We start from the raw sequence: 54,078 nt of genomic DNA, 5'->3' as shown, positions 1-54,078 counted from the left end.
CGAAGCCGTCGCCGGTGAGCTCCCAGGCGATCCGGAACAGCCGGGACTTGCGTTCGGCGTCGATGCCGCGCCCGCGCATGTAGCGGTCCAGGTGCGGGCGCAGCCGGGGGTGGGCGAGGTCGGCGGCGGTGGGCTGGATGAGCAGGCCCGAGGCGCCGATCCGGCGGACGATCTCGACGGCGCTGCCGGCCACCTCGGCCGACCAGACCCGGGAGGCGGCGGTGTCGCCGGGGGCGAACAGGCCGCCGTCGGTGGGGCCGCCGCGGGCTTCGGCGGCGTCCAGGAAGTACTCGGTCAGTTCGGCGTACCCGGCGAGGCGTCCGAGGTCCTCCTGGATGTTGCGGAAGCCGTCCACCCCGATCGACTCGGCGACGAGGGTGGCGGTGGCGAGCAGGGTGCGCAGCCGTTCGCGGTAGCGGATGTGGCCGATGTAGGCGCTCCAGGCGTTGATCCGGCCGAGGCCGAGCCGGGCGAGGCCGGCGTCGCGCAGCAGGAAGACGCGGTCCCAGGGCACCAGGACGTCGTCGAAGAAGAGCATCGCGTCCTGCTCGTCGTACCGCGCGCCGAGGGGGTGGGCGTGGCCCCAGGGGGCGCTGCCGAGCGGCTCGCGGGCGAGGGTGACCAGTCCGGGGGTGTTGAGCGGCAGGGCGAACCAGGTGACGAACTGTTCGCCGCGGCCCTCGGTGAAGGAGGCGGAGAGGTAGACCAGCACCTCGTGGGCGAGCGGGGCGAGGGTGGTGAGCTGCTTGGCGCCGCGGACCACGATGCCCCGGTCGTTCTCCTCGATGACGCGCAGGGCGAGGTCGGGGTCGTCGAGCGGGTCGGCGGAGCGGTCGATCTGCGGGTCGCCCAGGGCGTGCGACAGGACGAGGTCGTTGGTGGCGCAGTGGCGGTACCAGGCTTCGGCGTTGGCGCCGAAGCGCGGGTCTGCCTCGGCCAGCCGGTGCCGGAAGTCGTAGACGCCGACGGCGATGGAGGCCATGAACGCGGGCGAGCGGCCCTGCTGGCCGAGTGCTTCGGCGTGCCAGAACTCGGCGCTGCGGCGCTGGATTCGGAGGTCGTCGAGGGTGCGCGGGGGCTGGTAGGCGCGGGCCAGCCGCAGGCCGCTGTCCGGGTCCTGCCAGGTGAGCAGGTCGCGGTGGTCGGGGTCGTGCTGGAGGTCGAGCAGCCGGGACAGCTCGTCCACGGCCGGGCGGAACGCGGGGTGCTCGGCAGGGTTCGCGATCCGTCGGCCGTCGAGGTAGAGCTCACGTCCGTCGTCGAGTTCGGCCCGGTAGCGGTCTCCGGTGAGCAGGCCTCGGGCGGTGGCGGGCGCGCCGCGACCGGCGGCGGTGTCCAGCAGTGTCATGCGCCAACTCCGTTGGTGTTCAAGGGTTTCGGGGCCAGTAGGCGGTACTGGCCGTCGTGGTAGAGAAGGGGTTCGCCGTCGTCGCGGGCCGCGGCGGCGACCCGGCCGACCAGGATGGTGTGGTCGCCGCCGGGCAGGGCCGCGTGCAGCCGGCAGTCGAACCAGGCCAGGGCGGACTCGACGACCGGGGCGCCGGTGGCGGCGGTCCGCGTCGGTACGGCGGCGAAGGCGCCGAGCGAGCGTCCGGCCCCGGGGGTGGCGAACCGCCGGGCCACGGCGGCCTGACGGTCCGTCAGGATCGAGAGGCCGAACCGCCCGGAGGCCCGGGCGGCGGCCACGAGCGGGCTGTGCCGGCCGATCGCGACGGTGACCAGCGGCGGGTCGAGGGAGAGGGTGCTGAAGGAGGAGACCGTCTTGGCGAAGACCTCCTCGCCCGCGCGGGTGGTGACGACCGCGACCCCGCTGGTCCAGCCGCGGGAGGCGGCCCGGAACTCCTCCTCGGTGGCCTGGTCGGTGGCGTGCCCGGCGGCTTTCCCGGCTGCTCGGGTCAGGGCGCCGCTCATCGCAACCCCACCTGGTAGGCGCGCAGCCACTCGTCGACCTGGACCAGGTGGTCGAGGCCGCCGACCGGGTTCGGCGCGGTGCGTGGGCTGGGCAGCGGTCGGCCCTCGGCGAGCAGCCGACGCACCAGGTCGCGGTCGACCAGCTCGAAGACCGGCGCGTTCGGGTCGGCCAGCAGCTCGTGGGCCCGGGCCGTGAGCACCTCGGTGTAGCGCACGGCGGGGGTGGACGGGTAGCCGCTCTTGGGCCGGTCGGCGACCTGCGGCGGGAGGAGGTCCCGGACGGCGTCGCGGAACAGCCCCTTGGCCCGCCCGTCCGGTGCCTTGAGCGCCCACGGGACGTTCCACAGGTATTCCACCAGGCGGTGGTCGCAGAACGGCACCCGGACCTCCAGGCCGACCGACATCGACACCCGGTCCACCCGGTCCAGCAGCGGGGGCAGCCAGCGGGTGAGCGCGAGGTGGAAGACCTCGCGGATCCGGGCGTCGCGGGCCGACTCGCCGGGCAGCCGCGGCACTTCGCCGAGCGAGCGCCGGTACGCGGCGGCGGTGTACTCCTCGGGGCGCACCTCGGCCCGGACGTCCGGGCGCAGCAGGTCCGCCGGGGTGGCCCTGCCGTGCAGCCACGGGAAGGTCGGGGCGGCGAGGGCGTCGGCGTCGTGGAAGTAGGGGTAGCCGCCGAAGATCTCGTCCGCGGCCTCGCCGGAGAGCGCGACGGTGGAGCGCCGCCGCACCTCGCGGAAGAGCAGGTGCAGGGAGGCGTCCATCTCGCCCCAGCCGGGGCGGTCGCGGGCGCGCAGGACGGCGTCGCGGGCGTCCAGCAGGTCGTCGTCGGGGACCAGGACGGTGGTGTGCAGGGTGCCGATGTGCTCGGCGGCGGCCTCCACGTAGGGGGCGTCGCGGGTGGTCCGCCAGGCGTCGGGGGTGCGTTCGGCGCTGCCGGGGAAGTCGACGGAGAAGCTGGTGATCTTGCCCTGGCCGGCCCGTTCGCGGGCGGCGGCGGCCAGCGCGGTGACGGCGCTGGAGTCGACGCCGCCGGAGAGCAGGGTGCACAGCGGCACGTCGCTGATCAGCTGCCGTTCGACGGCGTCGGCGAGCAGTTCCCGGACGGTCGCCCGGGTGGTCGCGGCGTCGTCCCGGTGCTCGGCGGACTCCAGCCGCCAGTACCGCACTTCCCGGGTGGCGGCACGGCCGACGACCACCAGTTGGCCGGGCCGGACCTCGTGGAGGCCGCGGAAGACGCCGTGGCCGGCGCTCGGCGCGGCGGGCAGCGCGAACAGTTCGGCGATGCCCTCGGCGTCCAGTTCGGCGCGGAACAGCGGGTTGGCGAGCACCGCCTTCGGCTCGGAGCCGAACAGGACGCCGCTGCGGTGGGCGTGCCAGTACAGCGGTTTGATGCCGAGGTGGTCGCGGACCAGCAGCAGTTCCTCGCGCCGGGCGTCCCAGAGGGCGTAGGCGAAGATGCCGTTGAACCTGGCCGGTGCGTCCTTGCCCCACTGGAGGTGGGCCCGCAGCACCACCTCGGTGTCCGAGCGGGAGCGGAAGACGTGCCCGAGGGCCTCCAGTTCGGTGCGCAGCTCGCGGTGGTTGTAGAGCTCGCCGTTGTAACTCAGGACGGCCGCGGTGTCCGGTCCGGGGCGGTCGGCGAGCGGCTGGGCGCCGCCGTCCGGGTCGATCACGGACAGCCGGCGGTGGCCGAGGGCGGCGTGCCGGGAGAGCCAGACGCCGTCCGCGTCCGGGCCGCGGCAGGCCAGGGTGGCGGTCATCTCCCGGACGGTCCGCGCCTGGTGGAGCAGGTCGGTGTCCCAGTCGATCCAGCCGGTGATGCCGCACATGTCAGGACTCCCCGGGTTCGTCGGTGGCGGTGGGCGCGGCGGGCCCGGTGGGCTCGGCGGTCGCGTCCGTCGAGGCGGGCCCGGTGGCTTCGGTGACTTCGGTGGCTTCGGCGGGCCCGGCGATCTCAGCGGGCCCGGTCGCGGTCGCGGTCGTGGACTCCCAGCGGCAGCCGTGGCCGGTCGGGCCGTGGGTCAGGCGGTGCGCGGGCCGGTAGCCCTTGGCACGGATGTTGGCGGACAGCGCCTCGGTGCAGTAGGTGCAGGGCGAGGCGAGGGTCAGCCGGACGCCCGAGCGCCGAGCCTTCTCGCGGTAGTCCCAGATCGCGCAGTGCGTGATGGTGAGCGCCGCGCGTTCCGGTCCGGGCGGCGCATCGTCGTCGAACTCGTAGTCGGAGCCGTACAGTTCGGCCTGCCGGGCGATCCGGTGGATCGGGTCGGCGGCGCCCCGGCCGTGGTCGGGCTCGACGTCGCGGTGCACCTCGGCGTTGGACCGGGCCCAGTCCCCGAGTACCTGCTCGCCGTAGCGGACGACGAGGAAACGTTCCATCAGGGCCTGGTCGCGGAAGAACACCCGCTGCCACTCGACGGCCGGCGCGTCCGGCTCGGGCAGGTCGGCGAACAGCTCGGACTGCAGGACGAACCAGTCGGTGAGGTGCAGTTCGTCCCCGCGTGACACCAGGTACCGCGTCAGCCCGGCCTCGGCCTCGTGCAGCCGCTGCCGCCAGAGCGCGGACCGCTCGGCGTCCGGCATCGCGCGGTACGGGGACCTCGGCTGCTCCGGGCCGGGGCTTCGGCTCCCGGCGGGCAGGACCACCGTACGCGGGCCGGCCTCGCCGACCGCCCGGCCACCGGCCCGGCCACCCCCCAGGCCACCGGCGCCGGTCGGACCGCCGGTCCCGTCGGACACACCCCCCATCGGGCCATCTCCCTTCGGCTGAACGATCCGTCGGACCGTCGTGTCGTCGTCGTTCCCGCCACGCTACGAAGCGGTCCGCGCGCCCCGGTAGCCCCGAACGGCGCCGGCCAGGGCGCCGATCGTCGCCGTTCGGATGCTCCGAAGGTCGCCTCGCACCGCACCCGCCAGGAGCCCGGGCACGACGAAGGGCGGGCCCCGCGTCCTGGCGGGGCCCGCCCTCGGGCGGTGCGTGTGCGGCGACGGACGTGTACGGCGACGGAACTACCCGGCGAGCCCGTGCCGGTGGGCGTAGAGCGCGGCGCGCAGCCGGTCGGGCTGCCCGATCTTGCGCATGGCCTGGGTGAGGTGCTTCTTCACGGTGGCCTCGGCGAGGGCCAGTTCGCGCCCGATCTCGGCGTTGCTCAGCCCGTGCCCGAGCTTGACCAGCACCTCCCGTTCGCGTTCGGTCAGCCCGGCCTGCTGCGGCGGCAGCTCGCCGAGGTGCCGCCCGGGAGACGCCGCGTGGATCCGGGCGGGCGGCGGTGCCGGCAGGAACACCGACCCGCCGGCTGCCACGAGTTGGACCGCGCCGATGATCCGCTCCCCGGCCAGGTCGAGCGGGAAGCAGCCGCCGGCTCCGGCCAGCAGCATCCGGCTCGCCTCGGCGGTCGACTCGGCCCGGCGCAGCAGCAGGACCCGGGCGTCAGGGGCCCCGTCCGGTCCGCGCAGCGCCACCACGGCCGCCAGGTCCTCCTCCAGGCTCGCGCCGCGGCCGAGCAGCACGATGTCGGGGGCGATGCGGTGCACGGCCACGACGGCGCGCAGCGGGTCGCCGGTGGAGCCGACCACCGTCAGTCCGGGCGCGGTGGCCAGCACGCTGCGCAGCCCGGCGCTGGCCACCGAGTGCCGTTCGACCAGGAACACCCGGGCGAGCCCGGTGCGGTCGCGTTCCTCGTCCACGCAACTCGGGTGGCCGCAGCCGCACCCGGCGTCCGCCCGGCCCGGGGCCGGCGGTGCCGGTTCGGCCAGCAGCTGGTGACCGGCGATCAGGTCGAGCGGGTTGTCGATCTCGGCGTGCGGACGGGCCGGTCCCGTGGCGGGCGCGTCCCCCGGGCCGGTGCCGCCACAGGCGGCGCGGCGGGCGGGAAGCCGGCGGCCGCGCGGGCCGGCCGGGGCGGCGAAGGTGCTCACTGCTGCCATCGGGCACCTCCGGGAGCGGAGGCTGGACGTCTGTGGTAGGGCATGGCGATGCGGTCCCCCTAGCTGGTGGCTGGTCGGCCCCGTGGACGCGATCTGCTGCGACAGGGATCCGCCGGCGACGCGGACAGGCGTCGGGCAGGGATCCGGGGTGAGGAGGGAGCGCCGACCGCGGCGGGTGTGGACCGGGGCGGTCAGCGCGGTGCGCGCGATCGACAGAACTCGTCGAAGCACCTGCGGTGCCACGAGCCGCCGATCCCGACCAAGGTGAAGTCGGTCCGCCGAATAGCCATGCGGGAAACCCTAGGTCCGGTTCCTTGTGCAGGTCAAGGACGGGACCGGGCCTCGGCGGCCGGGGCAGCGGTACTCCGGCCACCACGGATCCTGTGACCGGAGGTAACAGCATCAGGAACTGACTGGCTGTCGGGGCCGTGCGTCCGCAACGCTCCTCCAAGCGACCTCGGCCGTCGCGGCGACGGTGTCCCGACGCCGCAGGGGCAGCCCCGCCCACACTCCGAACACCGCTGCCAAGCAGCCGAAATGACGGCCCGGCATTCCCGAACCCCCGCCCGAGAACTCACGCAGAAGTCCCGCAGAACTCCCGCACGACTCCCGAAGGAGCAGCAGCGCCATGCCCGCCCCGCCCCACCGGCCCGCCGCCGGCCCGTCCGGCGCCCCGCCCCGGAGGGTCGACCGGTGACCCGGTTCCTGGTGCGCCGACTCCTGCTGGCCGTCCCGACGCTGCTCGGCGTCACCGCCGTCGTCTTCGCGACCGTGGCGCTCGTCCCCGGCGACCCGGTCGCCGCCTTCCTCGGCCCGGGCGCACCGCCCGAGGCCCGTCGGGTGCTCACCGAACGGCTCGGCCTGGACCAGCCGTTGCCCGTGCGCTACGCGGACTGGCTCGGCCACGCGCTCACCGGCGACCTCGGCACGTCCATCTCCGGCCAGCGCCCTGTCGCCGGCCTGCTGCTCCCCGCGCTCGGCCAGACGCTCACCCTGACGGCGGCCGCGTTCCTCCTGGTGCTGGTCGGCGGGGTGGCGCTCGGCGCCCTCGGTGCGGTGCGTCCGCGCGGCCCCGGCGGGCGGATCTCCGGCGCGCTGTCCACCCTCGCGGTGTCCGCCCCGCAGTACTCGGTGGCGCTGCTGCTGATCGCCGTCTTCGCGGTCGGGCTGCGCTGGCTGCCGGCCGGCGGCACGCACGACGCGTTCGGCTCCGGCGGTCCGGCCGACCTGGCCCGCCACCTGGTCCTGCCGGCGGTCGCCGCCGCGCTCGTGCCGCTCGGGCTCACCGCGCGGGTGTTCCGGGCGTCGCTGGGCACCGTCCTGGCCGGTGAGCTGGCCGACTCGCTGCGGGCCCGCGGCCTGCGCCCGGCCGCCGTACTGCGGCACTGCGTGCACAACGCCTCGCCCGCGCTGCTGACCATCGGCGGCCTGCAACTCGCCTACCTGCTGGAGGGGGTGGTCTTCGTGGAGACCCTGTTCGCCTGGCCCGGCGTCGGCCGGCTGCTGTACGACGCGCTCACCGCCCGTGACCTGCCCCTGGTGCAGGGTGGGGTGCTGGTGGTGGCGGTGGCGTTCGTCGGCGTCAACATCCTGGTGGACGCGGGGCACGCGGCGATCGACCCGCGAGTGAGGACCTGACATGACGTCGACCCCGTGGACCGGACGGACCAGCCGGAACCTCGGCCTGGTCGTCCCCGGCGCCCTCGCCGTGCTGCTCGTCCTGCTCGCCCTCGCCGCGCCGCTGGTCGCCCCGTACGACCCGGCCGCCGGGCGGCTCGCGGACCGGCTGCTCGACCCCGGCAGCCCCGGCCACCCGCTGGGCACCGACGGGCAGGGCCGCGACCTGCTGAGCCGGCTGATCTGGGCCGGGCGTGCCTCGCTCACCGGAGGGCTCGTGCCGGTCACCGTCGCCGCCGTCGCCGGGACCCTGCTCGGCATCACGGCCGGCCTCGGCGGCCGGTTCACCGAACAGGCCCTGCTGCGCACCCTGGACGTGCTCTACGCCTTCCCCGGGGTGCTGCTGGCGATCGCCGTCGCCTCGCTGCTCACCCCCGGCCTGGGCGCGACCGTGCTCGCGCTGTCCGTGGTGCTCACCCCGGCGGTCGCCCGGGTCGCGTTCACCGAGACCCGGCGGATCCGCACCTCCGAGTACCTGGAGGCGGCCCGGGTCAGCGGCGCCGGCTGGGGCGCGCTGGTGATCCGGCAGGTCGCCCCCGTGGTGGCTCCGGTGGTGCTGGTGTACTCCTCCTCGCTGGTCGGGCTCGCCGTCGTGTACGCCGCCGGACTGTCCTTCCTCGGGCTCGGGGTCGCCCCGCCCACCGCCGAGTGGGGCGCGATGCTGGACGAGCTGCGGCCCTCGCTGCTCACCCACCCCTGGGTGGCGGTGCTGCCGGCCCTCGTCATCCTCGCCGTCTCGGTCGTGTTCAACACCCTCGGCGAGGCGCTGCGCACCCGGGTCGGCGACGCCGCGGCCCATCTGCCGCGCGCCACCCAGGCCGTGACGCGACGAACCGCCAAGCAGGTGATCCGATGAGCCCACTGCTGGAGATCGACGATCTGGGCGTCGAGTACCCCGGAGTCGTCCGGGCCGTCGACGGGGTCTCCCTCGCCCTGCGGGCCGGCGGCGCCCTGGTGCTGCTCGGCGAGTCCGGCAGCGGCAAGACCACCGTCGCCCGTACGGTGCTCGGCCTGCCCGGGCGGGGCGCCACCGTCACCGGGAGCGTCCGGCTCGCCGGGACGGACCTGCGGGCACTCGACGAACGCGCGTTCTCGGACGTCCGCGGCCGGCGCATCGGCTACGTGCCGCAGGACCCGAGCGCCTCGCTCGACCCCCTGCGCCGGATCGGCCCGCAACTCGCCGAGGTGCTGCGCCGACACCGGATCGCCGACGGCCGCCGGGCCGCCCGCGCCGCCGTCCCCGGGCTGCTCGCCACCGCCGGCGTCCCGGATCCGGGGCGAGTCGCCCGGGCGTACCCGCACGAGCTCTCCGGCGGCCTGCGCCAGCGCGCCGCAATCGCCCTCGCGATCTGCTGCGGCCCGGAACTGCTGATCGCCGACGAGCCGACCACCGCGCTGGACGCCCTGGTCCGCGGCCGGATCCTGGACCTCTTCGCCACCCTGCGCACCGACTGCGGCATCGCGCTGCTGCTGGTCACCCACGACCTCGCGGTGGCCCGCCGCATCGGCGGCACGGTGGCGGTCATGCGGGCCGGCCGGATCGTCGAACTCGGCCCGGCCGAACGGGTGCTGGGCGAGCCCGGCCACGCCTTCACCGCCGCCCTGGTGGCCGCCGAACCGGGAGCCCGCCGATGAGCCTGCACCACCGCGACACGCCCGACCTCCACGGCACGACCGACCACCGCGACACGCCCGACCACCACGGCACGCCCGACCACCGCACCGCGTCCGACCGCCACACCGCCCCCGGCGCCGAGACGCCCCCGCGCCCCCTGCTCACCCTCGACGCCGTCGGCAAGCGCTACGGCGGCCGGACGGCGCTGGAGGGCGTCAGCCTCACCATCGCCCCCGGCGAGACCGTCGCCCTGGTCGGCGAGTCCGGCTCCGGGAAGTCCACCGTGGCCCGCCTCGCCCTCGGCCTGCTCGCCCCCGACTCCGGCAGCGTCCGCTTCGACGGCCGCGACCCGTACCGGCTGCGCGGCCGCGCCGACCGTGCGCTGCGGGGCCGGCTGCAGTTCGTCCCGCAGCACCCGCGCGGCTCGCTCAACCCGAGCCTGCGGGCCGGGGAGGCGGTCGCCTTCGCGCTGCGGCTGCACGGCACCCCGCGCGCCGGGCGTGCCGCAACCGTCGCCCGACTGTTCGCCCAGGTCGGTCTGGAGCCCGCGCTCGCCACCCGCTACCCGCGCGAGCTGTCCGGCGGGCAGCTGCAGCGGGTGGCCGTCGCCCGGGCCCTGGCCACCGGGCCCGAGCTGCTGGTCTGCGACGAGCCGACATCCGCCCTGGACCGCAGTGTCCAGGCCCGGCTGCTCGACCTGCTCACCGAGCTGCGCGAACGCACCGGCCTGGCCTACCTGTTCATCTCCCACGACCTCGCCGTCGTCCGCCACCTCGCCCACCGGGTGCTGGTGCTGCGGCACGGCCGGGTGGTCGAGGAGGGGCCCGTCGACCGCCTCTGGGACTCCCCCGCGCACCCGTACACCCGGGCCCTGCTGGAAGCCGCCACCGGCACCGCCCCCTCCGCCACCGGCACAGCCCCTTCCGCGCCCTGACCGACACCGCTCTGCGCCCTGACCGACTCCGCTCTGCGCTCCGCACCACCGAACCGACGAGGAAACACCATGACGCGCACCGCCCGTACCCGTTCCAGAGCCGTCGCCCTGTCGGCCGCCGCCGTCCTGCTCACCGCGGCCGCCGGCTGCGCCGGGTCCGGCGGCGGCTCCACCGGGGCGGGCGGCGGCGACGGCCGCGGCGGGACCCTGGTCATCGGCGCCACCGGCAAGCTGCCGAACACCGACACCGTGATCGGCGGCGCGGGTTTCGAGGGCAAGCGGCTTGTCTCCTTCCAGCTCTACGAGGGCCTCACTCGCTACGAGTTGCTCAAGGGCACCGACAAGCCGCCGACCGTCACCGGCGCCCTCGCCACCGACTGGCAGGTCGCGGCCGACCGCAGGACCTGGACTTTCACCCTCCGCCAGGGCGTGAAGTTCCAGGACGGCACCCCCTTCGACGCCGACGCCGTGGTCTTCAACCTGGCGCGCTACCTCGACAAGGGCAGCCCCGAGTACACCGACGCCCTCGGCGCCGCCGCCGCGGAGTACGCGGGCGACATCGCCTCCTACCGCAAGACCGACGCCGACCACGTCGAACTGGTCACCAAGGAACCCAACGGCCATTTCCCCGAGGACCTCGCGCACGTCCTGATCGCCAGCCCCACCGCCGTCCGCAAGGCCGGCTCGGCGAACTTCGCCCAACACCCGGTCGGTACCGGCCCGTTCTCCTTCGTCTCGCAGACCGAGGGCCAGCAGATCGAGCTCACCGCCAACAAGGACTACTGGCGCGGCGCCCCCAAGCTCGACCGCCTCGTGATCAAGGCGCTGCCGGACGCCGCCGCCCGCACCGCGGCCCTGCGCTCGGGCGGCGCGAACTGGATCGAGTACCCGAACCCGGACGACATCGAGAGCCTCAAGGCCGACGGCGTCACGATCGCCACCAACAGCTACGACCACCTCTGGTACTGGATCCTGGACACCTCCAAGGCCCCCTGGAACAACCCGCTGGTCCGCAAGGCCGCCAACTACGCGATCGACCGCAAGGCCATCGCCGACAATCTGCTGCACGGCACCGCCGACCCGGCCTACCAGGCCGCGCCGCGCGCCACCGCCGCCTACGACCCCGCCGGCGACGCCTACTCCTACGACCCGGCCAAGGCCCGGCAGTTGCTCACCGAGGCCGGCGTACCGAACGGCTTCGGCACCTCCGTCACGGTGCCCACAGGCGGCAGCGGCAACCTGCTGCCGGTGCCGATCGCCGAGGCCATCCAGCGGGACCTCGCCGCCGTCGGCATCAAGGTCGAACTGCGCACCACCGACTGGACCACCCTGATCGGCGCCGAGGCCAAGGGCCAGGTCGCGCTCGGTTCCGACGCCGTCGCCCAGTCCACCACGCTGTTCCAGTCCGAGGCACTGCTGCCGCTGTTCATCGGCTCCACGAGCCCGTTCTGGACCGGCCACTACGCGAACCCGCAGGTCGACGGGTTGCTCGCGTCCTCGGCCGCCGACGCCGACCAGGCCGCCCGGCAGGCCGGCTACCGCAGGGCCCTCACCCTCGTCACCCAGGACGCGCCCTGGCTGTTCGTGGTCAACGACCGCAACCCGCGGGCCCTTTCACCGAAGGTCCACGGGCTCGTGCAGCCGCAGTCCTGGTTCCTCGACCTGACCACGGTCTGGGTCGGCTGAGGCTGACCGGCGCCCCCTCTCCGACACCACCCCCAGCACCACCCCGAGCACCACTGGAAGGACAACCGTCCGATGACCACCCCGCACCCGCCGCACCACCACACCGACACCGAGCCGCCCAAGTGGGGCATCACCCTGCCCCTGCCGGGCCTGACCATCGACCGGCACCGCTTCCTGGTCGAACGGCTGCCCGACCTCGGCTACACCGACGTGTGGAGCGCCGAGGGCGGCGGCACCGACGCCTTCACCCCGCTGGCCGCCACGGCGGCGTGGTCCCCGTCCCTGCGGATCGCCACCGGTATCGTCCCGGTGCACACCCGCGGCCCGGCGGTGCTCGCCCAGACCGCCGCGACACTCGCCCAACTCGCCCCCGGACGACTCCTGCTGGGCATCGGCGCCTCCGTCCCCGCGCACGTCACCGACATCAACGGCATCCCCTTCGACGAGCCGTTCAAGCGCACCCGGGACGTGCTGCGCTTCGTCACCCGGGCACTGCGCGGCGAGTACGTCACCGGCGGGTTCGACACCTTCGACATCACCGGCTACCGGCTGCCGCACCCGCCCGCCGACCCGGTCAAGGTGATCCTGGGCGCGCTGCGGCCCAACATGCTCCGGCTCGGCTTCACCGAGGGGGACGGCGCCATCACCAACCTGCTGTTCCCGCACGACGTGCCGAAGATCCTGGAGACCGTCGGCCCGCAGCCGCCCGGCAAGGAGCTGGTGGTGAAGGTCTTCGTCTGCCCCACCGAGGACACCGACTACGCCCACCGCGCCAGCCGGCCCTTCCTCGCCTGGATCCTCAACCGCGAGCCGTACCGGAAGTTCCACGAATGGCTGGGCCACGGCGAGTTGCTCGCCGAAACCCACCGCCGGTGGGCCGAGGGGGATCCGGAGGGCGCCCAGAAGGCCCTGCCGGACGAGGTCGTCGACGGACTCTTCGTCAGCGGCTCCCCCGAGGAGTGCCGCGAGCGCATCCTCGCCTACCACCGCCCGGGCGTCACCACCATCCAGCTGTACGTGTCGCTGCCGCCCGAGATGTTCGTCAGCCGGGCCAAGCTGCTCGACACCCTGGCCCGGCTCGGCCCGGCCGCCCGCTGACCCGCCGCCGTTCCGTCCGATTCCCATCCGAGGAGAGCCCGTGCCCCTGGAGATCCGCGGCGGGGTCCGCGCCGCACCCGTCCCCGGCGACACCCCGCAGGAGCGCCAGGCCCTGCGCTGGGCCCCCGACGGCCGCGACCGCACCGCCGACCCCGCGTACGTCGCCCGCACCGCGCGCGAGAACGAGGAGGACGGGCTGGACAGCGCCCTGGTGGTGCAGTCCAGCTCGTGGCCCGACCCCTGGCTGGTGGCCTCCTGGGCGCTGGCCGCCACCACCCGGCTGCGCATCGCCGTCGCCCACCGGGTCGGCACCACCGCGCCGACCGTCGCCGCCCGTTCCCTGGCGACCCTGGACCGCCTCTCCGGCGGACGGGCGGCGGCGCACGTCGTCATCGGCTCCAACGACCGCGACACGGCCCGCGACGGCGACCTCCTCGACAAGGCGGAGCGCTACCGCCGGGCCGAGGAGTACCTAGACCTGTTCACCCGCTACCTGACCGCCGACCGGGACATCGACCACAAGGGCGAGTTCTACACCGTGGCCGCCGCCCGCCCCGGCCTGCACCCGAGACCGGGCGGCGAACTGCTCTCCTTCGGCGGCTCCTCACCGCAGGGCCTCGACCTCGCGGCCCGCTACGCGCAGGTGTACGCCGTCAGCCCGCTGCCGCTGCCCGACACCCGGCGGCGGATCGCCCAGGCCCGCGCTGCGGCCGCCGTCCACGGCCGGTCCCTGCGGATCTGGCGGCACATCACCGTCGTCCTCGCCGACACCGACGAGGAGGCCCGCGACCGGGTCCGCCGGCTGCGCCGGGACGCCCTGCGCCTCACCTCCGGCGGCGCCGGCGGCCGCTGGCGGGAGGCCGTCCAACTCGACCGCGACCGCGAGCGCGGCCACTCCGACCCCGCCCACGGCGACGAGCAGGTGGCCGCCTACGTCCGCCGCTCCCTCAGCGCCGCCTACGCCGGCTCCCCGGCCGCCGTCGCGGCCCGGATCGGGCTCCTCCGCTCGGCGGGCGTGGACATCGTCCAGCTCGACCTCGCCGTCGAGACCGACCACGACCGGGAGCTGCGCCGCGCCCTCGTCCGCCACCTCCGCGCCGGCCTCGGCACCCCGGCCGACCGCCGCGACTGGTGAACACGCCACCGCCCCGACCCGGGACCGCCTCAGCCGTACAGCGCCACCCTCGGCTGGACCGTGCCCGGGGAGGCCTTCAGCACGGTGAGCCGGTAGTACTGGGTCAGCGTGTGGTGGCTGTGGAGGACCAGTTTCGCCGAGGTGAGGCCGGTGTACAGCGTGCCGGTTTGGCTGGCCAGCGGCACGGTCTTCCAGACGCCGCCGGCCAGGATCTCGAGCTTGATGTTCCCCGGGGTGAGGAAGGGCCCGTTGTCGGGTGACTCGACGAGGATCTGCGGGGCGATGGTCTGGTCCGCCCCCGTGGGGTTGCGGTAGGTGACGGTGATCCGGTGCGCCGCGTGGTCGGACGGCAGCGGGCTGCCGGGCAGGTCGACGAAGGAGGTCGGCACGGCGCCGGCGACCGCCTGCGGGGCGGAGGCCACGGCGGCGGCCGCCGGCGAGGGCAGTGTGAAAGCGGCGGCCGGCAGAGCCGCGAGGGCGGTCAGGGCCAGGGCCCGGCCGAAAATCTTCCTGGTCGGCATGGCGGCCTCCTTCGATCGTTCTCGGGTCCCCCGGGATTCCGCCGGTGGCCGGACCGTACCCGTCCACCCTGCACTCCGATGGCGCAACGCGCATCCGCGCCGGACCGGCGGCCCCCGGGGTCCACGGCCGACGGGGCCGGTGGACCGGTAGATTTCGGTCCCCCACCACCACCCGAGGGAGCGCCCGTGCCCGCCCGGCCCAGCCTGCTGTACGTGACCGACCTGGCCTACCCGGCCCGCGGCCGCCGCTACGGCGACGAGGACGTCTTCCTCACCTCCCGGCTGCGGGAGTGGTTCGACCTGGCCCTGTGCCACCCGCTCGACGCCCGGGCCCTGATGGCGCGCTTCGACGCGGTCGTGGTGCGCAACAGCGGGCCGGTGCTGCACTACCGGGAGGAGTACGCCCGTTTCCGGGACCGAGCCCTGGCCGACGGCGTGCGGGTCTACAACCCGCTGACCGGGCGGGGGGACATGGCCGGGAAGCAGTACCTGCTGGACCTGACCGAGACCGGCCACCCGGTCATCCCCACCGTCGACCGGCCGCAGGACCTCGCCCGGCTGCCCGGCGCCGACCGCTACGCGGTCAAGCCCAAGGAGGGTGCCGACAGCATAGGCCTGCGCTTCCTCACCCCCGACGAGCTGGAGGGTCCGGACGGTCCCGCGTGGGGCGAGGTGCTGGTCCAGCCGCGGATCGACTTCCGGTACGAGGTCTCGTTCTATTTCGTGGACGACGCCTTCCAGTACGCCCTGCACGCCCCCGACCCGGCCCGCCGCTGGGTGCTCGAGCCGTACGAGCCGAGCCCGGCCGACCTCGCGTTCGCCCGGCGCTTCGTCGACTGGAACACGCTCGAGCACGGGATCCAGCGGGTGGACGCCTGCCGGGCGCCCGACGGGCGCCTGCTCCTGGTCGAGCTGGAGGACCTCAACCCCTACCTGTCCCTCGACCTGGTCCCCGAGGAGACCCGGGAGCGCTTCGTCCGGGCCATGGCGGATTCGCTGCGCCGATTCCTGGCTCTGCCAGGCTGACCGGCGGACGGGCTTACCGACGGACGGGCTGCCCCGGGCCTCACTGCCGGGGGACGCCCCCGACGAAGTCCTTCAGGGCGTCCATCCGGGTCCGCCGCCCGGGCGGGTAGCGGCGCAGCGAGCGCTCGGCCCGGCGCGAGCCCGGCCGGTAGCGCCAGCGGGCCCACGGCGAGTCGGGTTTGGCCAGCCGCAGGCAGGCGACCAGCGCGATCAGGGGCACCAGCAGCCCGATCACGCCGACCGCCGTCTTGCCCTTGAGGATCGCCCCGACCGAGAACAGCAGGTTGACCAGCAGCAGCACGGCGAAGGTCAGATGGGCGGCGGCGCCCTGGCCGGTGTCGGAGAACGGGCTGAACCCGGCGACCAGCAGCAGTCCGACCGCCACCGCCAGGAAGGTCGCGTCGACGGACTTGCGGCCTTCGCGCGTCCAGTAGACGTCCTCCAGGTGCAGCCACAGCGCGTACTCGTCGAGGGTGAGCGCGGCGCCGGCGCCGAACAGCGCGGCCAGGACCTGCACCCCGGGGGTGTCCGGGCGGTAGGCGAACTCCATCGCGCCGGCCACCAGCATCGCGAGGATGCCGTACACCTGGTGGTGCACATGGGTGCCGCCGACCTCGACGTTGCGGAACGGCCCGCGCCCGGCCCGGATCAGCCGGGTGACCACCCGGGTGCCCACGAAGGTGAGCACGAACGCACCGACCATCCACAGGCCGATGCCGTGGTTGGGCACGGTCACCACCACCTCGACCTCGGTGTCCGCGGAGCCCACAGCCGCGGCGTCCCGTCAGTGGCCGTGCGGGGCGTGCGCTCCGCAACACTCGCGCCGTCGCGGCCCGTTACCCTCCGGCACCACGCACCTCCGCACCATGCCGCACTGTTCTGCCCGGGGCGGTCGGACGGGCCCGGGGCCTCTACTGCCCAGCGTATCCGGATCAAGCGGAGGGGGCCCGCACGGGCGGGCCCCTTCGCGATCACTCGGTGTGCGGGAACAGGACTACAGGTTGGAGCACTGCCCGAGCCTCGGCCCGGTCACCGTGTTCGGGTGTCCGTCGTTGGTGGGCGGCGGGGTGTTGCCGGCGCAGGAGAGCATCCCTCCGATGGTGTTGCTCTCGATCTCCGCGCGGGTGTCCTCGGGGAACGGACCGGTGCCGGTCGTGCCCTGGACCTGGACCGATCCGGTCACCTGGTTGGCGATGACCTCCAGGCCGCCGTGGTTGCTGCCGAGCAGCAGGGAGCCGTTGAGCCGGTTGCCGGCGCAGCCGTCGTCACCGGGGTCGCCGACGAGCACGAAGCCGGTCGAGCTGTAGACGCTGGTCGTGATGCCGACCGTGCTCCCGCACAGGGCGAAGAGCGTGCCGTTGGAGGACAGGACGGCCCCGTGGACGGTGGAGCCGCTGATGAACAGCGCGCCGCCGCCCGGGTTGTGGACGGTGCCGTTGACGGTGGCGCCGACGACGCAGGTGCTGTCACCGGTCGCGACCACGTCGCCGACGGTCCCGGTGATGGTCCTGGTGCAGCTCACCGTCTGGGTGATCGACTCCAGGCTGCCCGCCAGGTAGTTCCCGTCGCCGCTGTACTGGGCGGTGATGGTGTGGGTGCCCGGCAGCAGGTTCGCGAAACTCACCTGGGTCCGGCCGCAGTTGGTGCCGCCGCCGGGGGTCAGCGTGCCGGTGCCGAGCAGGGTCGTGCCGTCCCGGAAGGTGACGGTCCCGGTGGGCGGCAGGCTCGGGTTGGTGCTGGGGAACGCCGGACACACGGTGTCGGTGAAGGTCACCGCGTGGCCGAAGGGGGACGGGTTCGCCGACGGCGTGAGGGTCGTGTCGACCGGTGCCTTCTCGACGTTCTGGACGAGGGTCATGGCCGTGTCGCCCACGAAGTTCGGGTCACCGCTGTAGGTGGCGTCCACGTTGTGCGGGCCGGGGCTGAGGGAGGCGATGTCGTCGGAGGTCGCCGTGCCGGTCGTGGTGTCGACGGGAACCGGGCTGCCGAGCTGGGTGCCGTCCACCGCGAAGGTGACCGTGCCGCCGTCCGGTACGGGCACGACGGTCGCGGTGAAGTGCACCGGCTGGCCGTACAGCGAAGGGTTGGACGAGGAGGACAGCGTCGACTTGGTGAGCTGCGGGACGCTGAAGAAGATCGTGTCGGTCGGCTGCGCGGTGGTCTGGCCGAGGCCGTTGAGGTTGCCGATGAACGCCCCGTAGAAGGTGTTCCCGACGGCTTTGAGCTGCTGGTAGTCGCCGAAGAGCCGCTCGTTGGGGTTGCTCGCGGTGCCGACCTTGGTGGTGTACGACTGCAGGACGGTGTCGGTGAAGGTCGCGCCGTGGTCGGTGCTGCGGGCGAGGTGGGCGGTGAACTCGGGGAAGCCGCTGGCGTTGGTGCCGTCGTTGGTCAGGTAGAGGACCCCGACCGTCCCGTCGTTGAGGACCGCCACGGAGGGCAGCGCCGCGTTGGTCGAGGCGGAGACGTTGACGGCGCCGCCGACGTTCATGCCGCCCGTGCCGTTGTCCGTGAGCCGGCGGATCCGGATCTGGTTGTTGCCGGAGACGTCCGCGCCGTAGGCCACGTAGACGTCGCCGTTGGTCGGGTCGACGGCGACGTGGTCGACGCCGCCCTGGAGGGAGTTGACCCCGCCGAACTTGTAACCGGCGTTCCCCTGGCGGGTGTTGTCCGTGGAGACGGCGATGCCGTCGGTGCTCCCGCCCAGCGTCCAGTTCTGTCCGGCGTCGGTGGACCGGTTGAGCATCAGGGTGACGTTCTCCGGCTGGGTGGTCCCGCCGCCCTGCTGATAGAGGGCGTACATGGTGCCGTTGCGCCGGTCGGCGGCCAGCCGGAGCCCGCCGTTGATGACGCCGCCGCTGAGCGCGCCGGTGCCGGCCACGTTGTCCCGGTCGAAGTTGACCGGCGGCGTGTTGTTGGCGTTGTGGGAGACGTTCACGCGGTCGTGCGGGACGCCGCCGCGGAAGTCCTGGTAGGCGACGTAGACGTTGTCCTGGCTCGCCGTGCCGGTGTCGCGGTTGACGATCAGCCAGGGCTGGTCGGCGTTGGTGCCGGTGGCGCTGGTGATCTGGGTGGTGGTGGGCGTCGGGTTGTTCCAGCTCCACGACGCCAGTTGGGTCGGGTCGGTGGTCGAGCCGGTGACGATCTGGTTCCCGCCGGTCAGGAAGGTGGCGTAGAGGGTGCCGTTGCGGCCGAAGTCGATCGTCTGGTCGTTCGGGCCGCCCGAGGTGTTCGCCACGCCCGGGGGCGGCGGGATGGTGGCCTCGTCCTTCCAGGTGATCCCGCCGTCCGCCGAGTACAGCAGGTCGGCGTTGCCGTTCCAGGGGAAGGTGAAGCGGGTGATGGCGACCTGCTGGGGGTTGGCGGGGTTCATCGCGACGGAGGCCTCGCCGAACGTGGTGGCGCCGACGGCCGCGTCCGCGTCGACGACGTACACGCCCGGCGTCCTGACCGCCGGCCGCACCCTCCTGGGGCTCGTCGGGACGGTGCGTGGCGAACGGTCCGGCGGCTGGTCGCTGCCGTCCTGGACCGAGGGTGCCGACGGGCTCTCGGCCGCCCACGCGTGCGCCGACACCAGGGCCGGACCGGCGGCCAGGGACAGCGCCAGGGCCGCGCCGAGCGACCGTCTGAACAGGTGCGGTCGTGGTCGGGGTCTTACGGGTTCCACCGGCGGTTCCTTTCGAACGAGCACACAGAGTGGTCACAGTGTGTGGAGGCCGGAACCCGGACGATCGTCGGGCGCGAGCGCCGTACACTCGTTCGCCCACCGAATCACCCCCCTTCGGACGAGCGACGCACCCCGGAACGCACCGCCGCCCCGGGAGCGGTCTCTCGGGGCGGCAGGGCTCACACGGCGCCAGGACTGACGTGGCGTCAGCAGATCCGCGGCAGCTGTTCGCCCATCGGCAGGTCCACCACCCTGGTGCCGCCGAAACCGGTCCGGGCGACGACCATGCCGGGGTGCTCCCCGACGCACTCGCCGATCACCACCGCCTCCGCGCCGAGCGGGTGGGCGCGCATGGCGGCGAGGACCGCGTCCGCCTCCCGGCGCGGCACGAAGGCGACGAGCTTGCCCTCGTTGGCGACGTACATCGGGTCCAGGCCCAGCAGTGCGCAGGCGTTGGCGACCGCGTCGGGGACGGGGACGGCCCGCTCGCTGATGGTCACGCCCACTCCGGCGGCGGCCGCGATCTCGTTGAGCGCCGCCGCCAGCCCGCCGCGGGTGGGGTCGCGCAGCACGTGCAGGTCGGGGGTGACGGCGAGCATCGCCTCGACCAGGCCGCCGAGCGCCGCGCAGTCGCTGCGCACCTCGACCCCGAACTCCAGGCCCTCCCGGACGCTCATGATCGCGACCCCGTGCAACCCGATCGACCCGCTGACGATCACCACGTCGCCGGGGACGGCCCGTTGCGGCCGGATGTCGACCCCGGCGGGCACCAGGCCGATGCCGGCGGTGTTCAGGTAGATGCCGTCGCCGTGCCCGGCCTCGACCACCTTGGTGTCCCCGGTGGCCACCTCGACCCCGGCGGTCCGGGCGGCGGTGCCGAGCGCCCGGGCCACCCGGTCGACCACGGCCATCTCCACCCCTTCCTCCAGGATGAATCCGCAGGACAGGTACGCCGCCCGGGCCCCGCTCATCGCGAGGTCGTTGACCGTGCCGTTGACGGCGAGGTCGCCGATGCTGCCGCCCGGGAAGAACAGCGGCCGGACGACGTAGGAGTCGGTGGAGAAGGCCAGCCGGGCCCCGCCGAGCTCAAGGACGGCCGAGTCGCCGAGCCCGGCGAGGGCCGGGCCGCCGAAGGCCGGCGCGAAGAGGTTCTCCACCAGTTCGGCGGACATCGCCCCGCCACCGCCGTGCCCCATCACCACCCGGGGGTGGTCGCGCAGCGGCAGCGGGCAGCTCCAGCCGGCGAAGTCGGGCGCGGGCGGGGCGTCGGGGGCCGCGGCCCCGGTGAGGATTTCGGTGTCAGCCAACGGGGCTCGCCTCCTGAGCGGCGACCGGCGCGCTGAGCCGCCGGTAGAGGTAGTACGCGGCGCAGGCGCCCTCGCTGGAGACCATGGTGGCGCCGAGCGGGGTGCGCGGGGTGCAGACCGTGCCGAAGGCCTCGCACTGATGGGGCTTCAGCAGTCCCTGCAGCACCTCGCCGCTGCGGCAGGCGGCGGGTTCACACGTGGTGATCCCCGCGACGTCGAAGCGGTGTTCGGCGTCGTGGTCCCGGTAGTGCGGCGCGAGCCGCCAGCCGCTCTGCGGGATCACGCCGATGCCGCGCCAGGGGCGGTCGGCCACCTCGAAGACGTCCTCCAGCATGGCGCGCGCCGCCGGGTTGCCCTCCGGCCGGACGGCCCGCGGGTAGGCGTTGTCGACGGTGTGCTCCCCGCACTCCAACTGCCGTACGGTGCGCCGGATTCCCTCCAGGATGTCGAGCGGTTCGAAGCCGGTGACCACGATCGGCACCCGGTGGCGGTCGGCGAGCGCCGGGTACTCGTCGGTGCCCATCACGCTGCACACGTGACCGGCGGCGAGGAAGCCCTGGACCCGGCAGTCCGGCGACGCCATGATCGCGTCGATCGCCGGGGGCACCCGGACGTGCGAGACCAGCATGCTGAAGTTCCGCAGGCCCTGCTTCCTGGCCAGGTGGACGGCCATCGCGTTCGGCGGCGCGGTGGTCTCGAAGCCGATGCCGAAGAAGACGACCTCCCGGCCCGGGTTCTCCCGCGCGATCCGCAGCGCGTCGAGCGGCGAGTAGACCACCCGGACGTCGCCGCCCTCGCCGCGGACCCGGAACAGGTCGCGGTCGGTGCCGGGCACCCGCAGCATGTCCCCGAAGGAGCAGAAGATCACCTCGGGCCGGGCGGCGATCGCCAGCGCGCGGTCGATCATCTCCAGCGGGGTGACGCACACCGGGCACCCCGGCCCGTGGATCAACTCGACTTCCTCCGGCAGGAGTTGGTCGATGGCGTGCCGGATGATGCTGTGCGTCTGACCGCCGCACACCTCCATCAGCGCCCACGGCCGGGTGACCGTCGCCCTGATGTCCGCGAGCAGGCCCTCGGCCAGCTCCGGGTTGCGGAACTCCTCCAGGTACTTCACCGTCCGGCCTCCTCAGCCGCTCGCGCCGCGTCCTGCCCCGCCACCGCGTCCTGCTCCGGCACAGCGTCCTGCTCCGCCGCCGCGTCCTGCTCCGGCACCGCTGCGAACGCCCCCGCGGCGAACTCGCCCGCCGCCTCCCACGGGTCGCCGAACTCCTCCTGCAGCAGCCCGAGTTCCTCGAACAGGGCGAGGGTGCGCCGGGCCGACTCCTCGTCCAGTCGCTGCAGCGCGAAGCCCACGTGGACGATCGCGTAGTCGCCCACCGCGAGGTCGGGCAGGTACTCCAGACACACGTCCTTGATCACCCCCCCGAAGTCCATGACCGCCATCCGGGTCCCGTCCCGCTCCCCGATCTCCGTCACCCTGCCGGGTACCGCCAGGCACATCCGCTCTCACTCCTCCCGGGTGGCCGCCGAGCGGGCGGCCACCATCAGCTGGCCGAGCGCCAGCCCTCCGTCGTTGGGCGGCACCCGGCGGTGCCGCAGCACGGTGAAGCCGTCCTCCCCGAGGCCGCGCGCGCAGGCCGAGGAGAGCAGGGCGTTGGCGAAGACCCCGCCGCTGAGCGCCACCGTGGTCGTGCCGTACCGCTCCCGGACGGCCGCGCACACCCGGCGGACCAGGTCGGCCACCGCGGCGTGGAAGCGTGCGGCGACCAACCCGACGGGCGCGCCCGCGGCCACGTCCGCCACCACCGCGGCCAGCACCGGCCCGGGGTCGGCGAGCCAGCCGTCCGCCCGGGCGGGCAGCCCGAATCCGTAGCCCGCCACCGCGCCGAACTCGGCAGCGGCCGCCTCCAGTTCGATCGCCGCCTGAGCCTCGTACCCGGCCCGCTGGCAGATCCCGGCGAGCGAGGAGACCGCGTCGAAGAGCCGGCCCATACTGGAGGTCGGCACGCAGTTCAGGCCGCGCTCCAACTGCCGCTCCAGCAGCCGAAGTTCGTCCGCCGGGCAGGCCGCGACCGGCGGCAGACCGGCGGTCCAGGGCAGCCCGGCGGCGCGCAGGTGCGCCAGCGCGGTCCGGTACGGGCGTTCGACCGCCGTGTCCCCGCCGGGCAGCGGCACATAGCCGAGGTGGGCGAGGCGGCGGAACCCGTCGTAGTCGGCCAGCAGTACTTCGCCGCCCCAGATCGCGCCGTCCTCGCCGTAGCCGGTGCCGTCGAAGGCCAGGCCGAGCACCGGCCGGCTGCCGTCCAGGCCGTGCTCGGCCATCACGGCGGCGATGTGCGCGTGGTGGTGCTGCACCTGGCGCACCGGGCGGCCGACGGCGGTCCGCTCGGCGTGCCGGACCGAGCGGTAGCCGGGGTGCCGGTCGGTGACCAGCAGTTCGGGGCGCACCCCGGTGACCGTGCCGAGCTGGTCGACCGCGCGGTCGAAGGCGCGCAGCGTGGCCAGGTCGTCCATGTCCCCGATGTGGCCGGACAGCCAGGCGTAGCCCTCGCGGGCCAGCGCGAAGGTGTTCTTCAGGTCGCCGCCGACCGCGAGCGCCGGGCGGACGGGCACCGGCAGGGGCAGCGGCAGCGGCGCGTATCCGCGTGAGCGGCGCAGCGGCAGCTGTTCGCCGTCCACCACCCGCACCACCGAGTCCTCGCACGGGACGTGGATCGGCCGGTCGTGGGTGAGCCAGCCGTCGACCAGCGGGGCAAGCTTCTCCAGGGCCTCCCGGTCGTCGGTGACGATCGGCTCGCCGGAGAGGTTGGCGCTGGTCATCACCAGCAGGTCCGGCCCCGGTGCGGCGAGCAGCAGATGGTGCAGCGGCGTGTAGGGCAGCATCACCCCGAGGTCGGGGCTGCGTGGGGCCACCGCCTCGAACTCGGGCGACGGAGCTCCGGTGCGGCGCAGCAGGACGATCGGCCGTACCGGTCCGGTGAGCAGTTCCCGCTCGACCGGGCCGAGCGGCAGCAGGCCCTCGACGGTGGCGAGGTCACGGGCCATCAGCGCGAAGGGCTTGTCGCCGCGCCGCTTGCGGCGGCGCAGCAGGGCGACGGCGCCGGCGTCGCGCGCGTCGCAGGCCAGGTGGTAGCCGCCGATGCCCTTGACGGCGAGGACCGTCCCGGTGGCCAGCAGCCGGCGGGCCTCGGTGAGCGCGTCCTCCCCGGCGAGGTCGGCGTGCCCGGGCACGGTCAGCGCGAGCCGCGGCCCGCAGGCGTGGCAGGCGACCGGCTGTGCGTGGAAGCGGCGGTCGGCCGGGTCGGTGTACTCCCGGGCGCAGTCCGCGCACATCGGGAAGCCGGCCATGGTGGTGTTGGCGCGGTCGTAGGGCAGGCCGGTGACGATGGTATGCCGGGGGCCGCAGTTGGTGCAGCTGATGAAGGGGTGCCGGTGGCGGCGGTCGACCGGGTCGGCGAGTTCGGCGAGGCAGTCGGCGCAGACGGCGACGTCGGGCGGGATCAGGGTGGCCCGGGGTCCGTCGGTCCGGGACGGGGTGATGGCGAAGCCCGTCGCGCCGGTGGCGGTGAGCGGCGCGTGTTCGACGGAGGCGACGTGCGCGAGCGGCGGCGCGTCGCCGGCCACCCGCCGGCAGAACGCCTCCACCGCCTCGGGGCTGCCCTCGACCTCGGCCAGGACGCCTTCGCCGGTGTTGGTGACGCTGCCGGCCAGGCCGAGTTCACCGGCCAGGGTGAAGACGAAGGGCCGGAAGCCGACCCCCTGGACGAGGCCGCGGACGGTGACCTGCCGCCGCTCGCGGTCGAGTGCGCGGGGACCGACCGTCACGGGGCCTCCCCGACCACCGCGTTCTCGTGCCCGTGCCAGTGCCTGTGCTCGTGCCCGTGCCAGTGCTCGTGCCCGTGGTCGTGCTCGTGCCCGTGCTCATGGGGGGTGGCAGCCATCACCGGCCGGTGCGGCTCGGCGCCGTCCAGGACGGCCAGTGCCCGCTCCAGAAGCTCCCCGACGCCCTGCCCGGTGCGGGCCGAGGTGTGCACCACCTCCACCCCGGGGTTGACCCGGCGGATGTTCGCCGTGAACGTGGCCTCGTCGAACTCGGCCGCCACGGCGAGGTCGGTCTTGGTCACCAGCACCAGGTTGGCCAGCCCGAAGGCGGTCGGGTACTTGAGCGGCTTGTCCTCGCCCTCGGTCACCGAGGCGAGCACCACCCGCAGCGACTCCCCGAGATCGTACGAGGCCGGGCAGACCAGGTTGCCGACGTTCTCCACGAAGAGCAGCCGGCAGTCCTGCGGCAGCCAGCCGTCCAGGTGTCCGGCGAGCATCCGTGCCTCGAGGTGGCAGAGCCCGTCGGTGAGCACCTGCTTGACCGGCGCGCCCGAGCGGGCCAGCCGTAGCGCGTCGTTCTCGGTGGCGAGGTCGGCGGTCAGCGCGGCGACCGGCACCCCGCGCCGCCGGGCCAGCCCCAACTCGGCTTCCAGCAGGGCGGTCTTGCCGCTGCCGGGGCTGGAGAGCAGGTTCACCGCGACCGTCCCCCGGGCGGCCAGCGCCGCCCGCAGCTCGCGGGCACTGTCGTCGTTGCGGGCGAGGACCGCCTGGCGGAGGTCGACCGTGCGGCACATCGGCATCAGCCTTTCTGTTCGGCCGGGACGTCCGGGCGCTCGGCCCACTCGACGTCGAGGATCTGGAGCTCGCGCCCGGACAGCAGCTCGACGCCGCCGCCGGAGCAGCTGGGGCAGCCGAGGTCCGGCGGCATGCCGACGGCCCACTCGGTGTCGCAGGGAACGCACCGGGCCCGCGCCGCGACCGGCTCGGTGTGCAGCACCGCGCCCTCCACCAGCGTTCCGGCGCAGGCCAGTTCGAAGCAGAAGTCGAGGGCCTGGGGGACGACTCCCGCCAACTCGCCCACCTGCAGCCGCACCCGGGCCACCCCGGCGGCCCCGTGGTCACGCGCGGCCGCGTCGACCTGTTCGACGACGGCGGCGGCGATCGACATCTCGTGCATCGGTCCCTTCCCACGGCGGGCGGTCGGCGCGCCCCACGACCAGGCGGGCCCACGACCAGGCGGGCCTCCCGACAAGGCGCGCCCCATTACAAGGCGCGATGGCGGCCACGGCTCGAAGCCGCGCCGCCACCGCGCCCGGGGCTGCACCGTTCGCAGCAATTCGCGGCTCACATCCGTGAGATCCGCAGGTACCGCTTGAGGTCCGGCAGGCTCTGCCAGACCAGTGCGCCGAGCCCCGCCAGCAGGGCCGTGCAGAACAGTTTCCTCAGCATGGTGTTGTCTCCCTCTCCGACTGTGTGGCCTCGTCCAGGACCCGCAGGACCACCTGGACCGCTTCCTCGACGGCGGCGGCGACGGGGGCGCTGAGCCCGATGCCCTCCTCCAGTGACGCCGGCTCGCAGCCGACCACCAGCACCCGCCCGGGCGGCTCGCCGCCGGTGCCGGCGGCGAGCGTGGCGAGCAGCGCCAGCACCGCGTCCGGTCCCATCCGGTGTCCGTCCAGGATCGGCGCCTCCAGCGGCTCGGCGGCCGCCTCGATGAGGTAGACCGTCCCGGGCGCCCCGCCGCGGCAGGTGGCGTCCACCAGGACGGCGGTCCGGTAGCCGTCGAGCAGCCGGTACGCCAGGTCCACGCCGCGCACGCCGATGTCGACCGTCTCGACGCCGTCCGGCAGCGGGTGCGCGGCCAGCCGCCGGACGGTCTCCACGCCGAACCCGTCGTCACCGAGGAAGATGTTGCCCACCCCGGCGACCAGGACCGTCCCGCCGCTCATGCGCCCACCCCGTCCCGGACGGCGCCGTCCAGCGGGGTGACCTCGTCAGGCTGGAAGTAGCGGAACCGGCCCTGGGCCCGCCACAGGTCGGCGCCCGGGTCGTCCTCCAGCGTGACGGCCAGGTGCACCGAGCCGTCGACGTCGTGCAGCACCGCCTCCACCACGCCGGTCCGCCCGTCGAGGAAGAGGTCCTGGGCGTCGGTGCGCCGCCGTCCGGGCCGCAGCAGGACCCGGCTGCCGGCGCCGACCGACCGGCCGTCGACGAGCACCCGGTCCCGCTCGGGGTCGACCGCCGGATCACTGCCCGGGTCCCACCAGGGCTGCTCCGTGTCGGCATCGGCGCCGGTGAGGTCGCGCAGCCCGCGGATGGCGCCGTGCAGGCGCTCCAGCACCTCCGGTGGCATGGAGTCCGCCAGGTCGATCACGGCCGCGGCCCGCTCGTCGGTGCCCCGGGCCTCCCGCTTCTCCTCCTCGGTCAGGGCCGCCGTCCGCAGCGCCAGGATCTCGTCGATCTCGGTCGCGTCGTAGAGGGTGCCGAGGCTCTCCGGGGCGACGCGCGGGTGGTCCTCCAGGATGATCGGCGAGGACAGCACCACCCCGCGTTCGCCGTCCGGTCCGGCCAGCACGGGCCAGGTGTGCCGGCTGCGGCAGCCCTCGACGGCCGACCGGGCCCACTCGGGCGGGTCGGTGGCCGACACGAACCGGCCGTGCTCCAGCCCCAGCAGCAGGTGGGCGGAGACCAGGGAGCGCGGCAGCGCCTCCTCACGGCTCGCCCGCCGGGGCGGCACCCAGGCGGAGACGTTCTCCACCACCGCCTTCAGCCGCTGCGCCCGGTACTGGCCGGGCAGTTCCTCGACTGTCAACCGCACCAGGCCGTCGACCTGTTCGCGGCGCCGCACCAGCCGTCCGACGGCGGTGCCATGCTCGCGGAGCAGCTCGGTCTCGCCGACGCCCGGCAGCCGGAACGCCCGCTGCACACCCTCGCCGATCAACTCGTCGACGGGGAGCAGGAGCTCGATCCGCTCCTCGACGCCCTCGTCCCACTCCACGAGCACCCGGTCGGCGAGTTCCAGGCGTTCCACCGGCTCGAAGCCGCCGGAGTCGGTGGCCTGTTCGACGGTGCGCCGCTGGACCCGCAGGAAGCGCAGTTCGACGGCCAGCCGGTCCTCCCGACGTGCCTCCATGACGCACTCGGTGTGCTGGTGCGAGTGCTCGCCGCCCTGCGCGGTGTACTCGGGCGGCACCAGGACGCCGAACTGCCAGCGCAGCCGGTTCTTCGCCGCCGAGGCGCGGTACGGGTAGAGCACGTAGCCCTCCAGCAGCACCGCGTCGGCGATCTGCCGGGCGGCCGCGAAGCCGCGTTCGATCCCGGCCGGGAAGGCGCTCACCGGGCCACCTCCTCGATCGCGGCGGCCGTCAGCAGCTCACGCACGGTCGCCTCCCAGGAGGGCAGGGCCTGCCGGGAGCGGTAGGCCAGCAGCGCGTCCATCACCTCGTCGGGCAGGCGCAGCCAGCCGCAGCCGGGGAAGTGCTGGTCGATCGCCTCCCGCCAGACCCGTACCGGCATCCGCACCTGGGCCTCCTTGTCCCAGGGCACCGGGGTGACCTGGAAGCCGCCGGGGCCGGCGAAGGCGGTGCCGGAGAAGAGCAGCAGCAGGGGTACGTCCCCGCCGTCGAGCGCCCGGAAGTAGCGGGCGGAGGCCACCTCCAGGTCGTAGCTGCACGGCACGGCGAGGTCGGTCTCGGTCTCGCCGGTGAAGCCGGGCACCAGCAGCGGCACGGTGGCGAACTGGATCGGGTGGAGCGTGCTCGCCCAGCGCTGCCGCTCGCCGAACAGGTCGGTCAGCCGCTCGCCCTCCGGCTCGGCGTACGACCGGCGGCCGGGTTCGATCCGCAGCTGGCACCGGAGCACCAGGGCGTGCACCCGGGTGTCGGCCGGCGCTGTGATCCGCAGCCGGAACACCAGGGTCGGCACGGCCGCGTACGGGTCGGACCGCACGCCGGTGCAGGAGAAGCCGAGCGTCGTCATGCCGTCACCGTCGCGGGCAGCGGGCGGGCCCGGGCGGCCAACCGTTCGAAGAACGCGTCGAGTTCGGCGCGCGCCTCGGCCCCGCCGTCGAAGCCGTGCCAGCACCGCCGCAGCCGGCCGACCAGCTCGTAGCAGATGTCGATCGGCACCAGGAAGCACTCGACGCGCCGGTCGGTGCGGCGCAGCAGCAGCGCCTCGACGTCCGGTTCCAGGGCGGCGGCCAGCCGGCTGCCGCCGAGGGCGCGTTCCCAGGCTTCCTCGTCCACTTCGCTCTCGGTGGCGCCGGCCGGGCCGGGGTAGAACGCGAGCAGTTGGTCCAGGACCGCGTTGCGGAACAGGAACGCCGTGCCGACCGGGATGCCCAGGACCGACCAGGCCCGCTCGTCCAACCCGCCGTCCGGGTCGGCGAGGTAGCGGTCCGGTACGGTGCGGAAGCGCCCGCCGGCCGCGGCCGGCTGCTGGAACAGCAGGCCGCAGGCGGTGCAGGTGCAGGCCAGCGCCCGTTCCTCGACGTCCACCAGGTGGCGGTGGCCGGCCGGCAGGTCCCGGCCGCAGAAGCCGCACTGCTCAGGGCGCGGCGGCGCCGGCTCGCGCAGTCGGCGCAGCAGGGCGGTTCCGTCGCGGGAGATCCGGCGGGTGTTCATCGCGCCTCCGCGGTCTGCGGCGGGCGGGTGGCGATCTGCAGCAGCTGCGGGTCGCGGGCCAGCTCCAGGGCCGTCACCTCGGGGGCGTGGCAGGCCAGGACGGCCTCCACGTCGCCCTCCGCGCTGCCGCAGCCGGAGGCGGTCCGGCGCAGCCGCAGGACGCCGGTGCCCGGGTCGAAGCCGAGCACCTCGACCCGCTCGGGCAGGGTCGCGAGCGCCCGGTCGATCCGGGCGGTGACGGACTCGGGGTGCAGGTCGTGCAGGAGCAGCAGCCCGGCCACCGCCGGGTCGTCGAGCATCTGTTCCAGGGCGGGCGGGGGCAGCGCCGGGACGATCCTGGCCAGCCCCTGGCCGTAGAAGTCCATCAGGTCGCGGACCAGTTGCTCGCCCGCCTGCTCGGCTCCGCTGCCGGTCAGGGCGTCCAGGGCCTCCTGGATCCGCAGCCCGGTCTGTTCGGCCGTCATGCGGTGAGCCCGCTCAGGCCGGTGGGCACGTGCATGGTCTGTACGGTGCGCCCGCCGACGTACATGTGCACGCCGCAGGGCAGGCAGGGGTCGAAGCTGCGCACCGCGCGCATGATGTCGATGCCCTTGAAGTTCTCCGGGGAGTTCTCCTCGAAGATCGGGGTGTTCTGCACCGCGTCCTCGTACGGGCCGGGCGTGCCGTAGCTGTCGCGGACGCTGGCGTTCCACGGGGTGGGCGGGTACGGGTGGTAGTTGGCGATCTTGCCGTCGCGGATCACCATGTGGTGCGAGAGCACGCCGCGCACGGCCTCGGTGAATCCGCAGCCGATCGACTCGTCCGGCACTTCGAAGCGTTCCCAGGTCTGGCTGCGCCCGGCCCGGACCTCGTCGAGCGCCTTCTCGGCGAAGTGCAGGGCGGCGGCGGCCGCGTAGGCCTGGAAGTAGGTGCGGGCCCGGTTGCGTTCGAGGGCGTTGCTCCACTGCGGGATCTTCCACTCGAAGGTGACCTCGGGCTTGGTCATCGAGCGGGGCAGGTTGATCTGCACGCTGTGGCCGGTGGCCTTGATGTAGCCGATGTCGACCAGCCCGGACAGCGCGGTGGACCAGAGCCGGGCGATCGGGCCGCCGCCGGTGTCCAGGGCGAGGTGGTCCTTGCCGTCGAACCAGCGCGGGGACATCACCCAGCTGTACTTGTCGTCGAAGTTGCGCTTCTGCGGCTGCGGGATGGTGTGCTGGTTCCACGGGTGCCGGGGGTCGACCGGGTTGCCCAGCGGGTCGTGGGTGACGAAGAGTTCCTTGCCCTGCCAGTCCTCGTAGTAGGAGCTGCCGAGCAGGATCCGGATGCCGAGGTTGATCTGCGTCAGGTCGTTGGTGACGAGCTTGCCGTCCACGACGATGCCGGGGGTGACGAACATCCTGCGTCCCCAGTCCGTCATGTTGCGGTAGGTGAAGTCGCAGTGGTCCGGGTCGTTGAGGCTGCCCCAGCAGCCGAGCAGGATCCGCCGCCGGCCGACCTCCTCGTAGCCGGGCAGCGCCTGGTAGAAGAAGTCGAAGAGGTCGTCGTGCAGCGGCACGACCTTCTTCATGAACTCGACGTAGCGCATCAGCCGGGTGAGGTAGTCGGTGAACAGCTGCACGGTCGCGACCGTGCCGACGCCGCCCGGGTAGAGCGTGGAGGGGTGCACGTGGCGGCCCTCCATCAGGCAGAACATCTCCCGGGTGTACCGGCTGACCTGCAGCGCCTCGCGGTAGAACTCGCCCTCGATCGGGTTGAGCGAGCGCATGATGTCGGCGATCGTCTTGTACCCGTGGTCGCCCGCGTGCGGCGCCTCGGTGCGCTCGGCCAGTTCCAGCACGCCCGGGTTGGTCTCGCGGACCATCTTCTCGCAGTAGTCGACCCCGACCAGGTTCTCCTGGAAGATGTTGTGGTCGAACATGTACTCGGCGGCCTCGCCGAGGTTGATGATCCACTCGCCGAGGTGCGGGGGCTTCACCCCGTACGCCATGTTCTGGGTGTAGACCGAACAGGTGGCGTGGTTGTCGCCGCAGATCCCGCAGATCCGGCTGGTGATGAAGTGCGCGTCGCGTGGGTCCTTGCCGCGCATGAAGACGCTGTAGCCGCGGAAGACCGAGGAGGTGCTGTAGCACTCCGCGACGCGCTTCTGCTTGAAGTCGATCTTCGTGTGGATGCCGAGGCTGCCCACGATCCGGGTGATCGGGTCCCAGGACATCTCGGTCAGGCCGCTGCCGTCGCCGGCCGCCCTGGTCGTCGGTGTTGCCATCGTGTCTGTCGTGTCCTTCTCTGCAGGGGCCGGAGGCGGCGGCGACGGGCCGCACACCACGGGGTGTGCGGCCCTTCGGCGTCACCAGGGCGGGCGGTAACCCGTGGTCAGGTGGCGGCCGGTGTGGCGCCACTTCGGTTCCTTGTCGACGGTCTTCAGCGTGATCGCGCGCAGCCGGCGGACCACCGCGCCGTACGCGCTGCTGGCTCCGGAGGAGACGCGCGAGCCGGGCGGCGGGTCCATGAAGGGCATGAACTTGTCCGGGAAGCCCGGCATGGTGCAGGCGATGCAGATGCCGCCCACGTTCGGGCAGCCGCCGATGCCGTTGGTCCAGCCGCGTTTGGTGACGTTGCACTTGACGACCGGGCCCCAGCAGCCGAGCCGCACCAGGCACTCGGGAGTGCCGTAGTCGGTGGCGAACTGGCCCTGCTCGTAGTAGCCGCCGCGGTCGCAGCCCTCGTGGACGGTGGCGCCGAACAGCCAGGTCGGCCGCAGCTTGTCGTCCAGCGGGATCATCGGCGCCGAGCCGGCCAACTGGTAGAGCAGGTAGGTGAGCGTCTCGGCGAAGTTGTCGGGCTGGATCGGGCAGCCCGGCACGCAGACGATCGGCAGCCCGGCCTTGGACTTCCAGTCCCAGCCCAGGTAGTCCGGCACGCCCATCGCACCGGTCGGGTTGCCGGCCATCGCGTGGATGCCGCCGTACGTGGCGCAGGTGCCGATCGCGACCACGGCGGTCGCCTTGGGGGCGAGCCGGTCCAGCCACTCACTGGTGGTGATGGGCTGGCCGGTGGCGGGGTCGTCACCGAAGCCGCACCAGTAGCCCTCCTTCTTGATCTTCTCGTTGGGGATGGACCCCTCGACGACGAGGACGAACGGCTCGATCTCGCCGCGCTCGGCCTTGAAGAACCACTCGACGAAGTTGTCCGCGCCCTGGACCGGGCCGCACTCGAAGTCGATCAGCGGCCAGTGCACGGCGACCTTGGGCAGGCCGGGCAGCGCGCCGGTGACGATCTCCTCGATGCTGGGCTGCATCGCGGCGGTCAGCGAGACGGAGTCGCCGTCGCAGCTGAGGCCGGCGTTGATCCAGAGAATGTGCACCACGTCGGTGTCGGTTGTTACAGCACCCATGAGGATGCCTCCTCGGGGATGGGAGCCGGACGAAATGGCTCAAACACAGTCATAGCAACAGTCCGGACCGGCCGCCGTTCCACGGACCCGCCGGGGTCACCCCGGGAGCGCAAGCCGGCCGGGCCGTTCGGGTCACGTCTCGGCGAGGAGCCCTGCGGGGGCGGGGCGCTTGCGGACGAACGCGGACCGCAGCGCGTGGTACGGCGATTCGGGGGTGAAGAACTGCCGGTGCATCACCGCCAGCTCCTCCTCCCGGTAGGCGGCGAGCGGCTTGGCCGCCTCGTCGGCCTCGCGCGCGGCCTTCTTCCCCGCGATCCGCCGCTGGACGGCGGGCGAGGCGGCGAGCAGCCCGGCCAGGCGGGCCGCGACCGGCCCGAACTCCTGCGGCCCGCAGTCGACGACCCGGTCCACCAGGCCGATCCGCTCGGCCGACGCCGCGGACACCGGCAGCGCCTGCCGGGTCAGCCGCTCGGCCTGCGCCGGCCCCACCCGGCGCGGCAGGGTGTACGTCCAGTACTCCGACCCGTACAGCCCCATCAGCCGGTAGTGCGGGTTGAGGACGCAGCCCCGCCGGCACCACACTTCGTCCGCCGCCAGGGCGAGCATCGCCCCGCCGGCCGCCGCGTTCCCGCCCAGGGCGGCGACCACCAGCCGGTCGGTGGTGGTGAGCACCTCGGCGACCAGGTCGTCCATCGCGGTGATGTTGGCCCAGGACTCGGCGGCCGGGTCCGGCGCGGCCTCGATGACGTTGAGGTGGATGCCGTTGGAGAAGAAGTCCCGGCCGCCGCCGAGCACCAGCACCGAGGTCGGCCGGCGCAGCGCGAAGCGGTAGGCGTCCAGCAGGCGGCGGCAGTGGTCGGTGGACATCGCGCCGCCGGGGAATGAGAAGCGCAGGAAGCCCACCGGGCCCTCCTCGCGGTACTCCAGGTCCGTCCAGGTGGACCGCCCGCCCTCACCCGCCATCAGCGGGGCCGCCACCTCCGGCAGCGCGGGCAGCAGGGCGCCGAGCGCCGTCACCGCCGGGAGCTTGACGGTCGCGCGCCCGCCGGGCGGGCGTCGGCGCCGGAGTTCCGGGATCCACACCGCGCCGTCCGCGGTGGCCCGGCACACCGCCCCGGCCCGGGTGGCGATCAGCTCGCCCGTGCGGCCGCGCAGCAGCGGCTCCGGGTGCCCGCCGTGCAGGTACCACTCGTCGTCGCCCAGCGTGTCGAGCACCCCGGGCTGGGAGTCCGCTGCGCGGAGCTTGCGCAGGACCGTGGCGGTGGGGTCGGCCGCCCAGTCGATCCGGCGCTCCGCCTGGCGCAGGAACGGGCGCACCCGCACCGGCTCCCGCCAGGACGGGCCGTGCTGCGGCTGCGGCGCGTACGAGCCGGAGGCGAAACGCTCGACGGCGGCCAGCACGGCCCGGACGGCGGCGTCGGAGACCTCGTTGCGGTACAGGTCGCTCTTCCCGAGCCCGGGCAGTCGGCAGGGCTCCCGGGCCCAGACCGGCCCGGCGTCCATCTCCGCCTCGGCCTGCAGCACCGTCACGCCCCAGTCGGCGGCGCCCTCCTGGATCGCCCGGTCGAGGGAGGAGGAGCCCCGGTCGCCGGGCGGGCCGGGATGGACGACCAGGCAGGTCAGCGCCGACCAGACGTCCTCGGGGATCGCGGTACGCAGCATGGGCGCCAGCAGCAGGTCCGGCGACCGGCGGCGGATCGACGCCCGCAGTTCCTCGTCGTCCCCGGCGAGCAGGACGTCCACGGTGTGCCGCCGGTCCCGCAGTTCGGCGTGGAGGCGCTGGCTGAGGCTGTTGAAGGCGCTGGCGAGGAGCAGGATCCGCATGTCTGCCTCCGGGGGTGCGGGCGGCCGGGAACCCGGCGATCATCACCCCCGGTCCCACCGACCCCCGGCCGGTGCGGCATGCCGCGCCGCCCGTTCACCCGTGCGGCGGTCACCCGCGGGAGCCGGCCTGCGGCGGTCACCGCGCGGGTGTCAGCGGCCGGCGGTCACCGTGCGGGGGTGAAGTCCGGCAGGCGGTCCAGGCTCTCGGCGACGGCGGCGAAGCCGTACTCGAGCATCTGCTGCTCGTACTGCTCGACGGCGTCCGGGAGTTCGGCCGCGCCTCGCTGGACGGCGGTGAGCGTGCGGGCAAGCAGGGCGGCGTCGCGCAGGGCCGTGTTGGCGCCCTGGCCGCCGCTCGGCGGCATGGTGTGGATCGCGTCCCCGAGCAGGGTGACCCGGCGAGTGCCGCTCCAGTGCGGTACGGGCTCGGCGTAACGGACGGTCAGGGGGGAGCTGTTGACGACGTCGGCCTGGCGGACGAGCTCGACGAGGTCCGGGTGCCAGCCGTCGAGCAGGTCCAGCAGGTCGCCCCGGACGGCCTCCCAGGGCCTCGGCCCGGCGGGGAGGTCGCCGGTCGGCATCACCACCCAGCGCAGGTAGCTCCCGGTGTCGGGCAGCCGGACGTCGGGCGCCAGCTCGGCGGCGGCGAGCCTCGGCGGCCGACGGAACTCCATCCGGCCGAGCAGCAGGCTCGCGCCGGTGCCGTGCACCACGGTGCCGAAGCCGGGGACGAGGGCGGCGAACCGCTCGGTGAGCGGGGTGCGTCCCAGGACGGCGCTGCCGGGGAGGGTGACCACCTCGGCCCCGGGCAGCAGTTGGCGGCGCACCGCCGAGCCCACGCCGTCCGCGCCCACGAGCAGGTCGCCGACCGCGCTGCTCCCGTCGCCGAGGTGCGCCTCGACCGTGCCGTCGGCCCGCTCGGTGTAGCCGACCACGGGCTTGCCGAACTCGACCCGGTCGCCGAGCCCGGCCAGCAACAGCTGGCGCAGCACGTACCGGTCGGCGGCCGTGCCCTCGTCCGCGGTGCCGAGCCGGCGGATCTCCTGCAACTGCTGGTCGACGACCCGTCGCTCGCCCGCCATCGGCCCGGAGACGGCCGCCAGCAGGGCGTGCAGCCGCTCCGGCAGGCACGCGTGCAGAGCGGCCAGGCCGTGCGCGTTCAGGGCGATCCGGAAGCCCTGGTAGCGGCTGTGCGGGCCGTCCTCCCGCTCGAGCACCCGGACGTCCACGCCCGCCCGCAGCAGTCCGTGCGCGAGGCAGAGCCCGCCGAGTCCGGCCCCGGCCACCAGTACCTTCATGTCCGCTCCCCATGTTCGTCTCCCCGTCGGAGTCGATCTTGCCGCAGGGAGCCGACCCGGTGTCAGTGAGCTTTGTGGCCGGAACCGTATGACAAACGTCACCGCTTCGAACGTCACCGGTGACCTGCGGCGGAACGCGTGGCGCGGACGGGCCGTACCATGGCGGCCTCTGGAACGAGCGGTGGGACGAAAGGAACGGGACGTGCGCGGGGGCGAGCTGGTGGGCGGTCTGGGGCGACTGGTCGGGGCGGCGGCGGGAGCTGCCGCAGGAGCCGCGGCCGGGTTGGGCGAGGCCGGGCGGCAGGCCGTCCTGCGGGGCGGCCGGGCTGCCGCCGGCGGGCGGTGGGCGCTCGCCGCCCTCGGCTCCGTCGAACGGCCGCCCGTTCCCGCCACCGAGCCGTGGAAGCTGTCGGTGGGCACCCTGATCGGCCGCCACCCCCGCACCCCGGCCGTGGTGCACAAGCTGCTCGGGCTCCTCGACGGCCTCGGCGCCGTCCACCTCGGGCCGTCGCAGGTCGGCTTCGACGGCGAGGAGATCGAGTGGGACAAGGTCGTCGAGATCCGCACCCGCAACGCCTTCGAGGTGCTGACCACCACCGCCCTGGAGCACGAGGTGGACCGGATCCGCGAGTTCCTGCCGCCGGTGCCCGGCCGCAAGTGGGTCGTCACCAGGGCCGGCGAGGCGCTGGCCACCGTCGTCCTCGCGGCCCTCGAACGCGGCTCGGTCGACCAGCGCCTGGACGAACTGACCGTCCCGGCCCGGATCGTCCACCGCGGTCTGCTGGGACGCCAACGCACCCTGGACGCGGGCGTGTTCGCCGCCGCGACGCTTGTCGTCACCGCCCGGACCGGCGAGAGCCTGATCGCCACCGCCCGCAGCCGCGGTATCCCGGTCCTGCCCGCCGAACAGCTCGCCGAGCCCACCGACGCCGCCCGGGTCGCGGCCCTGCGGGAGCGCACCGACTCCGTCGCCCGGTTGCTGAACCGCATCGAGCAGAACGACCCGGAGCCGCCGGAGGTGGAGAGCACCCGGTCGCCGGCGGCGGAGGCCGCCCGGCCGCCGCTGTCGCTCGACAAGGCCGCGAGCGACAACGGCCGGGAGCCGCAGGCCCTTTGAGCTGCATGCTCATGGAGTAGCGGCGCCACCGGGCGCGGCCCGGGCGGGCCGTCAGTGGCCGCCGCGGGGCTCTTCGCAGCCGGTGCCGTCCGGGTAGCCCGCGAAGGCGTCCGCCGCGGTGGTGGCACTGCTCATCGTGCCCTCCAGGCACAACGGGGTGGCGTCGACCAGGAAGCTGACGCCGGTCGGGCCGTTCGGGGCGACCTTCACCTTGGCGGCCGGGTAGCCGAGACCGGTGAGCAGACCACGGGTGCTGTCCGGAGCGAAGTCGCCCCGGGCGCGGAGCGGCTCGAGCGCGCCCCTGATCCGCCGCACGGCGTCCAGGCCGTCGCAGCGCCGCTGACCGTGCAGCGGGATGGGCACCTTGAAGCCGTGGTTCTCCGCGTAGTGGTCGACGGGCGCGGTGGCCTGGGCCGAGCCGCTCACGGTCGGCGTCGGGGTCCTGGTCGGGGTCTCGCCGGGGCAGGGGAAGTCGGCCGCGAGGGTGGGCACCGCCGCCGTCGCGCCTCCCGCCCCCGTGCCGCCGGGCGCGTCCGCGTGCTTCGTCCCGCACCCCGCCGCCAGTACGGCCAGGGCCGCCACCGCCGGTATCCCGAGGCGCCCCCACCTGGTCCTGATCATCGTCATCCGGTGATCATGCCCCGGCGGCGGGCCCGGCGTCATCCCGGCCGGTCAGGCCCCGCGCCGATAATCCGGGCGGCCCGAAGCCTGCCTCGGCTAGGCTCCAGGTCCATGACCTGGCTGCCTGCCGATTTCGTCCACCCCGTCCACGTGCCGCTCCCCAGTGGCAGCCACCACCTGCGCCCGATCGCCGGGACCGACACCGAGCTCGACTACCCCGCCGTGATGGGCTCCCGCGAGCGCCTCTGGTCGATCTACGGCGAGGCCTGGGGCTGGCCCATCGCCACCATGACCTACCAGCAGGACCTCGACGACCTGGTCCGGCACGAGCGGGAGATCGCCGCCCACGAGTCGTTCAACTACGCGCTGTTCGACGAGGCGGAGACGGCCCTGCTCGGCTGCGTCTACATCGACCCGCCCCAGAAGGCCGGCTCCGACGCCGAGATCTCCTGGTGGGTGGTGGACGACCGGGTCGGCAGCGAGCTGGAGCGGGCGCTGGACGCGCTCGTCCCCCGGTGGATCACCGACGCGTGGCCGTTCCGCCGGCCCTGCCTCATCGGCCACGAGGTCTCCTGGCAGGAGTGGCTGGCCCGGCCCGCGGCCGCCCGCGCCTGAGCCGACGGCCGCGAACTCGCGGCCGGGCTCCGGGCGCCGGGCGGCCGGGCGGCGTGGGAAGTACCCATGCCTGCACGGACGTTGTGAAAGTTTCGCGGACCCGGACTGTACCGGGGGGCACCGGGTAGGCGCCGGACGGGGCGCCCGCCCGAGCGGGGCGGCGCGTCCGGACCTTAGGAGGGTCGTTCAATGCAGATGCCCGCCCACTCGATGCCCGTCACCTTCCCCGACAGCCCACTGCCCGACGTCCCGGTCACCGCCGAGCTGCGGTTCGACCCGGACCTGCCGTACGCGGCATGCCTGGCGTTCCCGCTGACCCCGTGCGAGTGCGTGACCGTGGACGCCCAGGTGTGCTGGTACTTCAGCCGCGAGCTGCTGAACGAGGGCCGGCACGCCCCCGCCGGCAGCGGTGACGTCAGTGTGAGCCCGGGGCCCGACGGTGAGGTGCTCATCACCCTGCGGGGGCCTTCCGGCAAGGCCGTCCTCAGCGCCCCCGCCGCCGAGGTCTCGGCCTTCCTCTCGGACTCCTTCACCCTGGTGCCCGCCGGATCGGAGTCCGAGCACCTCGACGTCGACGCCGCGCTCGCCCGGCTGCTCCCGGGCGACTGACCGGAGCCCGGCGCCGCCGGAGGACCGCGCATGTTCCGCCGTCGGAGTGATCTGCCGCCGGGCGCCACGGGACCCGCAGCTCTCGGTCGCCCCGCGCGGAGCACCTCCCACTAGGTTGCCTGCGTGGAGGCAACCAAGGCTTCGAACGGGCGCGAGCCGTCCGCCGGTGAACGTGTCGCGACCCGGCTGGACGGGCGGCTGCCGGTCATGGAGGCGGGCCGGGAGCTGCTGCGCAAGGTGTTCCCGGACCACTGGTCGTTCCTGCTGGGCGAACTCGCGCTGTACAGCTTCGTCGTCCTGCTGCTGACCGGCGTCTACCTGACCTTCTTCTTCGACCCGAGCATGAGCGAGGTCGTCTACGACGGCGCCTACCTGCCGCTGCGCGGCGTCCCCGTGTCCGAGGCGTACGCGTCGACGCTGCGCATCAGCTTCGAGGTACGCGGTGGTCTGGTGATCCGTCAGATCCACCACTGGTCAGCGTTGTTGTTCGCCTCGGCGATCGGCGTGCACCTGCTGCGGGTGTTCTTCACCGGGGCCTTCCGCCGTCCGCGCGAGCTCAACTGGGTCATCGGGGTGACGCTGTTCAACCTCGCGCTGCTCGAGGGGTTCTCCGGCTACTCGCTGCCGGACGACACCCTCTCGGGCACCGGGCTGAGGATCGCCGAGGGCGTGCTGCTCTCGGTGCCGCTGGTCGGCACCTACCTCACCTTCTTCGCCTTCGGCGGCGAGTTCCCCGGCCACGACATCATCCCCCGGCTGTTCACCCTGCACATCCTCCTCGTGCCCGGCCTGCTGCTGGCCCTGATCGGGGCCCACCTGACGCTCGTGGTGGTACTCAAGCACACCCAGTGGGCCGCCCCCGGCCGCACCAACCGGAACGTCGTCGGGATGCCCTTCTTCCCGCAGTTCCTCACCCGTACGGTGGGCCTGACCTTCGCGGTGGCCGGCATCATGGCTCTGTCCGCCTTCCTCGCGGAGATCAACCCGATCTGGCGCTACGCCTCCTACCGGCCCGACGTGGCCGCGGCCGGCGCCCAACCGGACTGGTACATCGGGTTCATCGAGGGCGCCCTGCGGCTGATGCCCGCCGCGGAGACCGACCTGTTCGGGCACACGGTGTCGTGGAACGTCTTCCTCCCGGCCCTGGTGGTGCCCGGCCTGCTCTTCGCGGTCCTGTACGCCTACCCCTTCGCCGAACGCTGGCTCGACCCCGACCGCGGCGAGCACCACCTGTGCGACCGCCCGCGCAACAAGCCCACCCGCACCGGGCTGGGCGTCGCCGGGATCACCGTCTACGCGGTGCTGCTGATCGCCGGCGGCAACGACGTGATCGCGTACGCCTTCGGCATCTCCGTCAACGCGCTGACGGACGTGCTGCGGGCAGGGCTGATCGTGCTGCCACCCGTGGCGTTCCTGCTCACCCGGCGGCTCTGCCTGGCCCTCCAGGCCCATGACCGCGACCGGCTGCTGAAGGGCGACGAGACCGGCCGGATCGACCAGCGCCACGACGGCGGCTTCACCGGCCACCACCGCCCCGTGCCCGCGGACGAGCGGTTCGTGCTGCTGGCCCGGTCCGCGCCGGACCCGCTCCCCGCCCCGGACGGGGCGCCGCGCCACGAACAGGTGCGCGCCGCCGCGAGCTCCTGGTTCTACCGCGACCGGGTCGAACTCCCGGCCACGGAAGGGGAGTCGGAGCGCGTCACAGGTGTCCTCACCGCCCCCTCGCACCCCGCCGGACCGGCGGGCCGGCCGACCGGCCCGCCGGAAACCGGCCCGGTCCGCCGGCTGCTCCGCGGCCTCATCCGTCGCCGTCGTCGTACTGGAAGATGAACCCGAACACGGCGAACGCGAGCACCACGGCACCGGTGACGATCAGCCAGCGGGCGAAGACCAGGCCGAGGACGAAGACCGTCAAGCCGAGCGCCGTCAGCGCCGGGTAGCCGCTGCGGGCCGGGAAGAACCCCACCGGGCCCGTCGCCTCGGCGATCTCGGCGTCCTTGCGGTCCTGCGGCCGTCCGCCGCCCCGCCGCTGGTGCTGGAGGAACCAGAACAGCGCGATCAGACCCGACATCAGGAACGCCACCGCCAGGATCGCCTTGCCGGCGGGCTCCCGCGCCCAGAACCCGTAGATCAGCCCGGTCACCGCGAAGAACACCGTCATGACGGCGAACAGCCAGCCCTCCGCCTTCATCGCCCGCTCCCCCGCCCGCCAATGCGGCCGGACGACCGGCCGGAGGCTCCGCCCGACGACTCCTCCGTCGGAACCTCCGGATGGTGCAGGTCGAAGGCCGGCGACTCGGAGCGGATCCGGGGCAGCGCGTGGAAGTTGTGCTTCGGCGGAGGGCAGGAGGTGGCCCACTCCAGCCCGCGGCCCCAGCCCCACGGATCGTCCTCGGTGACCCGGGCGCCGTGCCGGGTGGTGATCCAGACGTTGTAGAAGAACGGCAGGTTGGAGACCCCGAGCAGGAAGGAGCCGATCGAGGCGCACACGTTCAGCGCCGTGAAGTCGTCCACCGCCAGGTAGGTCGCGTAACGGCGCGGCATCCCCTGGGCGCCCAGCCAGTGCATCACCAGGAAGGTGGTCTGGAACCCGACGAACAGGATCCAGAAGTGCACCTTCCCGAGCTTCTCATCGAGCATCTTCCCGGTCAGCTTCGGCCACCAGAAGTAGAAGCCGCCGAAGGTGGCGAACACCACCGTGCCGAACAGCACGTAGTGGAGATGGGCCACCACGAAGTAGCTGTCGGTGACGTGGAAGTCGATCGGCGGCGCGGCCAGCAGCACCCCGCTCAACCCGCCGAACAGGAAGGTCACCATGAAGCCGATCGACCAGAGCATCGGGGTCTCGAAGGACAGCGAGCCGTTCCACATCGTCCCGACCCAGTTGAAGAACTTCACCCCGGTCGGCACGGCGATGAGGAACGACATCATCGAGAAGAACGGCAGCAGCACCTGGCCCGTCGCGAACATGTGGTGCGCCCACACCGTCATCGACAGGGCGGTGATCGCGATGGTCGCACCGATCATGCCGTAGTAGCCGAACAGCGGTTTGCGGCTGAACACCGGGATGATCTCGCTGACGATGCCGAAGAACGGGATTGCGACGATGTAGACCTCGGGGTGGCCGAAGAACCAGAAGAGGTGCTGCCACAGGATCGCCCCGCCGTTGGCCGCGTCGAAGGCGTGCGCGCCGAATTTCCGGTCCGCCTCCAGACAGAGCAGCGCGGCCGTCAGCACCGGGAAGGCCAGCAGCACCATGATCGAGGTGAACAGCACGTTCCAGGTGAAGACCGGCATCCGGAAGAGCGTCATGCCGGGCGCCCGCAGGCAGGTGATGGTGGTGATGAAGTTGACCGAGCCCAGGATCGTGCCGAGGCCGGCCACGACCAGGCCGAACGCCCACAGGTCTCCCCCCTGCCCCGGCGAGAACAGCGGCCCGTTCAGCGGCGCGTAGGCGAACCAGCCGAAGGCGGGCGCGCCCTGGGAGGTGAGGAAGCCGCTCAGGACCATCAGCCCGCCGAGCAGGAAGGCCCAGTAGGTGAAGGCGTTCAGCCGGGGGAAGGCGACGTCCGGCGCCCCGATCTGCAGCGGCATGATCGCGTTGGCGAACCCGGCGAAGGTCGGGGTGGCGAACAGCAGCAGCATGATCGTGCCGTGCATGGTGAACATCTGGTTGTAGCGCTCGTTCGACAGGATCCCGGTGTCCGGTCCCATCAGTTGAGCGCGCATCAGCAACGCCAGCACGCCGCCGACCAGGAAGAAGCCGAACGCCGTCGCCAGGTAGAGGTTCCCGATGACCTTGTGGTCGGTGGTGAACAGCCAGCGCAGCAGCGTGCTGCCCCGACGGACCCGGGCCTGGGTACGACGCGACGCGGTGGACGTGGCGCTCATGGAACCTCCGCAGCGGAGCCGACGACGCCCCCGGTGGCGTCGCCGACACCCTCCGCGCGAGCCGGAGGGCCCGCCCCGGCGCGCCATCGCCGACCCTAGCGGCGGCCGTCCGACCGGCCGGGGCGCCACGCGGTGCGGCGCCCCGGGTCGAGCGGCGTCCCGGTCCGGGCGGCTCAGCGCTCCAGCAGGTCGGGGACGACCTCGCGGAGCCGCTCGGCGCCGATCGCGCCCGCGCGCAGCAGCACCGGCACCTCGCCGGTGACGTCCACGATCGAGGACGGCACGGCGGCCGCCGTCGGGCCCCCGTCGAGGTACACGGCCACCGAGTCGCCCAGCATGCCCTGGGCGGCGTCGCAGTCCTGCGGGGACTCCTGCCCGGTCAGGTTGGCACTGGAGACGGCCAACGGCCCGGTGGCGTTGAGCAGTTCGATGGCCACGGGGTGCGCGGGCATCCGCACCGCGACCGTTCCCCGGGTGTCGCCGAGGTCCAGCTCGACCGACTCCAGGTGACGGGCGACCACGGTCAGCCCGCCCGGCCAGAAAGCCGCCACGAGGTCCCGAGCGCGCTGCGACACCTCCACCAGGCCGTCGAGGCCCTCCGGGGAGCCGACCAGCACCGGCGAGGGCATGTTCCGTCCCCTGCCCTTGGCCGCCAGCAGACGCGCGACCGCCTCCGGCGCGAAGGCGTCCGCGCCCACCCCGTACACGGTGTCCGTGGGCAGCACGACGAGTTCGCCGCGGCGCACCGCGGCCACGGCCTCGCGCAGCCCGGCTGCGCGCTCGGACGCGTCCGAGCAGTCAAAACGACGAGTCATCAAAGATCTCCACCAGCGGGCCGCCGGCCCGCACCGTTCATCCGGCCCGGCCACCTCACCGGCCGGGCACGACCCGGTCAGACTACCGGGCGGACCCCCGCTCCCCGCCGGGCCCTCCGCCGCCCGGGTGGACCTCGCCGCCGCCGGTCCGCGCCGGACCGCCGCCACCGGGGGCGGACGGCACCGGGCGGACGTAGGTTGCCGACATGACCAGTGACGAGACGATCCCGGCCGTGGGAGTGCGCCCGCTGGACGAGGTGTTCGCCGCGATCGACACGGCCAACCGGCGGCCCCGGCCCTGGACCGGCTTCGAGCACGGCGTGCTGGGGGCCTACCGGTGGGCCGCCGGGGCCCAGGTCGCGGCGCCGGTCACCGCCACCGCCGCGGTCGGCGCGGCCGAACCGTGCCGGGCACAGCTGCTGGCGGAGTGCCAGGCCGCCGCCGTACGCCTGCGCCGGGCCCTCACCCAGGGGACGGAGCACGCCTACGTCCTCGGCGCCCACCAGGCGCTGGCCTGGCTCTGCGGGCTCCACGAGGACTGCCCCTGACGGTGCGGGACTGAAGAGGCGGAGCCGAATACGCGGGGCCGAAGGTACGGAACCGCCCGGCGGCGGTATCGGAGCACAGCCCGCGACCCTATCCTTGAGCTGTGGAAAACGGCCAAGCCACGCCGCGGCAGTGGACCTTCCTGACGAACCACGCCCGCGTTCTCGTCCAGATCGCCCGCGACCCCGGCATCCGGGTGCGCGACATCGCCGCGAAGTGCCTGCTCACCGAGCGCGCCGTGCAGCGGATCATCGCCGACCTCGAGGAGGCGGGCTACCTCACGCACGAGCGGCGCGGCCGCGCCAACCACTACAGCGTCATCGACAGCAAGCAGCTGCGGCACCCGGCCGACGCCGGTCCGACCATCGCCGAGCTGCTCGCCGTGCTGCTGCGCTGAGGGGTCGTAGCCGGCCCCTTCAGCACGGAGTACTGCCTTCCACGGGTACTGCCTTCAGTGCGGAGTACTGCCTTCAGTGCGGAGGACTGAGCGGGGATCAGATTCAGTGGTCCTCGGTTCAGTAGTAGTGGCGGCGTCCGCCGATGGCGTGGCCGAGCGCGCCGGCGACCCACAGGACCAGACCGATCACGACCAGCACGAGGCCGATGGTCCAGAGGATCGCGATGCCGGTGACGAAGCCGATGATGAGCAGGATCACACCGAGGACGATCACGGGAAGCCTCCCGGGTAGACGAGGGGACGGGTACCGAACGGGCGGCCTCGGAGCCACCCGTTCTCGCCCGGTTCACAGTTCGGCGTCTACCTCTCCGGCGGCCGGGCAAACCGAACCGCCGCCACCGGTTCGATCCCCGTCACCGGCGGTGCCGGCCGCCCTGCCGGCGGGCCGGCGGGGCCGTGCGCGCGACGGGCAGGAACAGCCGGGCCAGCTCGCGGCCCAGGTTCACGCCGATGGCCAGGGCCATCGCCATCGCGGCGGCCCGCCCGATGCCGCTCAGCCCGACCTCGGGCTGGCCCCGGACGAAGGCGAGCATCCCGAAGTACAGCACCGACCCGGGCAGCAGCGGTCCCAGGGCCGCCGTGACGTGCGGTAGCACCGGACTGCCCCGGTAGCGCGCCATCAGCTGGCCGGACAGGCCCACCAGCCCGGCGGCGAGCCCGGTGGCCAGGATCGACTCCGCACCGGCGTTGGCCAGCACCCCGTACGTCGTCCAGCCGGCCGCGCTGTTGAGCAGGACTGCGGGCAGCGAGCCCGGCTCGGTGTTCAACAGCACCGCGAAGGTCAGGGTCAGCAGCACCGCCGCGGCGAGCTGAAGCGGCGGGTTCACCGCCCCGGCCGGAGCGTCCTGGGCGGCCAGGTCCGCACCGTTGTTGACGCCGACGTAGAGCACCGTCATCACCCCGATCACCACGCCGGCCATCAGGTACATCGCTTCCAGCAGGCGCGCGGCGGCGGTCAGGTAGAAACCCGCCAGGCCGTCCTGGGCCGCCGCCACCATGGGCCAGCCCGGCAGCACCGCGAACAGTCCACCGGTGATCACCACCGACCCGCGCAGGTGCAGCCCGTTGAACGACAGCAGGATGCCGATCACGGCCGCCGGCACCGCGGCCACCACGAACTGGTAGAAGGCCGGCAGGTCGTGGCGCGCCACCAGAGCCGAGAGCCGGTTGCCCGCCAGGGCCGCGACGACGGCACTGGCGAACACCAGCCAGGCCCGGGCGTCCGTCCGGCCGCCGACCAGAAGCGTCGCGGCTCCGGCCAGCAGCCCGCAGCACAGCACGAACAGCCAGCCGGGGTAGCGGCGGCCGCGCCGGTGCACGGCCACCAGTCGCTCGTGCGCGTCGCGGACGCCGATGCCGCCGGCCGCGATCTCGGTGACCAGCCGGAAGACGGCCGCCAGCCGCGCGTAGTCCCCGGCGGCGCGGCGTACGGAGCACTCAGCCGTCAGCGACGGCTCGGGCGAGCCCGGCTGGTAGGAGATCGCCACCCGGGTGAAGGTGACCTGCGGATCGCACGGATGGACGCGGTAGGCCCGGGCGACGGCGAGCATGGCCGCCTCGACGTCCTCCGCCGCCTCGCCGCTCGCCAGCAGCAGCTCCCCCACCAGCAGCGCGAGGGCCAGCACCCGCGCCGGCTCGACGGTTCCGGGCTGCCCAACGCCGGAGGACCCCGACGCCAGCCGGCGATCCGCGGCAGGCATACGCAGCAGTGGCAGCATCCGGTCCGGCCAGGGGCCGGCGGAGTCGGCGTCCTCGGGCCCCTCCGGGACCTGCCCGGCCGCGCCCTGCCCGGCCGCGCTCGCGGGCGGTGGCAGCTGGGGCGGCACCCTGCCGGGCCGCACCGGACGCCCTTCCGAACCGGCACGCGTGCCGAGCGGATCGTGTTCCGACATCGCGACTCCCTGGACCACCCCCCACGCACTCTTTGCGCCTGATCAACTACCCAGGGTGACATGCCCGCGAACACTCCGGCGCCCGGCACGCGCTCCCCGGCGGAGCGCGACGGACCGTACACGCCCCACCGCGGCGGGCGTGCCGGTGGCGCACGGGGCGCGGTGCCCGGTGCCTGGTGCCTGGTGCCTGGTGCCTGGTGCCTGGTGCGAACGGACGCGCAGGCCAGGCCGGAGTGTGGAATCAGACCTACGATCCTGACCATGGCCGAGAGTGACGAGGAGCAGATCGCCGATCTGATCCGGACTTGGGCCGCCGCGGTCCACGCGGGCGACCTCGACGGGGTCGTCACCGACCACGCGGCGGACATCGTGATGTTCGACGTGCCGCCGCCGTACGAGGGGGTGCGCGGCCTCGACGCGTACCGGGAGACCTGGCCGCCGTTCTTCGAGTGGCAGGCGCAGGGCGCGGCGTTCGAGATCGAGTCGCTGGACGTGACCGCCGGTGCGGACGTCGCCTTCGCGCACGCCCTGCTGCGCTGCGGCACGCCGCAGGACTTCGCCGACCGTCCGGCGCAGCGGCTGCGGCTGACCGTCGGGCTGCGCAAGGAGGACGGGCGCTGGCTGGTCGCGCACGAGCACCATTCCTTCCCGGACCCGGGCGAGGCGTCGTAGCGGGAGTGGTGCGAGGGCGGAAGTGGTGCGACGGCGGAAGTGGTGCGACGGCTGAAGCGGAGGCGGAGGTTTCGGGAGGCCCGGCTCGGTTAGCCGCTCCGGCGAAGGGCCACCGGGCCGATCGACGAACCGAGGCTGCCATGACCGCGTTCGGCTACTTCCTGTCCTGTGAGGAGTTCACCCCCGCCCAGCTGGTCGAACAGGCCCGGCTGGCGGAGCGGGCCGGTTTCACCCGGCTGGCGATCTCCGACCACTACCACCCGTGGAACGACGCCCAGGGCAACGGCCCGTTCGTCTGGGGTGTGATCGGCGCGCTGTCGCAGGTCACCCGGCTGCCGGTGACCACGCTGGTCACCTGCCCGACCGTCCGGCTGCACCCCGCCGTGACGGCGCAGGCGGCGGCCACGGCGGACGTGCAGCTGGACGGCGGGCTGCGGCTCGGGGTGGGCACCGGGGAGGCGCTCAACGAGCACGTGCTGGGTGACCGCTGGCCGCCGTTCGACCTGCGGGCGGAGATGCTGGAGGAGGCCGTGGCGGTGATGCGCGAGCTGTTCACCGGCGGCGAGGTCTCCCATCACGGCACGTACTACACGGTCGAGAACGCCCGGCTCTACACGCCCCCGAAGGAGGGTCGGCTGCCGGTGTACGCCTCGGCGTTCGGCCCCAAGGCGGCCGAGCTGGCGGCGGGTTTCGCGGACGGGCTGGTCACCATGAGCCCGGACACCGAGCTGATCGGCCGCTACCGAACGGCCGGCGGCACCGGGCCGGTCATCGGCGGGGTGAAGGTCTGCTGGTCGGAGGACTCGGACCGGGCGGTCAAGACCGTCCACCGGCTCTGGCCGAGCGAGCTGCTGCCCGGCGAACTCGCCCAGGTGCTGCCCACGCCGAGCCACTTCGAGCAGGCCACCGAGCTGGTCACCGAGGAGATGGTGGCCCGGTCGGTGACCTGCGGCGACAATCCGCAACAGCATGCGGACCGACTGCGCGCGTACGTCGGCGCCGGGTTCGACGAGTTGTACGTCGGCCAGATCGGCCCGGAGCAGGAGGGGTTCTTCGACTTCTACCGCGAGCAGATCCTGCCGCTGGTGGCCTGAGCGCCGAGCCGGGGAACGTCGTGACACCGAGGTTGTGGCGTCGAGGGCCGTGGCATCGACGGCCGTGACTTCGAGGAGCGGGCCGTGAAGGCCTACCCGCCCTGGAGCTGCGCGAGTACGCCCTCCTCGCCGACGGCGAGCGCGGCGCCCTGGTGGGCCCGTTCGGGGAGGTCGCCTGGCTGTGCGCGCCCCGCTGGGACTCCGAGCCGCTGTTCGCCGGACTCGTCGGCGCCACCGGCGGCTCCACGCCTGGGCCCCCCGCAGCGCGGCTATCCGGTGTGCGGGGACGGAAACGGTCCGGGCGGCGGGAACTTCAGGCGCCGGCGGATTCGGAGTGATCCCGCCGGGTACCCGCACCTGCGCAAGGACCCCGACCGAGGAAGGTGCCCGATGACCATTCCGACACCCCCGGACCCGGACACCCAGCCGATCCCCCACCCGTACCCGGCGCCCGGTCCCGGCCAGCCACCCGACCCGATACCGCCGCCGGTCCCGCCGTTCCCCGACCCCGATCCGGCGCCGCCTCCGGAACCGCACCCCGGGCAGGCCTGACAGCTCGCGGGTTCCCGGTGACGTTTCGACGTCACGTGTCCGCGTGACGTTTCGGCGTGACGTTTCGGCGTGACGTTTCGGCGGGGCCCTCCCGGCTAGACGCCCGCCATGACGATCCGCACGCGTTCCCACACACGCACCGTGGTCATCACCGGCGCCACCGCCGGGGTCGGCCGGGCCTGCGTCCGCGCCTTCGCCGGCCGGGGCGACCGCCTCGTGCTGGTCGCCCGGGGCCTGGCCGGGCTGCGCGCCGCCTCGGCCGAGGCGCAGGCCGCCGGCGCCGAGGTGCGCACCGTGCTGGCCGACGTGTCCGATCCGGAGGCCTGCGAGGCCGTCGCCGACCGCGCCGAGGCCGAGTTCGGGCCGATCGACGTCTGGGTCAACGACGCCTTCGCCTCGGTCTTCGCGCCCTTCACCGAGATCACCCCCGACGAGTTCCGGCGGGTCACCGAGGTCACCTATCTGGGGTATGTCAACGCCACCCGGGCCGCGCTGCGCCGGATGCTGCCCCGCGACCACGGCACGGTCGTGCAGGTCGGCTCGGCGATCGCCTACCGGGGCATCCCGCTGCAGACCGCCTACAGCGGCGCCAAGCACGCCATCCAGGGCTGGCACGAGGCACTGCGCTGCGAACTGCTCGCCAGCGGGTCGGGGGTGCGGGTGACCATGGTGCAGCTGCCGGCCGTCAACACCCCGCAGTTCGACTGGGTGCTCAACCGCCTGCGCGGGCGGGCCCGGCCCGTCGCGCCCGTCTACCAGCCGGAGGTGGTGGCGCGCGCCGTCCGGTTCGCGGCCGACCACCCCGGGCGCCGGGAGTACTGGGTGGGCGGCAGCACCGTGGCGACCCTGATCGCCAACGCCGTGGCGCCCGGCCTGCTCGACCGCTACCTGGCCCGCACGGGCATCGACGCCCAGCAGGAGGAACGGCCCCGGCGGGTGGACGAGCAGTCCAACCTGTGGGCGCCCCTGGACTCCACCGAGGACCACGGCGCGCACGGCCGGTTCGACGACGAGGCCCACGCGCGCAGCGCCCAGCTGTGGGCGTCCCGACACCACGGGCTGCTCGCCGTCGGCGGGGCGGCGCTGCTCGGCGCCGTGGCGGGCGCGGCCGCCCGGAGGCGGTGACTCGCGGGCGTCGGCGGGCGGTCAGAACCGGGGAGCGGACGGTCGGACCCAGGAGCGCGCGGTCAGGCCCGGTCAGACCGGTCGGCCCAGCCAGGACCGGATCAGAACCGGGGAGCCAGCAGGCCGTCCAGCTCGGCCTCGAAGAGCAGGTCCGGGTGGAATCCCATGCCGGTGAAGTGACCGGCGAGCTCCAGGGACAGGACGCCGTGCAGGCGGGTCCAGACGACCAGGAAGCGGTGGAGGACCCCGGACGGGGCGGGGTGGTCGCCGGCCCAGTCCCGGTGGGCCTCCAGGTGGGCGCCGAACGATGCCCCGGGGGTCTCGGAGGCCCCGGCGACCTCGGGAGTCAGTGCGGCGCAGGCGTCGACCAGCATGCGCATGATCTCGTCGGCGATGGCGGTGGTGTCCGCAGGCGCGTGGTACCCGGGGACGGGGGTGCCGTAGATCAGGAAGTACCGCTGGGGGTCCGCCAGGGCCCAGCCGCGCAGGGCGCGCGCGAGCGCGGCGAGGTCGGCGCCGCCCACCGCGCCCGCGCCCAGGGTGTCGGCGAGGCTCCGGTACGCGTCCCGGACGAGTTCGGTGATCAGCTCGTCGCGGCCGGCGAAGTAGCGGTAGAGCGCGGGGCCGCTCAGGCCCATCTGCTTGGCGATCGCGTTGAGTGAGAGCGCCGAGGCGCCCGCCGTGGCGATCTGCTCCCAGGCGTGCTTCTTGACCTCTTCGCGCAGCTGGGCCCGGTAGCGCTCGCGCGGGGTGTCCGCGCCTGTCCTCGCCATGTCCTGCCCGCTCCCCGAGTCGTAGACCTACATGTTCACGCTTTCGTTAGAGGCTATCACGAAAGGTCTTGACTCCCTCCTTGTCGTCGGGTTACAACTTCTCACGAAGGCGTGAACCTCTAGCGCCACACTCGACGGCCCATCAGCAAAGGGGAGTTCCATGTCCGGCATCCGCAGCACCGGCGTCCGCGCCGCCCTCCTTACCGTTCCGCTCGTCCTCGGCCTGCTCGGCACCGCCGCCGCGCCCGCCCAGGCCGCCGCTTCCCGCCACGACACGTCCCTCACCTGCCGCGGGGCCGGTGTCGACCCCGACGCCCGGGTCCGGTACCGGACCGAGGCGGTGATCCACGCGCCGCTGCGCACCGTCTGGAAGCTGCAGACCGACGTGGCGGGCTGGCCCTCCTGGCAGACCGCCGTGCAGAGCACGGCGCGCCTCGACCACGGCCCGCTGCACCGGGGTTCGGTGTTCCGGTGGACCACCCCGCTGCCCCCGAACCCCGCGACCACCGCCACCGGCCTGGACATCACCTCGACCGTCCGGCAGCTGCGGCCCGGCTCCTGCATCCGCTGGACCGGCCCGGCCGTCGCCAACGGATTGCACATCGACGGCGTCCACGTGTGGAACTTCACCCAGGTCGACGGCGGCGTGCTGGTGCGCACCGAGGAGACCCACACCGGCCCCCAGGTCGACGCGAACGTGCCCGCCGCGACCGAGATCCTCCGCCAGGGCCTCGAGGGCTGGCTGCACGACCTGAAGACCACCGCCGAGGCCGGCGCGGCGCAGCAGCAGGCGAACTGAACCGGGAGCCGGCGCATGGAACCCCGCCACCCGGGCAGACGCCGCCCGGGGCCGAACCGAGCCCCGTCGACGAGAGGAGCGCCTTCCATGGGCACCGACGACAAGATGCGCAACATGGCGGAGAAGGCGGGCGGCAAGGTCAAGGAAGCCGCCGGAAAGGCCACCGGCGACCGTTCGACCGAGCTCAAGGGCAAGGCCGAACAGGTGGAGAGCGACCTGAAACAGGCCGGGGAGAAGATCAAGGACGCGGGGAAGCACTGACCCGGAACCCGGGGGCTGTCCGGAGACGGCCCCGGGTTCCGCTTGTCGCGCACGCTCCGCGCCCTACGGCGCACCCGGCCGAGGAGGCATGCATGCATCCCATGACCGACCAGGACAAGCCCGTGCCCAGGGACCCTCGGGTTCCCGTGGAGACTCCCGAGTCCCGGATGACCGGCGAAGGCTCACCGCCGCCCGAGCACGAGGAGGAGAAGGGTCCGCAGGACGGCCCCGAGTTCGACACCACCGAGCCGGCCCGCGAACCGGCGCCCGACGAGCCGACCGATTGACCAGCCCTCGCGGACAGTTCGACCGATGATCCGAGCTGTCGGCTGATCGGAGGTTTCGGCCGCGCGCTCCGGCGAACGGGTGGTCCGGCGCGGCGATCCCACGCGCGGCGGCGTTGCGCGCGGGACGCCGTCACCCGCCGGGCGGTACACCTGGGGCCGCTCGCCGCACCCGCGGCGCTGCGCAGACGACCGGGACGGGGGTGACGAGATGCGGAGGGCAGCCGAACTCCTGCTCTGGTGGGGACTGTTGCTGCTGCTCAACACCGTGCTGATCAGCTCGGTGTCGCCACTGGAGGTGGCCGTGGGCGGCGGCGTCGCCCTGCTCGGGGCGGTCGGCGCGGTCGCCGTGCGGCTCGCCTCGGGCGCCTCCCCGGGCGGTCCGGCCCGCCTCGCCGCCGCGCTGTGGGCCTTCCCGTGGACGCTGCTGGCCGACACCGGCCGGCTGGCCCTCGCCGTGGTCTCGCCCGGGCGCCGGCAGGCCGGCTTCCGCACCGTCCGGCTCGCGCACGGCACCGGCCCCGCCTGGGCGGCCGCGCTGCTCTCCTCGACCCCCGGCGCGTACGCCGTCGAGGCCGCGGACGGCACCCTCACGGTGCACGCGCTCGGTCGACAAACCTCTTCCCTGGAGCGCGCGTTGACGGCCGACCCGGACACCTCGACAGCGGACACCCCGACGGCGGGCGCCGAGTGAACGCCTGGCTGCTCGCGGCGGCCTTCCTGGCCGTCGGCGGGATCGGGCCGTGCCTGCTGCTCGGGCTGCGCGGCGAGGCGCAGCGGCGGCTGGCCGGGTTGAACCTCGCCGCGACGGTGGCCTCCGCCGTCCTGCTGCTGCTCGCCCAGGGCTTCAGCCGCAGCTCGTACACCGACCTGGCGCTCGACCTGGCCGTGCTCGCACCCGCCGGGACGCTGGTGTTCACCCGCTTCCTGGCCGGCGAGGAGCACTGATGGGCCGTCACGTCCTCGCTCTGGTGCTGCTGTGCGCGGGCACGGCCGCCCTGCTGTTCGCCGCCCTCGCGCTGGCCGTGCTGCCCGGCCCGTACCTGCGCCTGCACGCCCTCTCCCCCGCCGCCGCGCTCGGCGCGCCGCTGGTCGCGCTCGCCCTCGCGGTGGACACCGGGCCGGGGCGTATGGCGGTCAAACTGCTGGTGATCGGGCTGCTGTCGGCGGTCGGGGGCACCGTCACCACGATGGCCGTCGCCCGTGCCACCGTCCGTGTCGAGGCCGCCCGGGAGGCCGAGCGGTGACCGATGCCCTGATCGTGATCGCCCTGTTGCTGACCGGGCTCACCGCCACGGCGGCCGCGCTCACCCGCGACCCGGTCCGGCAGGCCGCCGTCCTCGCCCTGCTCGGGCTCTGCCTCGCCGTCCTCTTCACCGTGCTCCAGGCCCCCGACGTCGCGCTCTCCCAGCTCGGCGTCGGCAGCGCGATCACCCCGCTGCTCATCCTGCTAACCGTGCGCCGGGTGCGCCGCGAGGAGAACTCCGACGACCACCCGGACCGCTCCGAGTGAGCCGGACCACCCGGCTGCGGCTGTTCCTGGTCGCCGCCGCCGTGCTCGCCGCCGGGCTGATCACCGCCGCGGGCCGACTGCCCGGCTTCGGCGGGCTCCGGCACCCGTACGGCGAGCGTGCGGTGGCGGCCGGACTGGAGCGGCGAACGGCCAACATCGTCTCCTCCGTCAACTTCGACCAGCGGGCCTTCGACACCCTCGGCGAGGAGTCGATCCTGTTCGGCTCGGTGCTCGGCGCGGGCATGCTGCTACGCCTGGCCCGGGACGAGCACAAGCGCGGCGCCGCCGCCGAGCCGGTGCTGCCCACCACGCGGCTATTCGGCGCCACGCTGCTGCCGGTCACCGTGCTGACCGGCGGATACCTCGTCGCACACGGCGCGTTGAGCCCGGGCGGCGGCTTCCAGGGCGGCGTGGCGCTCGCCACCGCCCTGCACCTGGCGTACGTCGCCGCCGACTACCGGGTGCTCAAGCGGATCCGCCCGCTCGCCGCACTGGACGTCGCGGACGCGCTGGCCGCCGGGGCATTCGCCGCGCTCGGGCTGGTCGGTCTCGCGGCCGGGGCGGGCTACCTCGCCAACACGCTGCCGCTCGGCACCTTCAACCAGCTCGCCTCCAGCGGGCTGGTGGCGGTGGTCAACGCCGCCGTCGGGGTGGAGGTCGCCTCCGGCGTGGTGGTGCTCCTGGCGCACTTCCTGGACCAGGCCGTCGAGGTCGCCCCCGCGGGAGGAGCCGGTGAGTGAGCGAAGCGCGGTGGGCGCATGAGTGAACTGCCGTACCTGGTGGCCGGGTGGATCCTGCTCGCCGGGCTGTACGGCCTGGTGACCAGCCGCAACCTGGTGCAGGCCGTCGGCTGCCTGGCCGTCGCCCAGTCCTCGACGTACGTCCTGCTGCTCGCGGTCGGCTACCGCCGCGACGCCACCGCCCCCGTCTTCTCCGACCTGCCGACCGACGCCCCGGTGGTGGACCCGGTGGTCCAGGCCCTGACGCTCACCGACGTCG

Annotated in this window: 58 protein-coding genes (2 of these 58 only partly in view); 27 read left to right on the top strand and 31 right to left on the bottom strand. The window is 73.9% G+C overall.

Annotated features, from left to right (window positions below):
- From ACIBEC_RS11590 to ACIBEC_RS11570, 5 genes are all read right to left on the bottom strand, one after another.
- Window positions 1-1,348, bottom strand: partial view of a 4-hydroxyphenylacetate 3-hydroxylase N-terminal domain-containing protein gene (locus tag ACIBEC_RS11590; RefSeq protein WP_360490952.1) — the 5' portion only. The gene continues 152 nt to the left of window position 1, outside the view; the window shows 1,348 of its 1,500 coding nt (coding positions 1-1,348); its start codon is at window positions 1,346-1,348; its stop codon lies beyond the left edge, outside the window.
- Window positions 1,345-1,911 carry a flavin reductase family protein gene (locus ACIBEC_RS11585; RefSeq protein ID WP_360490955.1) on the bottom strand — a complete coding sequence of 189 codons (567 nt, stop codon included), beginning with the start codon at window positions 1,909-1,911 and terminating at the stop codon, window positions 1,345-1,347. The genes ACIBEC_RS11590 and ACIBEC_RS11585 overlap by 4 nt, the downstream gene beginning before the upstream one ends.
- Window positions 1,908-3,743, bottom strand: a complete 1,836-nt coding sequence (gene asnB / locus ACIBEC_RS11580) for an asparagine synthase (glutamine-hydrolyzing) (RefSeq protein WP_360490958.1) — start codon at window positions 3,741-3,743, stop codon at window positions 1,908-1,910. Before asnB ends, ACIBEC_RS11585 begins: the two co-directional genes overlap by 4 nt.
- Window position 3,744: 1 nt before the next feature.
- Window positions 3,745-4,659 carry a hypothetical protein gene (locus ACIBEC_RS11575; RefSeq protein WP_360490961.1) on the bottom strand — a complete coding sequence of 305 codons (915 nt, stop codon included), beginning with the start codon at window positions 4,657-4,659 and terminating at the stop codon, window positions 3,745-3,747.
- 261 nt (window positions 4,660-4,920) lie between these two features.
- Window positions 4,921-5,838: a response regulator transcription factor gene (locus ACIBEC_RS11570; protein WP_360490964.1), complete on the bottom strand. Its 918-nt coding sequence runs from the start codon at window positions 5,836-5,838 to the stop codon at window positions 4,921-4,923.
- A gap of 693 nt (window positions 5,839-6,531) precedes the next feature.
- On the opposite strand from ACIBEC_RS11570, the gene ACIBEC_RS11565 reads away from it, so the two are divergent.
- The 7 genes from ACIBEC_RS11565 (at window position 6,532) to ACIBEC_RS11535 (ending at window position 13,983) form a co-directional block, all read left to right on the top strand.
- On the top strand, window positions 6,532-7,476 hold the full coding sequence (locus ACIBEC_RS11565; protein WP_360490967.1) for an ABC transporter permease: 945 nt from the start codon (window positions 6,532-6,534) through the stop codon (window positions 7,474-7,476).
- Window position 7,477: 1 nt separating this feature from the next.
- Window positions 7,478-8,371, top strand: coding sequence for an ABC transporter permease (locus ACIBEC_RS11560; protein ID WP_360490970.1), 894 nt, complete (start codon window positions 7,478-7,480; stop codon window positions 8,369-8,371).
- Window positions 8,368-9,150 (top strand): ABC transporter ATP-binding protein, encoded by a 783-nt coding sequence (locus tag ACIBEC_RS11555; protein WP_360490973.1) that lies wholly within the window; start codon window positions 8,368-8,370, stop codon window positions 9,148-9,150. Before ACIBEC_RS11560 ends, ACIBEC_RS11555 begins: the two co-directional genes overlap by 4 nt.
- On the top strand, window positions 9,147-10,064 hold the full coding sequence (locus ACIBEC_RS11550) for an ABC transporter ATP-binding protein (protein WP_360490976.1): 918 nt from the start codon (window positions 9,147-9,149) through the stop codon (window positions 10,062-10,064). Before ACIBEC_RS11555 ends, ACIBEC_RS11550 begins: the two co-directional genes overlap by 4 nt.
- Window positions 10,065-10,133: 69 nt before the next feature.
- Window positions 10,134-11,750: an ABC transporter substrate-binding protein gene (locus tag ACIBEC_RS11545; RefSeq protein ID WP_360490979.1), complete on the top strand. Its 1,617-nt coding sequence runs from the start codon at window positions 10,134-10,136 to the stop codon at window positions 11,748-11,750.
- A 72-nt stretch (window positions 11,751-11,822) separates the two neighbouring features.
- Window positions 11,823-12,848, top strand: a complete 1,026-nt coding sequence (locus ACIBEC_RS11540) for an LLM class F420-dependent oxidoreductase (RefSeq protein WP_360490982.1) — start codon at window positions 11,823-11,825, stop codon at window positions 12,846-12,848.
- Window positions 12,849-12,888: 40 nt separating this feature from the next.
- Window positions 12,889-13,983, top strand: a complete 1,095-nt coding sequence (locus tag ACIBEC_RS11535; protein WP_360490985.1) for an LLM class flavin-dependent oxidoreductase — start codon at window positions 12,889-12,891, stop codon at window positions 13,981-13,983.
- A gap of 29 nt (window positions 13,984-14,012) precedes the next feature.
- Here the strand turns inward: ACIBEC_RS11535 and ACIBEC_RS11530 are convergent, their stop codons facing one another.
- Window positions 14,013-14,504, bottom strand: a complete 492-nt coding sequence (locus ACIBEC_RS11530) for a signal peptide protein (RefSeq protein ID WP_360490988.1) — start codon at window positions 14,502-14,504, stop codon at window positions 14,013-14,015.
- 186 nt (window positions 14,505-14,690) lie between these two features.
- Here ACIBEC_RS11530 and ACIBEC_RS11525 point away from each other — a divergent pair, with 186 nt between their 5' ends.
- Window positions 14,691-15,530 (top strand): hypothetical protein, encoded by an 840-nt coding sequence (locus ACIBEC_RS11525; protein ID WP_360490991.1) that lies wholly within the window; start codon window positions 14,691-14,693, stop codon window positions 15,528-15,530.
- 40 nt (window positions 15,531-15,570) lie between these two features.
- Here the strand turns inward: ACIBEC_RS11525 and ACIBEC_RS11520 are convergent, their stop codons facing one another.
- From ACIBEC_RS11520 to ACIBEC_RS11435, 18 genes are all read right to left on the bottom strand, one after another.
- Window positions 15,571-16,299, bottom strand: a complete 729-nt coding sequence (locus ACIBEC_RS11520) for a hypothetical protein (RefSeq protein ID WP_360490994.1) — start codon at window positions 16,297-16,299, stop codon at window positions 15,571-15,573.
- 225 nt (window positions 16,300-16,524) lie between these two features.
- Window positions 16,525-19,194 (bottom strand): Ig-like domain repeat protein, encoded by a 2,670-nt coding sequence (locus tag ACIBEC_RS11515; protein ID WP_396287882.1) that lies wholly within the window; start codon window positions 19,192-19,194, stop codon window positions 16,525-16,527.
- A gap of 206 nt (window positions 19,195-19,400) precedes the next feature.
- Window positions 19,401-20,486: a hydrogenase expression/formation protein HypE gene (gene hypE, locus ACIBEC_RS11510; protein WP_360491556.1), complete on the bottom strand. Its 1,086-nt coding sequence runs from the start codon at window positions 20,484-20,486 to the stop codon at window positions 19,401-19,403.
- 7 nt (window positions 20,487-20,493) lie between these two features.
- Complete coding sequence (gene hypD / locus ACIBEC_RS11505) at window positions 20,494-21,618, bottom strand: hydrogenase formation protein HypD (protein ID WP_360491000.1); 1,125 nt, start codon at window positions 21,616-21,618, stop codon at window positions 20,494-20,496.
- Window positions 21,615-22,004, bottom strand: coding sequence for a HypC/HybG/HupF family hydrogenase formation chaperone (locus ACIBEC_RS11500; RefSeq protein ID WP_360491003.1), 390 nt, complete (start codon window positions 22,002-22,004; stop codon window positions 21,615-21,617). The genes hypD and ACIBEC_RS11500 overlap by 4 nt, the downstream gene beginning before the upstream one ends.
- Window positions 22,005-22,010: 6 nt before the next feature.
- Window positions 22,011-24,329, bottom strand: a complete 2,319-nt coding sequence (gene hypF / locus ACIBEC_RS11495) for a carbamoyltransferase HypF (RefSeq protein WP_360491006.1) — start codon at window positions 24,327-24,329, stop codon at window positions 22,011-22,013.
- Window positions 24,326-25,120, bottom strand: a complete 795-nt coding sequence (gene hypB, locus ACIBEC_RS11490; RefSeq protein ID WP_360491009.1) for a hydrogenase nickel incorporation protein HypB — start codon at window positions 25,118-25,120, stop codon at window positions 24,326-24,328. The genes hypF and hypB overlap by 4 nt, the downstream gene beginning before the upstream one ends.
- Before the next feature lie 5 nt (window positions 25,121-25,125).
- Window positions 25,126-25,503: a hydrogenase maturation nickel metallochaperone HypA gene (gene hypA / locus ACIBEC_RS11485; RefSeq protein ID WP_360491012.1), complete on the bottom strand. Its 378-nt coding sequence runs from the start codon at window positions 25,501-25,503 to the stop codon at window positions 25,126-25,128.
- A 167-nt stretch (window positions 25,504-25,670) separates the two neighbouring features.
- The gene (locus ACIBEC_RS11480) at window positions 25,671-25,775 is read right to left on the bottom strand and encodes a DUF6893 family small protein (RefSeq protein WP_396287881.1); all 105 of its coding nucleotides are present in this window, start codon (window positions 25,773-25,775) and stop codon (window positions 25,671-25,673) included.
- The gene (locus ACIBEC_RS11475; protein ID WP_360491015.1) at window positions 25,769-26,275 is read right to left on the bottom strand and encodes a hydrogenase maturation protease; all 507 of its coding nucleotides are present in this window, start codon (window positions 26,273-26,275) and stop codon (window positions 25,769-25,771) included. The genes ACIBEC_RS11480 and ACIBEC_RS11475 overlap by 7 nt, the downstream gene beginning before the upstream one ends.
- Window positions 26,272-27,663, bottom strand: a complete 1,392-nt coding sequence (locus tag ACIBEC_RS11470; RefSeq protein WP_360491018.1) for a hypothetical protein — start codon at window positions 27,661-27,663, stop codon at window positions 26,272-26,274. Before ACIBEC_RS11470 ends, ACIBEC_RS11475 begins: the two co-directional genes overlap by 4 nt.
- A complete protein-coding gene (locus ACIBEC_RS11465; RefSeq protein WP_360491021.1) occupies window positions 27,660-28,304 on the bottom strand; it encodes a DUF6084 family protein in 645 nt (214 codons plus the stop codon). Before ACIBEC_RS11465 ends, ACIBEC_RS11470 begins: the two co-directional genes overlap by 4 nt.
- Complete coding sequence (locus ACIBEC_RS11460) at window positions 28,301-28,948, bottom strand: DUF5947 family protein (RefSeq protein ID WP_360491024.1); 648 nt, start codon at window positions 28,946-28,948, stop codon at window positions 28,301-28,303. Before ACIBEC_RS11460 ends, ACIBEC_RS11465 begins: the two co-directional genes overlap by 4 nt.
- Window positions 28,945-29,412: a thioredoxin gene (locus ACIBEC_RS11455; protein WP_360491027.1), complete on the bottom strand. Its 468-nt coding sequence runs from the start codon at window positions 29,410-29,412 to the stop codon at window positions 28,945-28,947. The genes ACIBEC_RS11460 and ACIBEC_RS11455 overlap by 4 nt, the downstream gene beginning before the upstream one ends.
- A complete protein-coding gene (locus tag ACIBEC_RS11450) occupies window positions 29,409-31,193 on the bottom strand; it encodes a nickel-dependent hydrogenase large subunit (RefSeq protein ID WP_360491030.1) in 1,785 nt (594 codons plus the stop codon). The genes ACIBEC_RS11455 and ACIBEC_RS11450 overlap by 4 nt, the downstream gene beginning before the upstream one ends.
- A gap of 81 nt (window positions 31,194-31,274) precedes the next feature.
- Complete coding sequence (locus ACIBEC_RS11445; protein WP_360491033.1) at window positions 31,275-32,321, bottom strand: hydrogenase expression protein HypE; 1,047 nt, start codon at window positions 32,319-32,321, stop codon at window positions 31,275-31,277.
- Between the two features lie 132 nt (window positions 32,322-32,453).
- Entirely contained in the window at window positions 32,454-34,145 is a 1,692-nt protein-coding gene (locus tag ACIBEC_RS11440) for an enoyl-CoA hydratase-related protein (RefSeq protein WP_360491036.1), read from the bottom strand.
- A gap of 164 nt (window positions 34,146-34,309) precedes the next feature.
- On the bottom strand, window positions 34,310-35,443 hold the full coding sequence (locus tag ACIBEC_RS11435) for an NAD(P)/FAD-dependent oxidoreductase (protein WP_360491039.1): 1,134 nt from the start codon (window positions 35,441-35,443) through the stop codon (window positions 34,310-34,312).
- Window positions 35,444-35,645: 202 nt separating this feature from the next.
- Between ACIBEC_RS11435 and ACIBEC_RS11430 the strand changes: the two genes are divergently transcribed.
- Window positions 35,646-36,560, top strand: coding sequence for a hypothetical protein (locus ACIBEC_RS11430; RefSeq protein WP_360491042.1), 915 nt, complete (start codon window positions 35,646-35,648; stop codon window positions 36,558-36,560).
- 51 nt (window positions 36,561-36,611) lie between these two features.
- Here the strand turns inward: ACIBEC_RS11430 and ACIBEC_RS11425 are convergent, their stop codons facing one another.
- Window positions 36,612-37,187, bottom strand: coding sequence for a hypothetical protein (locus ACIBEC_RS11425; protein WP_360491045.1), 576 nt, complete (start codon window positions 37,185-37,187; stop codon window positions 36,612-36,614).
- Between the two features lie 105 nt (window positions 37,188-37,292).
- Here ACIBEC_RS11425 and ACIBEC_RS11420 point away from each other — a divergent pair, with 105 nt between their 5' ends.
- The 3 genes from ACIBEC_RS11420 (at window position 37,293) to ACIBEC_RS11410 (ending at window position 40,235) form a co-directional block, all read left to right on the top strand.
- Entirely contained in the window at window positions 37,293-37,796 is a 504-nt protein-coding gene (locus ACIBEC_RS11420; RefSeq protein ID WP_360491048.1) for an N-acetyltransferase, read from the top strand.
- Between the two features lie 189 nt (window positions 37,797-37,985).
- On the top strand, window positions 37,986-38,405 hold the full coding sequence (locus ACIBEC_RS11415) for an SsgA family sporulation/cell division regulator (protein WP_360491051.1): 420 nt from the start codon (window positions 37,986-37,988) through the stop codon (window positions 38,403-38,405).
- Window positions 38,406-38,612: 207 nt separating this feature from the next.
- A complete protein-coding gene (locus ACIBEC_RS11410; RefSeq protein ID WP_360491559.1) occupies window positions 38,613-40,235 on the top strand; it encodes a ubiquinol-cytochrome c reductase cytochrome b subunit in 1,623 nt (540 codons plus the stop codon).
- Here ACIBEC_RS11410 and ACIBEC_RS11405 read toward each other — a convergent pair.
- The 3 genes from ACIBEC_RS11405 to ACIBEC_RS11395 all read right to left on the bottom strand — a co-directional run bounded on the left by ACIBEC_RS11405 (window position 40,204) and on the right by ACIBEC_RS11395 (window position 43,111).
- Window positions 40,204-40,596: a cytochrome c oxidase subunit 4 gene (locus tag ACIBEC_RS11405; RefSeq protein ID WP_360491054.1), complete on the bottom strand. Its 393-nt coding sequence runs from the start codon at window positions 40,594-40,596 to the stop codon at window positions 40,204-40,206. The genes ACIBEC_RS11410 and ACIBEC_RS11405 overlap by 32 nt on opposite strands.
- Window positions 40,593-42,296 carry a cytochrome c oxidase subunit I gene (gene ctaD, locus ACIBEC_RS11400; RefSeq protein ID WP_360491057.1) on the bottom strand — a complete coding sequence of 568 codons (1,704 nt, stop codon included), beginning with the start codon at window positions 42,294-42,296 and terminating at the stop codon, window positions 40,593-40,595. Before ctaD ends, ACIBEC_RS11405 begins: the two co-directional genes overlap by 4 nt.
- Window positions 42,297-42,469: 173 nt before the next feature.
- Entirely contained in the window at window positions 42,470-43,111 is a 642-nt protein-coding gene (locus tag ACIBEC_RS11395; protein ID WP_360491060.1) for an L-threonylcarbamoyladenylate synthase, read from the bottom strand.
- 206 nt (window positions 43,112-43,317) lie between these two features.
- Between ACIBEC_RS11395 and ACIBEC_RS11390 the strand changes: the two genes are divergently transcribed.
- Both ACIBEC_RS11390 and ACIBEC_RS11385 read left to right on the top strand, forming a co-directional pair.
- Window positions 43,318-43,659 carry a hypothetical protein gene (locus ACIBEC_RS11390; protein WP_360491063.1) on the top strand — a complete coding sequence of 114 codons (342 nt, stop codon included), beginning with the start codon at window positions 43,318-43,320 and terminating at the stop codon, window positions 43,657-43,659.
- Window positions 43,660-43,760: 101 nt separating this feature from the next.
- The gene (locus ACIBEC_RS11385; RefSeq protein ID WP_360491066.1) at window positions 43,761-44,054 is read left to right on the top strand and encodes a helix-turn-helix domain-containing protein; all 294 of its coding nucleotides are present in this window, start codon (window positions 43,761-43,763) and stop codon (window positions 44,052-44,054) included.
- Window positions 44,055-44,172: 118 nt separating this feature from the next.
- Here ACIBEC_RS11385 and ACIBEC_RS11380 read toward each other — a convergent pair whose 3' ends face one another.
- Window positions 44,173-44,328, bottom strand: a complete 156-nt coding sequence (locus ACIBEC_RS11380) for a DUF6131 family protein (RefSeq protein WP_360491069.1) — start codon at window positions 44,326-44,328, stop codon at window positions 44,173-44,175.
- A 139-nt stretch (window positions 44,329-44,467) separates the two neighbouring features.
- Window positions 44,468-46,006: a threonine/serine exporter family protein gene (locus ACIBEC_RS11375; RefSeq protein ID WP_360491072.1), complete on the bottom strand. Its 1,539-nt coding sequence runs from the start codon at window positions 46,004-46,006 to the stop codon at window positions 44,468-44,470.
- Window positions 46,007-46,267: 261 nt separating this feature from the next.
- Between ACIBEC_RS11375 and ACIBEC_RS11370 the strand changes: the two genes are divergently transcribed.
- The 4 genes from ACIBEC_RS11370 (at window position 46,268) to ACIBEC_RS11355 (ending at window position 49,449) form a co-directional block, all read left to right on the top strand.
- Complete coding sequence (locus tag ACIBEC_RS11370) at window positions 46,268-46,678, top strand: SgcJ/EcaC family oxidoreductase (RefSeq protein ID WP_360491075.1); 411 nt, start codon at window positions 46,268-46,270, stop codon at window positions 46,676-46,678.
- Between the two features lie 140 nt (window positions 46,679-46,818).
- Window positions 46,819-47,772 carry a TIGR03557 family F420-dependent LLM class oxidoreductase gene (locus ACIBEC_RS11365; protein ID WP_360491078.1) on the top strand — a complete coding sequence of 318 codons (954 nt, stop codon included), beginning with the start codon at window positions 46,819-46,821 and terminating at the stop codon, window positions 47,770-47,772.
- A gap of 152 nt (window positions 47,773-47,924) precedes the next feature.
- Window positions 47,925-48,110, top strand: a complete 186-nt coding sequence (locus ACIBEC_RS11360) for a hypothetical protein (RefSeq protein WP_396287879.1) — start codon at window positions 47,925-47,927, stop codon at window positions 48,108-48,110.
- A gap of 322 nt (window positions 48,111-48,432) precedes the next feature.
- Complete coding sequence (locus ACIBEC_RS11355; RefSeq protein ID WP_360491081.1) at window positions 48,433-49,449, top strand: SDR family oxidoreductase; 1,017 nt, start codon at window positions 48,433-48,435, stop codon at window positions 49,447-49,449.
- Between the two features lie 101 nt (window positions 49,450-49,550).
- Here ACIBEC_RS11355 and ACIBEC_RS11350 read toward each other — a convergent pair whose 3' ends face one another.
- Window positions 49,551-50,222 carry a TetR/AcrR family transcriptional regulator gene (locus tag ACIBEC_RS11350; protein ID WP_360491084.1) on the bottom strand — a complete coding sequence of 224 codons (672 nt, stop codon included), beginning with the start codon at window positions 50,220-50,222 and terminating at the stop codon, window positions 49,551-49,553.
- A gap of 160 nt (window positions 50,223-50,382) precedes the next feature.
- Here ACIBEC_RS11350 and ACIBEC_RS11345 point away from each other — a divergent pair, with 160 nt between their 5' ends.
- From ACIBEC_RS11345 to ACIBEC_RS11305, 9 genes are all read left to right on the top strand, one after another.
- Window positions 50,383-51,021: an SRPBCC family protein gene (locus tag ACIBEC_RS11345; RefSeq protein WP_360491087.1), complete on the top strand. Its 639-nt coding sequence runs from the start codon at window positions 50,383-50,385 to the stop codon at window positions 51,019-51,021.
- 87 nt (window positions 51,022-51,108) lie between these two features.
- Window positions 51,109-51,282, top strand: a complete 174-nt coding sequence (locus ACIBEC_RS11340; protein WP_360491090.1) for a CsbD family protein — start codon at window positions 51,109-51,111, stop codon at window positions 51,280-51,282.
- A 92-nt stretch (window positions 51,283-51,374) separates the two neighbouring features.
- Complete coding sequence (locus ACIBEC_RS11335) at window positions 51,375-51,569, top strand: hypothetical protein (RefSeq protein ID WP_360491093.1); 195 nt, start codon at window positions 51,375-51,377, stop codon at window positions 51,567-51,569.
- 208 nt (window positions 51,570-51,777) lie between these two features.
- Window positions 51,778-52,260: a hypothetical protein gene (locus ACIBEC_RS11330; RefSeq protein ID WP_360491096.1), complete on the top strand. Its 483-nt coding sequence runs from the start codon at window positions 51,778-51,780 to the stop codon at window positions 52,258-52,260.
- A complete protein-coding gene (locus ACIBEC_RS11325) occupies window positions 52,257-52,514 on the top strand; it encodes a monovalent cation/H+ antiporter complex subunit F (RefSeq protein ID WP_360491099.1) in 258 nt (85 codons plus the stop codon). The genes ACIBEC_RS11330 and ACIBEC_RS11325 overlap by 4 nt, the downstream gene beginning before the upstream one ends.
- Window positions 52,514-52,813, top strand: a complete 300-nt coding sequence (locus ACIBEC_RS11320) for a monovalent cation/H(+) antiporter subunit G (protein WP_360491102.1) — start codon at window positions 52,514-52,516, stop codon at window positions 52,811-52,813. Before ACIBEC_RS11325 ends, ACIBEC_RS11320 begins: the two co-directional genes overlap by 1 nt.
- The gene (locus ACIBEC_RS11315; protein ID WP_360491105.1) at window positions 52,810-53,079 is read left to right on the top strand and encodes a hydrogenase subunit MbhD domain-containing protein; all 270 of its coding nucleotides are present in this window, start codon (window positions 52,810-52,812) and stop codon (window positions 53,077-53,079) included. Before ACIBEC_RS11320 ends, ACIBEC_RS11315 begins: the two co-directional genes overlap by 4 nt.
- On the top strand, window positions 53,076-53,819 hold the full coding sequence (locus ACIBEC_RS11310) for an MnhB domain-containing protein (RefSeq protein WP_360491108.1): 744 nt from the start codon (window positions 53,076-53,078) through the stop codon (window positions 53,817-53,819). The genes ACIBEC_RS11315 and ACIBEC_RS11310 overlap by 4 nt, the downstream gene beginning before the upstream one ends.
- 18 nt (window positions 53,820-53,837) lie before the next feature.
- On the top strand, window positions 53,838-54,078 hold the 5' portion of the coding sequence (locus tag ACIBEC_RS11305; RefSeq protein ID WP_360491111.1) for a cation:proton antiporter subunit C. It continues 104 nt past the right edge of the window; 241 of the gene's 345 nt are visible here — the first part of the coding sequence; the start codon lies at window positions 53,838-53,840; its stop codon lies off the right edge, out of view.

The sequence above is a fragment of the Kitasatospora sp. NPDC051164 genome, assembly GCF_044455625.1.
Lineage (GTDB): Bacteria > Actinomycetota > Actinomycetes > Streptomycetales > Streptomycetaceae > Kitasatospora.
The sequence above is the reverse complement of the archived record's forward strand: the minus strand, read 5'-3'. Positions and strand labels throughout refer to the sequence as shown.

What these genes read in the sequence shown, in the direction of transcription:
- ACIBEC_RS11585 (WP_360490955.1), bottom strand. Translation starts at nt 1,911, where the DNA reads ATGAGCGGCGCCCTGACCCGAGCAGCCGGGAAAGCCGCCGGGCACGCC.
- asnB (WP_360490958.1), bottom strand. Translation starts at nt 3,743, where the DNA reads ATGTGCGGCATCACCGGCTGGATCGACTGGGACACCGACCTGCTCCAC.
- ACIBEC_RS11575 (WP_360490961.1), bottom strand. Translation starts at nt 4,659, where the DNA reads ATGGGGGGTGTGTCCGACGGGACCGGCGGTCCGACCGGCGCCGGTGGC.
- ACIBEC_RS11570 (WP_360490964.1), bottom strand. Translation starts at nt 5,838, where the DNA reads ATGGCAGCAGTGAGCACCTTCGCCGCCCCGGCCGGCCCGCGCGGCCGC.
- ACIBEC_RS11560 (WP_360490970.1), top strand. Translation starts at nt 7,478, where the DNA reads ATGACGTCGACCCCGTGGACCGGACGGACCAGCCGGAACCTCGGCCTG.
- ACIBEC_RS11555 (WP_360490973.1), top strand. Translation starts at nt 8,368, where the DNA reads ATGAGCCCACTGCTGGAGATCGACGATCTGGGCGTCGAGTACCCCGGA.
- ACIBEC_RS11550 (WP_360490976.1), top strand. Translation starts at nt 9,147, where the DNA reads ATGAGCCTGCACCACCGCGACACGCCCGACCTCCACGGCACGACCGAC.
- ACIBEC_RS11545 (WP_360490979.1), top strand. Translation starts at nt 10,134, where the DNA reads ATGACGCGCACCGCCCGTACCCGTTCCAGAGCCGTCGCCCTGTCGGCC.
- ACIBEC_RS11540 (WP_360490982.1), top strand. Translation starts at nt 11,823, where the DNA reads ATGACCACCCCGCACCCGCCGCACCACCACACCGACACCGAGCCGCCC.
- ACIBEC_RS11530 (WP_360490988.1), bottom strand. Translation starts at nt 14,504, where the DNA reads ATGCCGACCAGGAAGATTTTCGGCCGGGCCCTGGCCCTGACCGCCCTC.
- ACIBEC_RS11500 (WP_360491003.1), bottom strand. Translation starts at nt 22,004, where the DNA reads ATGTGCCTGGCGGTACCCGGCAGGGTGACGGAGATCGGGGAGCGGGAC.
- hypB (WP_360491009.1), bottom strand. Translation starts at nt 25,120, where the DNA reads ATGTGCCGCACGGTCGACCTCCGCCAGGCGGTCCTCGCCCGCAACGAC.
- hypA (WP_360491012.1), bottom strand. Translation starts at nt 25,503, where the DNA reads ATGCACGAGATGTCGATCGCCGCCGCCGTCGTCGAACAGGTCGACGCG.
- ACIBEC_RS11480 (WP_396287881.1), bottom strand. Translation starts at nt 25,775, where the DNA reads ATGCTGAGGAAACTGTTCTGCACGGCCCTGCTGGCGGGGCTCGGCGCA.
- ACIBEC_RS11475 (WP_360491015.1), bottom strand. Translation starts at nt 26,275, where the DNA reads ATGAGCGGCGGGACGGTCCTGGTCGCCGGGGTGGGCAACATCTTCCTC.
- ACIBEC_RS11465 (WP_360491021.1), bottom strand. Translation starts at nt 28,304, where the DNA reads ATGACGACGCTCGGCTTCTCCTGCACCGGCGTGCGGTCCGACCCGTAC.
- ACIBEC_RS11460 (WP_360491024.1), bottom strand. Translation starts at nt 28,948, where the DNA reads ATGAACACCCGCCGGATCTCCCGCGACGGAACCGCCCTGCTGCGCCGA.
- ACIBEC_RS11455 (WP_360491027.1), bottom strand. Translation starts at nt 29,412, where the DNA reads ATGACGGCCGAACAGACCGGGCTGCGGATCCAGGAGGCCCTGGACGCC.
- ACIBEC_RS11450 (WP_360491030.1), bottom strand. Translation starts at nt 31,193, where the DNA reads ATGGCAACACCGACGACCAGGGCGGCCGGCGACGGCAGCGGCCTGACC.
- ACIBEC_RS11445 (WP_360491033.1), bottom strand. Translation starts at nt 32,321, where the DNA reads ATGGGTGCTGTAACAACCGACACCGACGTGGTGCACATTCTCTGGATC.
- ACIBEC_RS11440 (WP_360491036.1), bottom strand. Translation starts at nt 34,145, where the DNA reads ATGCGGATCCTGCTCCTCGCCAGCGCCTTCAACAGCCTCAGCCAGCGC.
- ACIBEC_RS11435 (WP_360491039.1), bottom strand. Translation starts at nt 35,443, where the DNA reads ATGAAGGTACTGGTGGCCGGGGCCGGACTCGGCGGGCTCTGCCTCGCG.
- ACIBEC_RS11425 (WP_360491045.1), bottom strand. Translation starts at nt 37,187, where the DNA reads ATGACGATGATCAGGACCAGGTGGGGGCGCCTCGGGATACCGGCGGTG.
- ACIBEC_RS11420 (WP_360491048.1), top strand. Translation starts at nt 37,293, where the DNA reads ATGACCTGGCTGCCTGCCGATTTCGTCCACCCCGTCCACGTGCCGCTC.
- ACIBEC_RS11415 (WP_360491051.1), top strand. Translation starts at nt 37,986, where the DNA reads ATGCAGATGCCCGCCCACTCGATGCCCGTCACCTTCCCCGACAGCCCA.
- ACIBEC_RS11410 (WP_360491559.1), top strand. Translation starts at nt 38,613, where the DNA reads ATGGAGGCGGGCCGGGAGCTGCTGCGCAAGGTGTTCCCGGACCACTGG.
- ACIBEC_RS11405 (WP_360491054.1), bottom strand. Translation starts at nt 40,596, where the DNA reads ATGAAGGCGGAGGGCTGGCTGTTCGCCGTCATGACGGTGTTCTTCGCG.
- ctaD (WP_360491057.1), bottom strand. Translation starts at nt 42,296, where the DNA reads ATGAGCGCCACGTCCACCGCGTCGCGTCGTACCCAGGCCCGGGTCCGT.
- ACIBEC_RS11395 (WP_360491060.1), bottom strand. Translation starts at nt 43,111, where the DNA reads ATGACTCGTCGTTTTGACTGCTCGGACGCGTCCGAGCGCGCAGCCGGG.
- ACIBEC_RS11390 (WP_360491063.1), top strand. Translation starts at nt 43,318, where the DNA reads ATGACCAGTGACGAGACGATCCCGGCCGTGGGAGTGCGCCCGCTGGAC.
- ACIBEC_RS11375 (WP_360491072.1), bottom strand. Translation starts at nt 46,006, where the DNA reads ATGTCGGAACACGATCCGCTCGGCACGCGTGCCGGTTCGGAAGGGCGT.
- ACIBEC_RS11370 (WP_360491075.1), top strand. Translation starts at nt 46,268, where the DNA reads ATGGCCGAGAGTGACGAGGAGCAGATCGCCGATCTGATCCGGACTTGG.
- ACIBEC_RS11365 (WP_360491078.1), top strand. Translation starts at nt 46,819, where the DNA reads ATGACCGCGTTCGGCTACTTCCTGTCCTGTGAGGAGTTCACCCCCGCC.
- ACIBEC_RS11355 (WP_360491081.1), top strand. Translation starts at nt 48,433, where the DNA reads ATGACGATCCGCACGCGTTCCCACACACGCACCGTGGTCATCACCGGC.
- ACIBEC_RS11350 (WP_360491084.1), bottom strand. Translation starts at nt 50,222, where the DNA reads ATGGCGAGGACAGGCGCGGACACCCCGCGCGAGCGCTACCGGGCCCAG.
- ACIBEC_RS11345 (WP_360491087.1), top strand. Translation starts at nt 50,383, where the DNA reads ATGTCCGGCATCCGCAGCACCGGCGTCCGCGCCGCCCTCCTTACCGTT.
- ACIBEC_RS11340 (WP_360491090.1), top strand. Translation starts at nt 51,109, where the DNA reads ATGGGCACCGACGACAAGATGCGCAACATGGCGGAGAAGGCGGGCGGC.
- ACIBEC_RS11335 (WP_360491093.1), top strand. Translation starts at nt 51,375, where the DNA reads ATGCATCCCATGACCGACCAGGACAAGCCCGTGCCCAGGGACCCTCGG.
- ACIBEC_RS11330 (WP_360491096.1), top strand. Translation starts at nt 51,778, where the DNA reads ATGCGGAGGGCAGCCGAACTCCTGCTCTGGTGGGGACTGTTGCTGCTG.
- ACIBEC_RS11320 (WP_360491102.1), top strand. Translation starts at nt 52,514, where the DNA reads ATGGGCCGTCACGTCCTCGCTCTGGTGCTGCTGTGCGCGGGCACGGCC.